Source organism: Paenibacillus anaericanus (assembly GCF_003994475.1).
GTDB classification, from domain to species: Bacteria; Bacillota; Bacilli; order Paenibacillales; family Paenibacillaceae; genus Fontibacillus; species Fontibacillus anaericanus.
On the sequence record NZ_RZNY01000002.1, the window covers coordinates 346,029 to 403,699 of the forward strand.

Consider the following 57,671-nt stretch of genomic DNA (forward strand, 5'->3'; position numbering starts at 1 on the left):
GGCAACCTCAACCCCTTTTTTCTTAATCGTTCGTTTCCATGTACCGATAACCTCACCACCAGCGACAAGGGTCGGTTGGAACACCCCGTTATTGCCTGGGACAATCAAGGGAGCATATTCAGGCGCAAGCACTGCACCGCGGTCTTTATAACCAAGGATATATTCATCAAATCCCGGAAGCAGTTGAACACCTGAATCTTCGGATATTTGAACAGTTGCATCTTGGGACATCCAGTACTGACTTCCATCTATATATTCGGAATGAAGCTTGCGTTTAACTTCCTCATGGCCTATTCTAGCATCTGTAAGCGTTATTCCTGCCCACCAAGCGAAGTCTTGAATGGTTGCAGGTCCATGTGCCGTAAAATACCTCAATGCAAGCTCAGCTATCGATTCTTCTAAAGACAACTCTCGTGTTTTCGGAACCCACTCGTCTAGCAAAACGAAAGTTTGCTGTTTACCATTCTTAGGACCAAAACAAATCAAACCCTCATACGTTAAACTCCATAATATTGCATAGCCACGTTGGTCCGTTGTTGTAATACCATCCTCCTCTAATAATTGCAGCAACTCAGTGCGAGTCACCTGTTGATGTCCTTTCAATGCTCCATATATGATTTCTCTGCATCGCGCAAGAGTTCTATCATCCACTTCCAACTGTACCAACCTTTTCTTCCCCAGCCCCAGAACACGCGAGGCCGAAAGCTGAACCAACCATTTTACATCTGCCGGGGGGACAAAATGAATCGTACCTCGCAGCGCCCAAGTCAGAACAATTTTCCGCTCAGCTATGGCATACTCAATATCCGCTAAAGTAGTAGAAAGTGTACGTAAACCGATCGCCCAGACAGCCTGCATGTAATCCTGCGCTTGCATCGCAACAAGTTCTTTAACTACCTGTTCAGGATTCACGAGCTTCGAACCAATAATACGCTGATTACCTAAGCGACGATTAGCAATAACGTTGTTCATCACAGTTCATCTCCAGTACTATAGGTTGGCTCACTCAGATAACGGTCATCCATGAGCAGCCTCAACTCCTCTTCCATCCACATCTTGCTATGCGAAAGTTTCTTAAGGTCGATAGTTAACATCTGCACCTGTTGTCGCAGCACGCTAGATTCATCTGTTCCATTAAAATAACGGCTCATAAAATGAAGAAACACATCAACTATACGCAGAGTTATAAGCACGGGGATCGCAGCAATTTCTTCCGGTAATAACTGTATCTTTCTACCAAAAGCACTGCAAAATTGCCGTACGGATTCCCTTTCTTCTTCATGCCCGAGGAATCCCGAGATGATAACAGCCGGTTCCATCGCCCTTATATCCCATGTACAAAATTCAAAGTCGAGCAGTGCAGTTACTTTACCAACATCTTTCGAGTCTACCAGTAGGTTTGATTCATTAAGGTCACCATGAACAAGTTGCTTCGGAAGTTTCGCCAGACCTGATAGAGAATTGCAAATGTCCTCGTAAGTCTCTCCTAAAGTATGTAGATTCTGGCGGAGATCAATGAACGCTTCCGGTGGATTTTCGCAAAAGTTTAAGACTACCTCTCGGTCGCAATTTGGATACGACTGCTGCAATTCATAATACGGCCGATAAGCTGGAGTTCCCGCTGGATTGATCTTGGCAAGTGCAGTTGATAATTCCCCTGCAGCTTCACCGAATGAATAGATCATCATGGAACTACTCTCCACCGGAGACTTCCCTTCTATATATTCGAACAGACAAGCATATTTACCACTGCCATCTTCCACCTTTACAATCGTCTCTCCCATAAGTGTTCTAACCAGTGCAGGAACTTTAACGTTCAGCTTTGCCTCTTGTAAAGATTCTAATACCGCATGCTCAAACTCAACTTTATCTCGATCCTGATGGGTATCATAAATACGAAGCACACAGCTTCGGGTTTTATTCTTGATAAAATACGTTGTATTGTTCCATCCACTAGCTCCCTTTTGTATCGTGCCACTCCACATAGGCCAATAACGTTCTATCATGCCTTCAATCATTCCCTCATCCCTTTCAACAACATATTCCATAAAATCAAGCTTTCCATCCATATATATACTTTCTTCTACTATAGCCGCAAGTCTTTTGCATATAAAGCTAAGTTAGAGACAAATTTCACTGCAAATAAGCAACCAGTTGCATAAAATAGGCAATAGGTTGCTTATTGAACAAATAGGAGGAGAATCAACTATGGGAAATGTACAACAACAGCAATATGTATTTGGCAGCATACTGTTACTGGCAAATAAACTTCAAATTACCGGTGATAAATTATTCGATGATTTAACACTGAAACAATGGTTTCTCATGATCATGATTTTTAATATGGAGAATAAGTCCCCCGCCATAAATGAAATTTCCGAGTTTACCGGCACGACGAGGCAAAATGTTAAAAAGATGTTATTACCTCTCGAAAGTAAAGGTTATCTCACCATCCACAAATCAAATTCGGATGCGAGAGCATTAAATGTGCAGTTAACTAAGAAGAGTTTTGATTATTTTAGTCAAAATGAGAAGTACGGAGAAGAACTAACAAAGAAATTATTTAAAGATATAAACAATGACGATTTAACGGCAACAACCCGAGTGCTGGAGAAATTAATGGATAATTGTATTCATATAAAAAAAGGAGAGGAACTATATGAGTAGAATCAAAGCAATAAAATCACTATCTTTGATAATAACCATACTAACTTTGATCGTAAGTTCTATTGGCTTATTCTACACCACTGGAGGACAACCATTCGTCGTGCAGAATATTTATGGAGACTCCGTAACTTTATATGGGGATGGAATTTATGCTTACAATTCCATTCTAAAAGTTGGAACATCAAAAGGGACAGATATCGTCATGATCCTTGTTGCGTTACTCTTTGGTGTAACCACATTTTTATTTAATAAAGGAAGTAGAGTGAAACTAATACATACAGGACTATTAGCAGGTTTATTATATTATTCTACTTGCCTTGCTTTTGGGGTTACATATAATCGGATATTTATTTTATATCTGTTACTTTTTTCAGCAACGTTATTTTTATTTATAATAGAACTTAAGTATATCTTCGCCGAAATCAAACTACCTGAGAAACTAGCTGGGAGATCATTAAAAGGAACTGGAATATTTCTCATCGTTGCCGGATGCTCTGTTCTAGTATGGCTTATGTTCATCATTCCAACGATCATAACAGGAGCACCCATGGAGATTATTGAAATCTATACAACAGAACCAACGTTTGTCATTGATCTGGGCGTTATTCTGCCATCTGCTGTTTACTGCGGAATTCTTCTACTAAATAGAAATAGCTATGGTTACAGATTGGTTCCTGTGATACTGATTCCACTAACAATCGTTGGCCTTTGCGTAATTGGACAAACTATTATGCAGACCCAATTAGGTATTGAATTACCCCTAGGTCAACTTATCGGGTTAGTTGTTTCCTTTGTTATTCTAGGAATTATTTCAGTTGTTTTAAATGTAAAATTTTTAAAACACATAGTTTGATCCCTCCGCTGAATATTATTTAAATTTTCTTTAGTTTGTGATAGTATTCACCTTGTAATATTTTGTTCATACTGCGTTCTTATTTGGATGATACTCTTACGATAACAAGTAATATTAACAATAATCTTAAAGGGGACATGATCATGAAAAAATTATATTATACTTCCTTTTTCTATGTGATTCTTGGTTTATTGGCAGGCGTTGCCTACCGCGAAATTACAAAAATGAATGATTTCACAGGGGACACCGTATTAGTTGCCCTTCACACTCACATTTTGGTGTTAGGATTTATCTTCTTTATCATTACTCTGATCTTGGCCAAGTTATTTAATGTACACGAAGCAAAATCCTTTGGTGCATTTTTCTATGTCTATAACTTTGGTTTGCTGATTACGATCGGGACTATGGCTACTCGAGGCATGCTACAAATTAACGGTGAGGATATTAGCTTCTTGCCACATATCGCTGGATTAGGTCATGCGATTCTAGGTGCAGGAATAATCTGGTTGCTTGTTATCCTCGGTAAACGAATCAAATAAATATAAGTGGGCTTCTGGACATTCATTCCAGGGGCCCTTCTTTATTTTGAGTCACGCTCCTCCAAAACCCTCCATTTGCTATATCCCCTTGAATTAACTAATGTCACTTCTCACTCTATAGAAAGATACATAACCTCGATAAACTTCGTTCGTTTTAATGATAAAAGTCCTATTCATATTTATTATCCAGTTACCGATAGTAAAATGTGATACCCATAGGACCATAAATTGATTAACTAATGATGTGATCTCAAATTATATATGGTTATTCATACAACAAACTATCTACTTTATCAGGGGGAACAATATGCGTTCAGTCAGAAGCAAGCTTATCGGATCATTTTCAATTGTATTAATATTTGTAGTGTTATTAGCCTATATGGGGTTGTCACAAGTGGCGAAGATGAGAGATTTCACGAGTGACGTAACAACTCGTTGGATGTACGGAATTCAAACGATCGACCAAGTGAACTTATCTTTGGAACAATATGAAAGTAGCTATTTAAAACAGTCCCTTACAAAAGACACACAGGAACTGGAGCAGTTGAATACTAGGATTGACTCTCTATTTCTCCAAATTGATGATGGAATCGTGAAATATCAATCTACCACTTTCACAGAAGAAGACAAGAAATTGTATACGGAACTCACCAATGTCTGGGCAACATATAAGGAGCTCATGGACTCCCTATTCTCGGGAAAGAATAGCGCCGAAGAACAAACTAAGATTGCTGAAGAAATCAGTGTAACTTTTGATAAAATGAGAGTAACGATCGATGCTTTAATCCAAATAAATCATAATGGAGCCCAGCAAAGTGAACAGGATAGCCAAGCTTTATTCGTTAGCACGGCATCGATCATTTTTTATATCGGGATTGCCATATTGATTATAATTTTAGTTCTCGCATGGCTGCTTACCCGGAATTTAACCAAACCCTTAATCGCTACAACTGCAACAATGAATCTTATTGCTGCGGGTGATCTGACAGTTAAACCTATGGTCATTAATCGCAAAGATGAGTTTGGCACGATGATGGAAGCCGTCAACCGAACCGTTGCCAATTTGCAGTTATCGGTTAAGCAAATGCAAGACTCATCAAACTCAATAGCCACTGCATCTCTACAAATGTATTACAGTTCGGAGCAGAACTCAGAAGCTGCTCGACTTGTGGCGGAATCTATTCAACAAGTTGCCGTTGGTTCTGAAGAACAAGCTAACGCTGCTTCGGAATGCGGCAAGGTAATTGATGAAATGGCACAGGGTGTCGGACGGATTGCTGAGTCAGCCGTAGAGGTGGCGGAATTGTCTCAATACGCCGCATCCCAAGCGACTATTGGCTCTGAAAGAATCCTCGACGTTTCCGATCGAATGAAGAAGCTGAGTGATTCAGTAGAAATTGCAAGTCAAACCATTCATAAGCTTGAACAACAATCCGAACAAATTAATGTGATGTCATCTTTAATCGGACAAATTTCTGCTCAGACAAATTTACTTGCGCTAAATGCTAATATCGAGGCTGCACGAGCAGGCGAACACGGTCGATGCTTTGCAATTGTTGCTGGAGAAATCCGCAAGCTGGCCACTCAAAGTGATGAAGCATCACATAATATTACTGAATTGATTGAATCCATTAAACAAGATACGCTGATTTCTGTTACTGCGATGAGCCAAAGTCTTGCTGAGGTTCAAGAAGGAGTATTATCTGTTGAGCATGCAGAACAAGCGTTTAAGGAAATCGTATTATCGACTACAGACGTGTCGACGAGAGTCCAAGAGACTGCTGCAGCAACCGAGCAGCTTGCCGCAAGCTCGGAAGAAGTTGCCGCTTCGATTGCCAACATGGGTCATATCGCACAACAGACTGCGGATATGTCACAGCAAGTGGCTGCATCGACGGAAGAGCAACTTGCTTCAAGCGAAGAAATTACGACTTCTTCACAATCAATGTCGGGAATTTCTAAAGAACTAAACAGCTTAGTAAGTCAATTCAAATTGTAATTGAAGCTGTTTGGATTTTCCAAAGGTTAATGATACAATTTTAAAATAAATCAATCTTAAATGATTTATATTTAAACTCGAAGGGATGAAGCAAATGTCTGTTGATGTTTATATTAACTTTAATGGAAACTGTCGTGAAGCAGTGGAGTATTATGCTCAGGTCTTTGAAACCGCTAAACCTCAAATTATGACCTTTGGAGAAACGCCACCTAATCCAGAATATCCCCTTCCAGACGAAGCAAAAGAACTTGTCATGCACACACGACTTAACATCAACGGTAGTAACGTCATGTTCTCTGATGTTTTCCCAGGTATGCCTTTTGTAGAAGGAAATAATATCAGCCTAGCCCTTGTCACCAATAATACGGATGATATTAAATCTTTCTTTAACAAACTGAAAGAAGACGGCAAGGTAGGCATGGAACTTCAAGAAACATTCTGGAGTAAATGCTATGGTAGTCTAAAAGATAAATTCGGAATCGAATGGCAGTTTAGCCATCCAAGTGAATAATCAAAAGAGACCTAGCCGCTGCTAGGTCTCTTTTGTTATTCTTGATATTACTTCATTACTTCATACTATTCCATGTTCACTTCGATCGCTGATACTTCTCCATCACGTACGGCTATTGCATCTACTCCTTGAATAACAGCTCCATCATAATTCACAAACGTGCCATCACGTTTAATCAGTTTCATGCTACTTATAACCGTAGCATTGTCACCAAACGTATCTGCTCGGCGAGCATTGTGATATGTTACTTGCGTGCTTCCTAGGAAGTTAAAGGATACTTTACCCGACTCATCGAATAACCAGCTTGGTAATATTGGTGAAAGTGTAAGTGTTAACTGTCCCTCACGTACCTTAAATACGTTCTTGCCGGCCATCATACTTCTCCACATGCTGAGGAATTCTGCTGTAGATCCACTTAATCTAGCTACGAAACCTCTGCCATGCACCTCGGGATCAGGATTACTTCCCGTTGCAATAAATGAGGAATTCTCTAGGGTACTACGTCCGTATACTGCCGGATCAAGGAAAGGTACAAGTGATGTCTTCAAGTCCTCGAAATACTCCTCATATAAACCTGCCTTCAATAGTCCTAACAAATATTTATAGGACATATGAAGGAAATTCGATTCACGTTCAAGCCAGCCTGGCGTAAAAGCACGCATACGTCCAATTTCATGAGACTCTGAATCTAAACTAACAGATGTCTGATACATCTGGGTCGTTTTATCGTACAGCCCCGATTTCTTAATCCGGTCATAAATATTTTTGGCCTGCTGTGGATCATTCAGTGTCTTCATCCAACGCGTAGGACCTTCCAAGAAATGTGGCAGAGCATAAACCTCAAAGCTCTTCACTTTGGCTCTCTGCAGTCCATTGCTACTCAATTCTGGATTCCCGTTCGCGTCTACCACCCTTTCAAACTCTGTAGCTTCAAAACGGAAGTAGGTTGGAACAATTCCATCACCAAGCTCAACGGCTTTCGAAATACCTTCATCTATTTTAACTGCAAATGCTGAGAAGCCTTCCTCAATCACTTTCAAGGAAACCTCCCGCTCCACTCCCGTAATTCCAAAACGAATGCGTTCCCGATAAGCTTCACGTGCCAAGGCCACCACATCCCAATAAGTGAACGAGTCTGTCTTGCCATCTTGATAGTTCACAACGGCTTGATGAACCGCTTCGAACAAATCTGCAATTTCTTCAGGTAAGCGAATAGATTTCTCGCCGTATTCCTTCATACTTTCCAATAAGAAGGTCACCATTCGTTTCAATTCAACAGTCTCGCTCATCCCGGATCCAATCAACCCAGGAAGTCCATTCATTGCGTCATTCCACCCTGGTTTATTCGCTTCCATTTCGACGCCCATACCATAAGGATCTAGAGTGGAGAATTTATTTAGCGCCAATGAAACCATTTTTACAAAGAGGTTGGTATGATACACTTCCCCTTTGCCGCCTTCGGTTTGTAACCAGTTCGTATCGTTCATTTTACGTCCAAGCCGTTTTAACTTTTCCTCGTCTTCGATCAATGCATCATACTGCCGGACTTGGTTCTGCAATATAACATATTTCTTGGAACGTGGTTGAACGTAAGCAGCACTATCATAAAAAGCATAAGTCTCGTCTGCAAACAACAGCTCTTCCTTCTTGTCTGGGAATATATCAAGGTAGCCATCTACTAAGTCCATGTTGTAAGTCCAGTGATCACTCCAGAAGCCTTCGCCGAAACCAGCTTCAAAATTTTGCTGTGAAAGAGCTAGTACACCACTAAGTAATTGCTCTTCAGTTACATTCAGCTGAACTTCATGATCCGCAAGGAAATTAACAATTTTACCCGGAGTAAATTTACCATTACACACTTTCAGCACTTCTTCGTGCTGATCTGCTACTGCAGTTCTGATCCATTCTTGTAGCTTACCTTCATTCTCAGGTTTAACATTAAAACTACACCCCTGCACGCTAAGTGGATTATATCCGTCGGCCTGCATCAGACTATAGAACATTTTAATATTAAACGTTCCTACCTTAGGGTTAAAGAACACATCATTACGGCGGTTCTGGTTCATATCCCGGAAATTCCCGTTACCTTGAGAGTAGTATTCCGGTGCTATGGAGAAGAAATTGTAATCCCGTTCCAAATCACCATGTTTGCGTGAGTAAAGATGTACAACGAAACCTTCACCTTCATTATCAAAAATAAACGGGTAACCCCCACGGAGGAAATTATCCATATAGGACTGCTTAGCATACGCGTCAAATAATTCAGATGATGTCTGCGTAGCGATATCTGTCGTCAGTTCTTCAACTAAACTCTCTGCCTCTTCTCGCTTGCGAGAAATGTAGTCTGCAGAGCATAGAAGATCTGCTTTGGTATTGATTTTCTCAATATCATTCACATGACCGATGATCGTATTCAAGGATAGGCTTTCCCCTGGAGCAAGACTTTGTGAGGCCCCACTGAAACCACAAGGTACTTTATTGACAGGGTATTGTGGCTGCTCCTTAAGCTCAGCAAGTGAAGTCATCGCAAAATGGTCGGGATACATGAGCGAGGTATTGCCACCGAACACAACTTCAAAATCAACGATCGGTGCAATGCGTTTGCCTTCTCCAGTGAATGATAGATAGAAATGTCCACTCGTCACTGCACTTACTCGTGCCTCATCTGCTGTACTCGAACGGACGTGATAGAACGGAATGTCATTCTCAAGATTGTAGACTTCCATCCAGCTCCGCAACAAATTACCTATCTCTTTAAATCCGCTATTTTCTACACCATAAGGAAGAATTTCCGGCATTCCATCCATTAGTTCCAGTTGAACTGGTTCTTTGCCGATATTCACAATTTCAACCTGGCGGACCAAAGCAGCGTAATCATCATTAGGTAAATTGAAGTAATTGACCACGGTCTTCAATCCATATCCCGTATGAGTTTCTTCGATTGTAAGTCCATTCGGAGAGATCCTCATCACGCGAGAAGCTTCTGCATCAGGACGTGCCGATTGAAATGGTTCGTAGATAGTATCTTTTCCTAGTATTTTGATGAAAGTCCGAAATCCATTGGCTGCTACATTCTTGTACGTAATGCTCGCAGGGGAGAATTCCATGATGGCGGAGTTTTTGTCGCGAATACCAAAGCTACATACCGCTTGGCCCCGATTGACATAGAACGTCCACATTGGAATACCCTTTAATCCCGCCATCCCCGGTAAGAAACTGGAGAACGGTTTGGCTTGATGAAATTGCTCGATAACAAATGAATTATTCTCATAATAATACTTAGTCATGTGTATTCACTCCTATTTTGTAATGATATAAGTAGCAATGGAATGAGGTTGTAACTCTACCTCTAACTTACTTTCTTCTAGGCCTAAAGTGGCTTTTTGAACATCATCCGTTTCATTCATCACTACCACTGCGATGTTGCCATCAGGATTTAAGAACGCAGTACTTTGTAAACTGTTAATCTTAGATGTTTGACCAATACGTACGGCACCTGGTGCGATATACTTACTGAAATGTCCAATGTAATAATAAGAGCTATTATAATGAATCGTATCTGTAACCGTGTCCGCTATAATTGGCGCATCACAATAGTTGCCTACGTGATTAGGTCCACCCATCTCATCAAGTACAATATTCCAATCCAAGTACCCCTCTATCCAGTTGTTCAAATCTCCAATCATGTTTCTGCCATATCTTTCACCTGTAAACCATTCACCAAGCTTAACTCCACCCTCTTGGCATCCTTCAGTAAGTAACAGATGTTTGTCAGGAAACAGTTCATGCACCTTACCAACATTCCCAAAATCCTCGCTCACATACCAATGTATCCCTGTGCCCCAGACATACTTAGCTGCTTCTGGATCTGACAGTACAACTGATGCTCGATCAACAATAATGTCGCGATTATGATCCACGATCAGGATTTTAACTTCCTCATAGCCCTCACTGTGCATGATCGGACCTAAATGATTTTTAATGAAATCACGCTCTTCTTCTGCACTATAAATACAGGAATCCCATGTCTGCACTGCCGCAGGCTCATTTTGCACTGTAACGCCCCAGATTGGAATGCCTTCCTTCCCGTAAGCTTCGATAAATTTGGTGAAATAACGTGCCCAAACATGCGCGTATTCTTCTTTAAGTTGGCCACCGTTATTCATTTCTCCATTCGTTTTCATCCATGCCGGTGGACTCCAAGGAGAAGCAAGCATGGTGAACGATCCACCTTTGACCTTCATCGCATCTTTAATAAGCGGTAACACCCATTGATGATCATGTGATATGTCAAAAGTAGATAGTTCTGTATCGTTATCGGCCACATACGTATAGTTTCCAAGCGCAAAGTCACAGCTATGAATATGTACCCTCCCGATGGAATATCCTAGTCCTTCCGTGGGATCAAAATAGCTGCGAATGACTTTTTCCCGATTCTTCGCACTTACACGAGACAAGGTATAAGCAGCAGATTCCGTGAATGCGCCACCAAAACCAATTACACTCTGATACTTCGTACTGAGATCTAGTTCAACATCCGCCACTTCTCCTGAAGTTCGGCTTAGAACAGGGACACTCCCCTTATCTGTTAAACGTTCACCAGAATCTTTTGCAGTTACGATCATTTGAACTTGCTTCATTAATCGAACAACTCCTTGTCCCATATAGTCCGACACCGGTTTCGAAAATTCCTAAAAAAATATTCCTCGGAATTTTTTCTTCTCTTTTTTTGATTCTTGGAACTAATAATTAATGGTTAACAATACCACACGAATCCCTAACGACTAATCGTACAGGTAACATCATGGATTCAGCCACATCTGAAGGGTTATCTATAGACCGGATCAGAATTTGTGCAGCCTCATTTCCCAAAAGTGCTGTATCTTGTCCAATTGTTGTTAATGCAGGAGTGATATATTGAGATAGATCAATATTATCAAATCCAATGATAGACAAATCCTCGGGAATATGAAGTCCTCGCTCCTTTGCAGCCCTCACTGCACCCAGTGCTAAATGGTCTCCCGCCGCATACACAGCAGTTGGTCGATCCTCTAAATCCAAGAGTTGCATCATTGCCGCGTAGCCGCTTTCAATTGAGAAAAACCCGCCGTTGACTATATACGAATCCTGCTTCTCTAAATTCAGCTTAGAGATCGCGAGTTCATACCCTTGTTCACGCTTGGAGCCAGCAAAGGTATTAGTCCCTCCTGAAATATGGGCAATTTTGCGATGGCCTAGTGAATGTAAATACTCCACGGCCAGATAACTACCTCTTTCGTTGTCAGAATAAACGGTATGTGCTTGTGAGGTTTCATAATCCAGAATGACACATGGAATATCACTGTCCAGAAGCTCTCTGAAATAAGGATCTTCATAATCCGACAGCACGACAACTACACCATCTACACCTCTGATCTTGCAATTCTCCAAGTACCCGCTTTGTTTCCCACCGACATCTTTGGAAATGAACATTAGAGCATATCCTTTGTTCACGACGGCTTGTTTGAAACTCTCGATGACTGCACTAAAAAAGGGATGCTGCATTCCGATACCTGAGGATTCAACAAATAGTACACCAATCGTCCAAGATTTCTTGGTAGTTAATGTACGTGCATGAGCGTTAGGCAAATAACCAAGCTCTTTAGCAGCTTGTAAAATAGCCTGACGAGTCTGCTTTCTCACATCTGTATAATTGTTGAATACTTTAGAAACTGTTGTGGGCGAATAACCTGTTTTCTTTGCAATATCATAAATAGTTGTCAATCGGGAATTCACTCCTGTTGCAAATAAATCGCATGTGATACATTGTTTAATTGCATTTTAATCGTTTATCTAGGGAACGTCAAACATAAAAAAGTGGTTGTTGAAGCTTATTAGTGGAAATCACTATTACTTAAAAGTACAATTAAACCTAATAGATTAAGTAATGAAGGGCGATGTTCCTTGATGATAAATAGTAAAATGAATCCTAAGGTTGATGAATTTTTAAGTAAAGCCAAACAGTGGCAGGCAGAATTCGAGAAATTGAGATTGATTGTTCTTGACTGTAAGCTGACCGAAGAATTGAAATGGGGTGTCCCTTGTTACACATTTCAGAACAATAACATCGTTTTAATACATGGATTTAAAGAATATTGTGCAATACTGTTTATCAAAGGCTCCTTGTTACATGATACCTATCGTATTCTAATCCAACAAACGGAAAAGGTTCAGGCGGGGCGCCAGATTCGGTTCACCAATGTTCAAGATATAGAAGCAATAGAACCCATCTTAAAAGCCTATATTTATGAAGCCATTGAAGTTGAAAAAGCCGGTTTGAAAGTGGATTTTAAAAAGAATGCAGAATTGATAATTCCTGAAGAACTTCAGAATAAATTCGATGAAATCCCTGATTTGAAACCGGCCTTTGAAGCCTTGACGCCTGGACGCCAAAGAGCATACCTTTATTATTTCTCTGAACCCAAACAATCCAAAACCAGAGTGTCAAGGGTTGAAAAATATGTGCAGCAAATCCTAGGTGGAAAGGGCTTAAATGATTAGGCCCAGCCATGTCATGGTTCTGGGCAAAATGCTACCGTTAACTATTTCCGCTTCATGTTCCGAATCATCTTCTTTGTTTCCTGATCCACCCGATATGACTCCGTTATTTTCTGCAAGGCTTTGTTGTAAGTGAAGTCGTCTAGTGCGTTGCTTTTCAAAAAAGTCATGGTTCTCTCGGGCAGCTTCACATAACAGATGGAAACTGCCCAGGCAACCGCCATTTTGACATAATACCCCTCATGATTAATACTATCCAAACACTCTAGAACCCTATCGATGTATTCCTCTGCAATGTAATAATCAAGCAGCATAACCACGCCAAAACGTATTTCGTATTCTTTGCTCGACATGAGATATGGCTGTAAAAACTCCCAAACTCGTGGCATATTCGCCTTTGTGATTTTTAACCCCACACAAAAACTATCACATACCGACCAATTATCAATTTTGGGTACGAAATCCGCGACATAACGTAACGATTCTTCGATATCTGTTCTAACATAACCAATGACTATACCTTGTAACATGACTTCCTCAAAATAATGATCTTCCGCATGTTCAAGATACGTGCGCCAATCTTCTTTTACAATTTGCTTTGCTAGGCTGCGCAGTAACGGTATTCGAACTCCCAATACATTATTAATGTTCGGGATCAGTGCCGCTGAAAATTTCTGATATTCCTCTTCTGCTAATTCCATGATCTGTTCTCTTATTGTTTTTTCCATTGTGTTACTCCTTACTGTTTCTAATAAATTCATCAAACGCCTCTGCCACTTCCCTCTCATGCCCAACCATTAAATGCCCGCCGTCTTCAAAGGAAATAAATGTAGAGTTAGGAAAGCGTGAAAGGGATTTACTTATCTGCTCATAGCTTGCGAGAGCATCATCTTTAGACTGTAAAATTAACGAAGGAACCTTCAGGTCTTCAATTGGATACTGATCAAAATTTCGTGCCATATCGGGATTTGTAATCGAGGCATCCATTACCATCCCATCATGGCGACGACTAACAGGCAGCATACTATAAATCGTATCCTGTTCCATACCCATAAGTGGTTTGAATAACGGTCGTAGTAGCCACATAGGGAAATCATTGCACATGAACGATGGAGGACCTGAATATTCGCTATAGCTCTCGGGTTTTTCCAAGAAAGGTGCAGCAGATGAGTACAATATCAAACCTCTCGTTCTCTCTGGATAATCCAAAGCAAAACGTATTGCAATGGTTCCTCCTGCTGAAGTTCCAAGTATGAATACCTTGTCGATTCCTAACTGGTCCAGTAGCTCTATATAAGCAGAAGCTTGAGCTTTTGGTGAAGGGTCTTGTGGGCTAGCACTATCTAGATAGCCGAACCGTGAAGGAGCAATAATTCGGTACTGATCTACTTTATCTTTTACAGTCTCAAATCCCTGATCATATCCTCCGCTAATTCCATGAGCAACTAAAATGACCTCTTCTCCCGTTCCTTTATCTACATAGGTCATATCACCATAGTTTAACTTAATGGTATGTGCTCCATAGGTTTCAAGCCTTATGTTAGCCTTTTTCACTTCGATGCTGCACTGGATATATTGTATAAGCAGAAATATTGCGATCAATACCAGGGCGATGCCAGCAATACATAATATCATCCGTCTCTTCCCCTTCTTTATTGACGATTTCACAATTTCAGTCCTCCGGATTGACAGCATAATGGCTTGAAAACTCAGCGATGTGTTTTTTTATAAAACCTGAAGCTTCTAAATCATTGTCACTAGTGGAGTCGTATTTACATAGTAGGAGAAAAATTGGTGAGTAGAAATGTAGTGCCATTATATAGGGGTCACCTTTAACAAAAGTACCTGCATCCATAAATTTCTTAAAAATCGCGGATTGAAATTGTAACGCATCATCAATAAATATTTTCTTGAACATATTAGACACTGCGGAATTTCGATACTGTTCTATCGTTAGCATTTTCCTAAACTGTCCAACCACATCATCTCTTAAATAAAATAAAAACAGCTCGCTAGATATTTCCCCTAAAGTTTCTAATGACATCTCCTTATACTCTTGGGCAAGAGTGCTATGCTCAGGGTTTGGAACTGCAAGCTTTTGGTGGATCGCATGAATTCTCTGTGCGGATTTATCAATGATAGTATCAAAAATATCCTGTTTGTTCTTGTAATGCTTATATAAACTACTCTCATGAACACCAACTGCACCGGCAATATCCCGCACCGAAACAGCTTCAAATCCGCTGGTAGAAAATAAACGAAGTGCTTCCACTAATATTTTTTCTTTGGTTGTCATCGTACTCGTACTCTCCTTCATGGATATAAGTAAACGACTGTTTACCTATATTAAAGGTCAACAGTCGTTTACTTGTCAAGATATGTATTTAAATTCATCGTTTATCTGCTCCATTCATTCAAATGAAAGCTCCCACAAATAAATAGATGCCACAGAACCAAACGGCGAATATCGTAGACAATATTGATCAAATTGTTCTTTGCTAAGGGAGTTCAATCCATAAAGTTTCATCATTCCTCGGCGAATGGCAATATCGCCCCAACTTACAATATTAGGGCGCTCCATAGAATTGATGAGCATCATTTCAGCCGTCCATTTCCCTATTCCATTTAGCATCGTAAGCTTCTTAATAACCTCTTGATCTGAGAATTCGTTTAACTCATTCAAGTTAAAGTCACCTTGTGCAATAGTTTGAGCAATCTGATGAATACACACTGCTTTCTTCATTGTCATGCCACATCCCTGAATATCATCGGCGGTCTGCATGGCCAAATTGTGAGCCGATATTTCACCAAAACGCTCCTGCATTCTAGCCCAGATTGTGCGAACGGCTTTCACTGAAATCAGCTGTCCAACAATCGCATATACAAGTGCCGTGAACAAATCGGGAATGATGGCACGCTCAATCTTACCAAGTCGTTTCATAGCAGTTCCAAGTGTTTCATCCACGCTATTTAAATAATCGATCTCTTCTTGCCCATAGTCATAATACTTAGTAATTACTTTACTCACGCAGCTTCCCTCCTTCAGTTCAATTTAATATCGTAATATGAATATACATTACTCAGTCCTGTCTGTAAGGATAATTGAATAAGAGCGCAACATAATGATATAAAAAAAAGCAGCCCAGATACTTAAAATAAAGTCCTAGACTGCCAATTTATTAAACTATGATCTCAAAGGTCGATTGAAATTAGTAAGAGCCCCGTTTACTCCTCCATTTTAAGCACAATAAGAAAGCTTCTTTTCAAAGAGTTACTTCTCCAAAACAAACTATTCACTTACAATAAACTTTTTACCCAAAAACCACATTACGCCACTTACAACTAAGAAATATATAGGCATCGTCACCAATGAACCATTATGAAGAAAGCTCATTCCCCATGTCGTTAAGCTAACTAGCAAGTAATAGCCTAAGCTAAATATCGCACCTGCTGTTCCTATAACATCTTGAAACTTGACAAGGGCAAGACTTAGACAGTTAGGCAAAGCAATACCTGCCCCCATTAACATGACAAACATGCTCATTAAAATACAAACGATAACTATAATATTAGGCAGCATTACTAAAGTACTTGCAAAAGTTAATAGCAAAGCCCCTATAGTCATAACTAGGCAACCGATATGAATAATTTTTTCTGGCACATAAACATTCAATAAACTTTTTGAAATCATTGCGCCAACTATCGAGGCCAAGGCCACAATGATACCTAGAAAACCATATATACCAGGTGATATTTGAAAGTAGTCAATGAATATAAACGGAGCTTCAGCATAGTAGCTGAATAAAACCCCATTTATGCCGCCGATTAGTAAGCCAAATACCAGTACACGTGGTAATAACACCATTCTTTTAATAATAGGTAGAATATTAACCTTTTTTCTTGCAGAAACATCAGTTGTTTCAGGCAGTTTTAAAAAGGCATACATAAACAACAAAACACTCATGACCACAAGCGTAAAGAAAACAGCTCTAAATCCAAGAGCCTGGTCAACCCATCCGCCAATAAGTGGCCCTACTGCGGGCGTAAAAGCAATTACAGCGGATATTTGAGCAAACATAGCATGTCGTTTATTTCCTGAAACACTTTCACGAAGAATCGTTTGTGTAATTATCGATCCTGTTGCTGCTCCAAATGCTTGTATGAAACGGCTGACAAGAAGTATACCAATGGATCCAGAGTAAAAACACATCAAGCTTCCGATACCATATACAATGAGGCCACCTAACATAGCAGGTCTCCGTCCGATAATATCAGAAAGCCATCCCCAACAGAAAACACCTAAAGCAAATCCGATAAAATATATACTTAAGGTAAACTGTACAGAACTGTTTGAGACACCGAGTGCTGCAGAAATATCTGGTAAAGACGGTGTATAGATTGTCTCACTAATTTGTGGAAAAGCCACAAGAACAATCATTAAAAGTAAAGATGGTGCTGCATATTTTTTCATTTTAGTTTCGCCCTCCTACGAGCTTATATCTCAGAACTGGAAGAAGATTATAAGCCTAGCTAGGGAAATGGGGGCATCATTATTGCAAGACGATTATATATCATCATTTTATAAAGTCACCTTTCATTTTTTGGTATAGGAGGGTTTAATTAAAATGACCGCTAATTGTTATTAGCGGTCATTAGGTATTTCAGAACGCGCACTGGATATCTGTTAAAAAATCAAGACAAAATAAGTGTTATTTCAGATAAGATTTGGCTATTCATACAATAACATAATCCCGAGAAACCGGTCAATTCAATTATTTAATGGCAAAAAAAACGGGGCTCTGAGATGATCCTCAAAGCCCCGTTCTTATTTGTATTTTATCTCATTCTTTATTTTTTCACTTCAGTCTTCCCTGTTACAGATCCATTATTTGTAATCTGATGTGAAGCTTTGTATTCTTCACTTGCAAAATAAACATTACCTTCAATCTTTGCGTCATCTACTGTAAAACCATTCGCTTCAACATAGATATCACCAACAAAAGTTCCACCTACAAAACTGGCGTTTTCACTTTTAATTGTTAATTTTGGTGCTGTTAAAGTAAATCTAGCCGTCTTGGTACGATTTTCATCTTGTGTATATAGCGCTATTTTCCGAGCCTTAGCATCTTTATTTGTAAATTCACCTTCTAATACAAGATCTTTATCGATTGTTAGATCGTTAAGTGTAGCTATGATCCACGTTCCTTCTTTGCTAATCGCCTTTAAAAAAGCTGCTTCATCGTTAACTATGGATGCCGTAGTTACGACATCAACTTCTGTGCCTTCGTTGGTCCCTTGATTCGTACCCTCATTCGTTCCTTGATTTGTACCTTGGTTCGTACCTTCATTTGTTGTTTGGTTTTCTGCCGGTTCATTAGTACTGCACCCCGATAACAACACTAAACCCATTGCCAATAGTATTATAAAACCTAAAGACTTTTTCTTCACATCAATTCCTCCTTAGTATGTTCTTGTTGATTCATTTGTTATGATTCTGACCACCATTACACATAGCGATTAAGATCACAGTGGTTTATTACCCCTTTTTAACAAAAATGACAACCTAATATTAGGTTGCCATCTCATCACATATGTTATTCATTACTATTCCAAGTAAATTTCTTCGATTGCGATATCTCTTTCCCTTGATAAATCACGGAAAAAATCGTTCACCTTAACCAATGGTTTGAAGATGTCTGTAGGATGATTAAATACTATGGTGCCCATTTCTCCATTACTGAGCAGTACGTTTTTTCCGATAAAATTGGGTAATAGGTTGTGAATAAGAGCTTGAACTGGCTTCTCATTTAACTTACCAAAACCAAGTCCATATACCTCACGAAGCACTGCAATTAAGCTTTGCTTTGGTCTCCCTATACTTGATGAAGTTAGTTTTACATAAACATTCGCCACAGCAACAATCTGCGAATAAGGATGGATTTCTTTCTTCCCTATCCCTAGTGGATACCCTGTTCTGTCTTCAAGTTCATGATGTTGAAGAGCCACAAGAGCAGTAGTATCATCACCTGCCATGGAACTACGAATAATATCATAGCCATATTGTGTGTGTCTTCTCATCTCTTCTAAATCTTCACCTGTTAATTCATCGGCATGATTTCGGATAGATTGAGAAACTTGGCTTTTCCCGATGTCATGCAAATATCCCGCTTTGCTAATATTGTATATCTCATCTTTGGAATAACCAAGCCAACTTGCTATGTAGTAGGATAATAAACCAACTTGCAAAGAATGATTATATAGGTTGACATCATCACGGCCTAACATCAACAACAGCGAGACGACATCTTTACGGTCATCAATCGTTTCCAAGAAGGGTTTCAACTTATCATCGACCATTGTCTGATTAAACTTACCGGTGGTTAATGCCTCTAAAAAAATGGACTGATACCCCTGTATAGTTAGATCAAAGTTTTCTCTTAAACGTTGACTAAACTCATCACCCTCTGCAGGGAGACGAGATTCAGAATGATCACGAGGTTCGATATCCACATGATGAATACTTTGCCTGATTAATAAAGCAATTTCCTCACTATGTATTATTGTTCCCTTAGGGAGAACATGTAGACCTACTTTATTAAATGCATCTGATTTCAGACGATCACCATTAATAAGGTCCATAGTATCGGTTCTCAAGTTATGGTTCCCTCCTTTTATTATTGTCAGTTATTACATCTATACCTATAATATCGAATCATATTTATAGAATATTAATAGTTCTAAACACCCTATTTGTTCGAATGAATGATCCTATCGGCACTAATCATAACTCTCAAGCATGTCTAATGATCTATACTCCAGAATAATCTTTCGTTATTCCGCTAATCTTATTATTGGAAACCATGTTCAATGGAGAGGAGATATACATCATGTCTTGGTGGAGACAGAAATTGAAGAAATCCCGATCAGATAAAACTAAATTAGCTAAGTCGGAGCAAATACCTTCTTCACATCCCAAACATGTCCCTTCCCTCCCCAAAGATAACAATCTTGAGGACCGCCTTCATTGGTTCGAAGAACAATTCACAAATTGTTCTGATATTATCTATCGTCGATTTAACCTTAAATCAGGACATGCCTGTGCCCTCATCTATTTGGATGGCATGACAGATCAAGTCATGATTTCTGATAGCATTTTGAACACTTTGATTACTCTTGCACCTGAAGAACCAAGTAAATTGTTCCAGTACATTTTTGAAGATCAAGCCGTTAATGTCTCCCAGAGCAAAATGACTATTGACTCCAATCAAGGAGTCTCTGGTGTACTGGATGCAAGTGTATTGCTACTAGTCGACGGGGACCATCGGATGATGTTGTATCCTGCTGCTTCTTTTGACAAAAGATCAATTGAAGAAGCACCCAACGAAACCGCCATTCGCGGACCGAGAGAAGGATTCAATGAAAATCTGAGTGTAAATATTACACTACTTCGGAGAAGATTAAAGAGTCCTAATTTCAAATCAGAAATCTTGAAGTTTGGCCGAGTAACTCAAACAAGTATCGCACTAGTTTATATCCATGAGATATGCAAACCAGAACTAGTGGAAGAGGTTAAGAGACGGTTATCTTATATCGATATCGATGGGGTTTTGACCTCTTCATTTGTGGAAGAAACAATTGAGGAATCTCCATTCTCGCCTTTCCCACAAGTCCAATATACTGAGAGACCTGATGCCGTCATCAGTTCACTGCTTGAGGGACGCATCGGGATCATCGTAGACGGAACGCCTAGTGCGCTCATTGCACCGGTTACTATGGTCATGCTTATGCAAGCATCCGAGGATTACTATCAACGTTTCATTGCTTCTACCTGGATACGCTGGATCCGTTATTTCTTTCTCTTCATTTCCTTGCTATTACCTTCAATCTATATTGCTGTGACAACATTTCATCCCGAAATGATTCCGTCAAAGCTACTAACAACAATCACGGTCTCTCGAGAAATCGTCCCATTTCCAGCTATACTTGAAGCTTTGATCATGGAGATCTCCTTTGAAGCGCTTCGTGAAGCTTCGATCAGGATCCCTAAATCTATCGGACAGGCCGTATCGATTATCGGAGCGCTCATTATTGGAACTGCGGCCGTTCAAGCTGGGATTGTCTCTGCGGCTATGGTTATCATTGTCTCGCTAACGGGTATTGCCTCCTTTATCATCCCTAACTTTGCTCTCGGACTTTCATTCCGATTGCTTCGTTTTCCCATCATGATATGTGCTGCAATTTTTGGTCTTTATGGCATTGCATGCTGTCTCATTATTTTCTATATTCACTTAATTAACTTAAAATCGTTTGGGGTGCCCTATTTATCCCCACTGGTCCCTCTTAACAAGGGAGCGTTATTAGATACCTTGTTTCGCCCTCCTTGGTGGGCTATTCAACACAGACCGCCTTATATCACTAACAATAAACGGAGACAGGGAAATAACTCTCGTGGCTGGGCATCTCAGAATGAGGAGAAGAAATGATTTCCAAATACACCAGGTCCATATCGTGTTGTCTGCTCTTGACTCAACTACTGCTACTCACGGGCTGCTGGTCCTCCATGGAAATCAATGACCGAGCATTTGTGACCATTATGCTGGTCGACACCGTTGAGGATTCACAGGATACACAATTAACGCTCGGCTTCCAACTCCCGAATCAAATGATCCCTGGACAATCAGGGGGAGGTAGTGCATCATCCGGTGACCCCTATACTTATATCACGAAGAATGGGGAAACAATAAGTGATGCTTTTCGAAAAGTCCAAAGTGATTTATCTCGTAAAATTGCGTTTGGTCAAGCACATATTATTGTGATCGGCAAAAAATTTGCTGAGAAAGGAATGGATCCCGTCCTTGAATTTGTCAAAAGACAACCAGCTTTTCACATTAATTCAAACTTATTCGCAACAGAGAGTAAGGTTCTTGAGATTATTAATACACCAGGACTTTTCGAACGATTCGCCTCCACCATACTAACCTCGTATATTGATGAAGAAGTTGCCGTGGATACAACAGTAAGGGATTTCTTAGTTGCACGTTATCGAATGGGAGACGCGCTACTTCCAGAGATCATATTTACTAATGAGCCCGGTCTCATAAATGAAAAGGGAAAAAAGTGGATGGGGACTGGTGGTGCGGTTATTTTCAGAGATGGAGCTATGGTTTCACCCAAAATGAATAATGACGAGATGAGAGCTTCACTTTGGATTCTATCACAGATCAAAACATCGGTCGTGAGTATCGAATCACCCACAGATGGCAAAAAGGTAAGCTTCTACTTAGAAAAGATGAAAACAAAAATAAGACCTAGAATTGAAGCTGATAGTGCAGCCTTCACCATTAGCAGTAAAGCTGAAGCTTATGTTCTCTCCTCCGAATCGAGCATTGATTTAGAGAAGGAAGATTCGATGCTACTACTACAGAAAGAATTAGACGCCAAAATAAAGAAACGAATCGAGAGCGCTATTTCCAAGACAAGACAAGCGAAAGCCGATGTATTTAGGCTAGGTGAAATTTTGGATTGGAGATACCCGGCTATGTGGAAGAAGCTACAACCTCACTGGCGTGAACAGTATGCTGGTGAACTACCCATTAATGTGGTCGTAAAAGTTGAACTTCTAAGAACAGGTGGTGCTTACCACTCTATAAAAGAAAAGAGCAAGTATTAACCCAGGAGGTTGAACCCCATGATTATGATCGGCTTGACCTTTGCTTTGATAATGCTCCTTGAATGGTACATCATGCGTAAACAACGCAAGGAGCCAAGATCCATTCGGATCGTTCTCATCATTTCTTTGTGTTTTCTAATATTGCTAGAGGTACAATATGTCTTTCAATATCGCTACAATATCCCGCTTGCATTAAAGCTTTGTAGCGATTACTTTAGGGGTTGGATTCCTGGGAATTGATTAGAGGAGGGAACTACATGTTAAAAGTACAACATTTCCAAGTTTTTTCGCTCTTCACTTTGTATCTTGTAAGTTCTTTCGTCGCGTTCCTTGTGGGTCTTTTTATAGATCAGGGTCAATTCTCCACTCCTGTTGGGAGTTTGCTTGGAGGAGTTGCCACCTTGCTTCTGATTTATCCTGCATACAAAGTAACCCTAGCTAGACCCCATCAATTTATTGCCCAATATGGACATCAATTAGTAGGCAAGGTTCCACATCTCATATTTATGTACATCATTATTATCGTTGCATTAATTCTAGCTACAAGCAATCTGCGTGAGTTAGCTGACTTCCTAATTCTCGTGTATCTCTCTGGCACACCGGAATGGGTCATTGTTGGTACTTTCGGGCTCTGTATCGTTTACGCGATTCGCTCGGGTATACCTACTATTTTCCGCGCTGCTCAGGGAATTTTTATTATCAGTATAGGTGCGTTTCTGATCTTCCCCGTTTTAGTAAAACGAGAAGTCGAATACAATAGGCTTCCCGCTATGTTCACTCATCTTAATTTACATCAGGTTTTGGCTGGCGCTTTTAATATGACCACCCTTTTCGGAGCATTCTCATTCCTTTTTCTAGTCATTCCATATTTACAATCACCTGAAAAGACGTATCGCACCCTACTAAGTACCACATTAACTTCACTCATCATAATTATGGCTCATCTCATTCCCATATTGCTCATTTTCGGTCCTGATTTGGCGAGCAATCTTACGTATCCCGACTTGGAGTTGATTCGCTCCATGCGTGCCGGATCTTTTATCGAGACGTTGGATCCAGTACTCATGATTCTGTGGTTAATATGTCTCTACGTCAAAATCAGCTTTATTTTATACATAGCAGTGATTTGCTTAACTCATATTACAGGTATGACAGACCCCAGACCGCTATGTCTGCCTAGCACTGCATTTTGCTGTATTTTGTCCATCTATTTCGCTAGGTCGCAGCCCGAACTCAATCAATTCATGATTGGAGGTTTACCTCCACTACTCTTCTCAGTTGAATTTCTCATTCCCACTGTGTATTGGATAAGTCATCTCGTACGCAAAGATCCTTCCTATAGCAAAGGACCACCAAACTAAAACACTTGGTGGCCCCTAAACTATAAAAATAAATTTATGGAGTAGTGCTAGGAATGCTTGTGCTACCACTGGTCAGCGATTCAACGTCGATAAATGGTGTGGCTCCACCCGTTACTGTAGGTAGATGTCCATCCCATTTCTCTACTGCTTTTTCTTGCACTTCAATTTGTTTCAATTGAACTAGTTCAGCCGTAACTTCTTGTTTCTTTAATTTCAAGGATTCCGCTTCGGCTTGGGCTTGAGCAATTTTCTGTTGTGCTTCAATCTCAATCCGTTTCAAATCATTGCTGGCTTTGAGGGCCTGCTGCTGTGCAACCTGCTTCGCTTCAATCGACTGGTTAAACGCTTCAGAGAAGTTGAAATTAACAATGTTCACTTCGCGAACGTTCAGATCATAAACAGCTAAACGCTTGGTTAGTTCTTCATTAATCTCACCGGCTACCTTATCACGTAAGGAGATCAATTCTTCCGCCTGATATCTTGCTGTTACCTCTTTTACAATTTCCTGAATGGCCGGATTAATTACAATGGTGTCGTAAGAACTCCCAATGTTATTCATTAACTTATAAGCCGAATCTTCATTAACCGAGAAATTCACAACAACATGTGTTGATACGGGCTGTAAATCCTTAGATGAAGCTGTCGTATCCGTCTCTGTCTTGGCAACTTGTGTATTCACCTGAATCACAGATTGGATAAATGGAAGTTTCAAATGAATACCAGGTTTTAGAACATTTTCGTTCAATTTACCGAACGTTTTGTACAACCCTACATGCCCATATTGTATTTGGGTGACGCTACTCATCCCCACTATGGCCAGTACAAGAACAACCCCAATACTTGTGGCAATGCGCCCTACATTATTATTTTTCTTCGGATTCTGACTAGTTCCTGTCTCCATTTCATATCCCCCCAGTAAAATTACTGCCCTGTTGTCGTATCGGCATTATGATTTAATACGGAACAATATGGAAAAGGTAACAGAACTCCAGAACACTATTTTTATTTTTTTGATAGCGAGGCGCGATCATTCTTCCAACTTACATCTACAGGTAACTCAAAAAATTCCGATAAGCACTCCTCATTCAATACATCTCGTGTCAATCCACTCATAAATACCTCACCCTGATGAAGAAGTAATGTATGTGTGAATATCGGTAGAATCTCTTCTGTATGATGAGTTACATATAGCATATGCGGCGCATGATTCTGATGGGCTAATTCGTCAATACTATCCAGTAGTTCTTCCTTGGAAATAAAATCAAGGCCGTTTGCTGCTTCATCCAAAATTAGCAGTCTTGGCGAAGACATTAATGCCCGTGCGATCAGCAGTTTCTGCTGCTCTCCCTGAGAACAGGTAACATATGAGCGATCTATCAAATGTCCGCATCGTAACTGCTTCATCAGCATCATGGCACGCTCATAGTCTTCCTCGCTTGGCTTGTCATAGAGACCAATGGACGCATACTTACCGCTTACGACAAGATTTTGCGCTTTGTCTCCCCCGTGTAGTTTCTCTTGAAGAGAGGAGCTAACCCACCCGATTGATTTACGAAGCTCTCTTAGATCGACATCACCAAATCTATGACCCAGAACGTTGATTTCTCCTGTCGTTGGCCAAATATATCCATTAAGCATATTTAGAAGTGTCGTTTTGCCTGATCCGTTTAGTCCGAATAAGGCCCAATGCTGCCCCACCTCAGCACTCCAATTAATGTCACTCAGAACCTTCTTACCATCACGAAGCCAAGTTATATTTTTCATTTCGAATACATGATTCATCCTGCTTGCCCCCCCGAAATTTACTGTTGTATTAAAGGCTACATCTCCTCTTTCCCATTTGTCAATTATCATTGTCGTATCTCTGATAAGTAAGATACAATCGATAGATAGGGAGAGTGATCATACATATGGAAACAACAGTAAATTGGGAAGAAGTTAGACAGTTACAATCCTTATGTGAAAAGCATGACGGGATTACGCTAAAACTGAACTGGGATATCTTAAACATCCGTCCTAAGGGAGACAAGCAAGATCTGACTATCTATCGAGATGGTACTCTTGTAGCCTTTCTGGGAAGATATTCGTTCGGTAGCAAATTAGAAATCTGCGGGATGGTACATCCAGATCACCGTAGACAGGGCATTTTCTCCGATGTCATGCGATCTGCATTGGACGATTGGGCGATCAATAATCATGCAGAGATACTACTTAACGCCCCGAGTAATTCAAATGCAGCCAAAGCATTCTTAAGTACGATATCATGTCAGTTCTCCTGTTCGGAGTACCAAATGAAATATAATCCGACAGGGGATACTCTGCCCCCCCATCTGGCTAAAGTTTATCTTCGTCCATCTGTGGATAGTGACCGGGAATTATTAATACAACTCGATGTCGAGGGGTTTGGAGAAACTCCGGAAGAAGCCGCTACCCAGTATTCCGAAGTGAGTCTACAAGATAACTACTCTCGCTATGACATGATCATCAAGGATGAGAAGCCCGTCGGAAAAATTAGGGTGATCCGAGATAAAGGGGAAAGTTGGATTTACGGCTTTGTTATTTCTAGCGCAGTGAGAGGGCAAGGCATCGGTAGCGATACTTTACGCCAAGTCATTGATCGAGAGCGTAACGAGGGTTATGATGTCTGGTTGGAAGTGGCATTAAGCAATCCCAATGCTCAAAAACTATACGAATCGGCTGGATTTCAGATCCTACAGGTACAAGATTACTATGTATTTACGAAGTAGAACTGAAGTTCAACGTTTTAAACAGTATGATTTACAGTAAATCTTACTGTTTATCATTGCCAATGCAAATGAAGTTGCGTTATACTGGCATGCTGTACGAAAAATAAGGTACAATAACAACCGAATGGTTTGATCTTAAGGGATCGCCCTATTGGAACGGCCCGGCCGTTCTTTATATGGAAGGAAGGTTTAAATTAATGTATGTAGCTAACGATTGGAAAGATTACGAAATCATTGATACTGGAGACGGTGAGAAGCTGGAGCGTTGGAATGATGTGATTCTACGCCGACCTGACCCACAAATTATTTGGCCACATGGAGAAGCGAGCGGACAGTGGAATGATGTTCATGGCCACTATCACCGCAGTTCATCAGGTGGTGGTCAATGGGATATGAAAAAACAAACTCCAGAACGGTGGACGGTATCTTATGACCGCCTGAAGTTTTATATTCGTCCGACCAGCTTTAAACATACCGGTCTGTTCCCTGAACAAGCGGCAAACTGGCGCTGGATGATGGACAAGATTTCCGCTGCTAAGCGTCCGATCTCGGTGCTAAATTTGTTCGCCTACACAGGTGGTGCTACGGTAGCTGCTGCTTCCGCCGGAGCTTCGGTCGTGCATGTCGATGCAGCTAAGGGCATGGTTCAATGGGCTAAGGAAAATGTTGCTCTATCCGGTCTCGAAGACAAACCCGTCCGTTTCATCACAGATGACGTCTTCAAGTTCGTACAACGAGAGCAGCGGCGGGGCAACCGCTATGACGCTATTATTATGGACCCTCCATCTTACGGACGTGGACCGAATGGTGAGATGTGGAAGCTGGAATCGAGTCTTTATCCGTTTGTGGAATCTTGCCTCTCCATCTTATCGGATCAACCACTCTTCTTCCTCATCAACTCCTATACGACCGGTATTTCACCAACCGTATTACAGAACATGCTATCCATGACGGTCAAGAAGAAATATGGCGGACGTATTTCCGCTGGTGAGCTAGGCCTACCTATTACGAAATCAGGTCTTAATCTTCCATGTGGTATTCTTGGCCGCTGGGAGGAATAGACGGTGCAGTCCGACAATTCCTTTACAACGGGTCATCCGCAAATGAAGATTTTGTTTGAGGATAATCATCTACTTGGTATAGAGAAGCCGGTAAATGTCCCTACACAAGAGGACGTAAGTGGGGATCCCGATCTCCTTAATCTGCTGAAGGCAGATATTAAAGAGCGGTATCAGAAACCCGGCAACGTCTATCTTGGCCTGGTACACCGTCTAGATCGACCAGTTGGCGGAGCCATGATATTCGCTAAGACATCCAAGGCAGCTTCGAGGTTGTCGGAAGCAGTACGTAGCCGCAACTTCGATAAGATCTACGTCGCTGTAGTCCGTGGTACACCACCTCAGGCTAAGGGGAGACTCATTCATCATCTATTGAAGGATGAACGTACGAATACGGTATCTGTTGTTCCTAAAGGGACACCTAGTAGCAAAGAGGCAATCCTTGATTATTCAGTACTAGGTGCTTCTAGCTTAGACAATGAACTTACTCTGGTACGAGTTGAACTACTTACGGGGCGTTCTCATCAAATCCGCGTTCAAATGAACGCGATCGGCTGCCCGCTGTATGGAGATCAGAAATACGGAGTAGCTCAGAATAAACCTGGTCAACAAATTGCTCTTTGGTCGCTTTATGTTGGTTTCCCTCATCCGGTAACCACAGAACATGTGAAGCTGATCTCTCTTCCACCTCGTGAGCTTCCTTGGAATCGTTGGGAAGAGGAATTGTATACGAAAGCTTTAACCCAAAGCTAAATAATAAATACTATAAGTATCATGTAAAGTACAAAAAGGACTAGACAAGGGGCTCCCCCTTGCTCAGTCCTTTTTGTTATTTAGCACCCCTAAATCCCATTCCTACCGCACATCTCTTCTCAAAGTTTGATGCACTATCACGCCGAGACATACGACCATAATCGCGCCGTTCTCCCATAACACCTGAGTAAGGGATAGCCCCTTAACCGAATCATCGTACCACAAATATGGAAAAAAGGGGCCTCCAAAAGGAAGGTTGTTCAGATAGCTACTTTCTCCCCAGGCAAAAATCACAAACGTAAAGATGATGGAGGTTACCACGGGCAAAATTATATTTTTGCTTATCATGCTTAGGAGGAAAAATAGTGGAATAAGAGCTACTTGAAAAAGATAAGATAGCGATAAATTGATCATGTTATCAACGATAATATGTCCCGGAATCCACTCCCCTTTTGCAAGCATAATCAACATATGACTAATAAGTGTATCGACTAGATTATATCCAAGTAGAAATAGCGCGATTATGATTAATTTCGATGCAATAATAGTCAATCGATGCACAGGATAGGTAAATAGAACATTAAGTGTATTATCGCCATGTTCCCTAACCCAACTGTAGGAAGAGATAACTGCAATTAACACTAGGCCTGCCATAAGAACAGAGAGCGATTTTTCATTGTCGAGATAATACGCCCAATTCCAATCTTGCGTCACTATAGCCTCGAAATTGTTATCAGACATTTTAATTATAAAAAATAAAACCGGACATAACAACGCGAGACCCACTGTAGCTATAAAAGCTGCAGACTTTCTCAATTTTCTCCACTCGCAATACAACACCTCAATCATTTCTGTACTCCCCCCGTCAGTTTAACAAAATGATCTTCTAATGTTTCGGAGCAAAGCGACATTTCACTTACGATGACGCCGCCATCCAGCAGAGTCTTATTCAACATCCCCGTATCCTCCAACCGCTCATATACGCGGATGCGTCCCTTCTCCCATACCGTATAATCTTTAATATGTAATTGTTGTTCCAAAATCCAAGTTGCTTTTCCATCGTTGTCCACCCGAATCTCGACATACGTTCGATTTCTACGCTGCAGCTCGGCGTAATCAAGCTGTTCAATCATCTTTCCGCCATGAATAATTCCGATTCGATTTACCATTTGTCCAATTTCCCCCAGAATATGACTGGAAATCATGATCGTCATTGACCTTTTATTCCTTAATTCCAGCAGTAACTCGCGTGTCTCTCGTATTCCAATGGGATCTAATCCGTTTACTGGCTCATCCAGAATCAAACAATCAGGTCGATGTAACAGCGTCCTAGCGATTGCCAGTCTTTGTTTCGTACCTAAAGATAACTTCTTAACCTTCTGTTTCCCCATTCCCTCCATACCAACCAGTTTTAAATGTTCCTCGATCACGAACGAATCCGTAACTCCACACATTCGCCTATGAATATCCAAATTGTCCCAAACCGTCAAATTCGGATAGAAACCAGGCGTCTCAATCATTGAACCGATCCGGTTGAAAGACGCTGTTGAAGGATTCTCACCGAACCATTCAACAGTACCTCTAAGCGGCTTAATCAAGCCAAGAAGCATCCGAAATACCGTCGTTTTCCCCGCTCCATTCTGCCCAAGAAAACCGTATATATCTCCTTGTTCTACCTCTAGATTCACATCTTCGACAATCATTTTGTCGCCATACTTCTTAGTTAATCCATTACTTCTAAGTACATATTTCATTTCAAAACCTCCAAATTCTGAAATCAAAAAGGATGATGCTATTATCTTACAGCCTCATCCTTAACTTCTTCATTCAGTTACCTTACATCTATCTTAAATTAATTCTTATGGAATGAACCGTGACTTAGGTAAAGTAAAGAAGAATGATGTCCTCACATGAGGTAGTGATGTTGCCCACAATTCCCCTCCATGTTTCTCTACCAATTTCCTAGCAATAGCTAGTCCTAACCCGCTTCCACCAAATGGACCACTACGAGAGGAGTCAACCGTGTATAAGCGATCAAAAATATGTAGTAAATTTCCCTCCGCTATTCCCGGTCCTTGATCCCACACTTCAATGAGTACCTCATTTTCCTTTTGAGACAGGGATAGTCCAATGACTCCACCCGTTGCACCGTATTTCAAACTATTCGATATTAAATTACCAATAATGCGTTCTACAGAAGTCCTGTCAGCATTTACAAACAGTTCCTCGACCGGAAAACTGGCCACTGGCTCCGTACCTGCGACTACAAATTGAGATGCATAAGAGAGCCATATCTCCTTCACCATAACGGACAAATTGATCTCCGCTCGTCTTAAATCCACTTCGTCGTCATCCAGTTTTGCCAGTTGAAAAAATGATTCCGTAAGTTCATACAACATATTCGCTTTGTTCCATACGATATCCATATATTGTTCACGCTCAACCACACTAATACTGCTGTCCTTACGCAGTACCTCCAAATAACCAAGCACAGAAGTTAGAGGTGTTCGCAGATCATGAGAAATGTTAGTTATTAGTTTCTTTCGCGCACTTTCCGATTTCTGAAAACCAGTCTCTGTCATTTGAAGTTGGTGAATTAATTCGTTTATTTCATTGATTAACTGTCGAAAAGATTCATCGCGTGAGTGCGAGCGGATACGCAGATTGGGGTTACCATCTCTTGCCTGACTTAGTTGCGTAACAACCGTATGTAATCGCCTACGTGTGTGCCATAACATTATCCCAATACTCAGCAGCAAAGTCACTAGAACTGCCATTATGATGCTAATCATAAGTCTCCTAATTTGTAACCGATCCCTCTTACCGTCACGATAATTGTCGGTTGCTCTGGAACGTCTTCAATTTTACTACGCAGCCTACTGATATGAACCATAACCGTATTGTCACCCTCGATAATTTGGTCATTCCATATATTTAGATATAAATTTTCCTTAGTGAATACTTTACGCGGATGACTCAAGAACAGCTCTAACAGTTGATATTCCTTCGCTGTAAGAGAAAGGGCTACCCCCTTCTTGGTCACGAGGCATTGCTCACGATCCAGTATTAAATCACCTATTTGCAAGCAAGATATATTCTCCACATCTTGCGATGGTTTATAGTAGTCATTTCGCCTCAAATGTGCCTTAACCCTAGCTATAAGTTCAAACACACTGAATGGTTTAGTGACATAGTCATCTGCGCCACAACCAAGTCCAATAATCTTATCGGTTTCTTCCCCTTTGGCCGTAAGAATAAGGACTGGTATTTTACTGCGTTCTCTGAGTCGTCTCAACACTTCGAACCCATCTATTATAGGTAACATCAAATCAAGGATTACTAGATCATAGTTACCTTTATCCAAGCATATCATTGCCTGCTGACCGTCAAACGCCCGCTCACTTTCGATGCCTTCCTTGCCCAAATAAATATGTATTAGCTGATTGATTTCAACATCATCTTCTATGATGAGAACTCTTGCCATGCTTGCCCTTCCCTTCAAAAGCGTGCTTATCGATCAATCCTCGAGCTTATGGACAAATCCCATCAAAACTATTTCTCACCCGTAATCTTACCCATCAAAAAAACGAGCAATTGCTGATTATGTGTTGAGATTTTGTCTAATACCCCGTTCAGATGATCCGTACGGATTCCGATTCCACGCTGTACTTCCTCATGACCTTTCGCCGTAATCGACACCCACACAATACGACGATCGGTATCGTCACGATCACGCCGTATCAATTCGCCACGTTCCATCCGATCAAGTAACATGGTTACAGCAGCCGGAGTCGTGGAGAGAAATGGGATCAAATCGGATGGTTTCTGACTACCCAATTGTTCCAGTACCTCAAGTACGGCCAATTGCGAAGTTGTTAACGTTGGAGCCAGATTCACCTCCATATGACTCTGATAATCTTTCATCAAAATATCCAATAATCGGGCAAATTCCACAGTATGCACTACGCTCACCCTCTTTCATCACTAATACTTTATGACATAAACAATTCGCCATCTCAAAGTAAAATTCCTTCTCCGTTCCAAAATAACCCATAAATCGAGTATAGTAATTACTAGATAATTGATCGTGAGAAAGAAACTACGCCATCCTTACTCAGTTAACCTAGTTGGAAATACCACCATTCAAAGGAGCTGATTTCATGAATTTAGTAAGCATTAACGATTTAACTCAACAGCAAATATTACACTTGTTTGATATAACAAACAGATTACAACTGCATAACCAAATTGACCTGAGAAATAGAAATACAGACCTATTAAGCGGCAAAACCTTTATTCTATTTTTTCCTGAGTCAAGTATCCGAACTAGAATAACATTCGAGAAAGGAATTAGAGATTTAGGAGGTGAATGTATCTTATTCCCCTCTGAAAGTCTAGACAAAAGGGAGTCGTTAGAGGATGTAATTCAGTACATTGAAAAACTGGGGAGATGGAGTTATTGTTCGGCATCCTGACACTTCAACTATTCGCGAGATTGCCAAGCATGCCTCGATTCCCATCATAAATGCGATGAGTTCTGATCATCATCCTTGTGAGATTCTGTCAGACCTATATTCTATTTCTCAAATGAAAGAGAACTATAGAGAGCTCAAATATACCTATGTCGGCCCAGCAAGTAACATTTGTAAATCGTGGGCAAGCGTATCCAAAGTGATGGATCTTGATTATCATCATGTATGCGCCAAGGAGCATGAACTGAATGCCGATCTTAGAAATTATAAATTCTATTCAGATCTAGAGTCTACACTGGTGAATAGCGATGTTATTTTGACAGATTCTCTTCCAGCCGAATTACAAACCAAAGAGTACATTGAACAATATCAAATAACTACAAGCAGAATGGAATTAACGAGGTCAGATTCATTATTAAACCCATGCCCACCCTTCTTTAGAAATGAAGAGGTTAGTGAAGAGGTCATATCCTCAGATTATTTTGTAGGCTATGGGTTTAAAAAGAATCTCATATATTTGCAGCAGGCTGTTATTTTATATTGCTGTGGAATAAATATTGAATAATTATTTAACTGTGTACACCCAGTTGAATGGATCTGCGAGTTTGCCGCGCTGAATACCTGTAATTGAGTCATAGAGTCTTTGGGAGAGTTCTCCTGTTACTCCGCCGGAAATCTCTGTATTCTTGTCTCCCCAGCTCAGCGAGCCAATAGGAGAAATAACTGCTGCAGTTCCCGTTCCGAAGGCTTCTTCAAGCAATCCCTGACGGCTGGCCTCAAATAATTCCTCTATGGATATCACACGTTCAACTACCGTATATCCCCACTCCCGGAGTAAAGTGATTACGGAGTCCCTTGTTACGCCTTGCAGAATACTTCCCGTAAGTGCTGGGGTGAGAATCTCACCATTCACCTTAAAGAACACATTCATGCTACCGACTTCTTCAATATATTTATGTTGTTTCCCATCTAGCCATAAGACTTGAGAGAAGCCCTTCGTCTTCGCTATTTCTTGGGCCTTAATACCTGATGCATAATTCCCTGAAGTCTTCGCCTCACCAGTCCCACCACGAACGGCACGCACGTATTGTTCCTCTACATAAATAGAAACCGGATGAATCCCCTCAGGGTAATATGCACCTACCGGAGACAGAATGACCATTAGCATATATTGCTTAGAAGCTCTAACTCCTAGTGCGGCTTCAGTTGCAATAATAAATGGCCGTATATAGAGTGCATTCTCTTCCCCGTCTGGTATCCATTCCTGATCAATTCTAACAAGCTGAGCGATGGCCTCAAGCACAAACTCAGTATCTACTTGTGGGATGCTAATTCTTTCACAGGAGTTATTTAACCGTTTCAAATTCATATCAGGACGGAACATCGCGATCTCTCCAAGAGGTGTCCGGTATGCCTTCATCCCCTCAAATACTTCTTGTCCGTAGTGAAGTACCATAGCCGAAGGGTCCAAAGAGATCGGGCCATAAGGAATGATCCGCGCATCATGCCATCCATCCTCAGAAGAATAATCCATAATAAACATATGATCGGAAAAATATTTACCGAAACCTAACGCATCACTTGCTGGTTTACTTTTCAAACTTTCACTTAGGTTAATATGTAATTCACTCATCATTCATTTCCTCCCACGTTCTGTCACTTTATTAATACTATATACATTCATAATTCATTGTTCAATATAATGATATCAATTATAATGATAGTCACGAACAATGATCGGAGCTGTTATTGAATGGAACATCGTCTTCTAGAATATTTTGTGGCAGTAAGCGAAGAACTGCACTTCACCAAAGCCGCGGACAAATTAAATATCTCACAACCAACGCTTAGTCAGCAGATCCGTTTGCTTGAACAAGAACTAGGTACGCCTTTATTTCATCGTTCAGGTAAAAAGAACTTTCTAACCCAAGCAGGCCAAATCCTGTTGGAGCATACCCAGCGCGTCTTTCATGAGTTAGATCAGGCAAAATTAGAAATTAATGAATTGGCCGGGGTGAAGCGTGGCAAATTGACCATCGGCTGTTCAGGGAATCACCTCTTATTGAATACACTTATTTCTTTTCACCGGCAATTTCCTGGTGTTGAGTTGACGATAACCGAACTAGCTACCGCCGAAACCTGTGAAGGTCTGCTAAACAACAAACTCGATCTAGGTATCGTGTTTCTACCATTGAGACACGAGCAGCTAGTCAGTACCCCGCTTTATGATGAAGAATTGGTACTGGTCGTCTCTTCTTTGCATCCATTCTCAGGCTTACAACAAATCCAGTTGGCGCAGCTTTCTGAGATTCCGCTCATTTTATTTCCACATAAATTTCTGGTGCGTCAAATGCTGGATACAGCTTGTACCGGAATAGGTACCACACTACATCCTATAATGGAGTTATCTACTATGGAGTCCCAATGGCAGATGGCCGCACATCATATTGGTGGCACTGTACTTCCTGCATCGTATGCTGCTACCTTACGAGACACAAGAATTACTATGATCCCGTTAGCCGAGCCAACACCACGACAAAGCGTAGGTTTCGTCCATCGTAAGGATATGTACATCGATTCAGTCATCGGGGCATTTATCGATCATTTAACTCGAAAAGATAATTTCGGATCGGCTTTATCTAGTGGTTAGTTTTTAACATCATGACAGTGATCTAGTACCTTATCTCCTCCCTTTAAGCTCATTTCACGAATATGCTTTGCTTATTTACTTGCAGTTTGGATGACGTCAGATGAATCATTAACTCTTCAATTGCCGATAGGCTTGCTACAATACAAATTATATTGATTAGAACACTAACATCTATGTAGGGAAGCAATAGTGGAAATATGAACAGGCTGAGCCCAGATATTTTATTTCCGTATGTATGAAGAATTGCAAAGGTTTTATATTTCACCAGAACTACAATCATCGAAACTATTCTAGTCATACCAATAGCAATAATCCAAATTATTATAGGGTTTGTAAGATTCACGATTGGATATAGTATAACGAATAACACAATGAGCATGATCAAATCGGCTATGCTGTCTAGCTTTGCGCCAAACAGGCTTGCTACTCCTTTCTTTCTAGCGATATAACCATCCAACATATCACTTATCCCACAAGCAATATAGATCACATAAAAGACTATGCTTAATGGTTGAACCACAAATAAAGCTAGAGAAAACAATATTCTACAAAACGATAGATAATTGGGGATCGACTTCATCTCATCAACTCACCTAATGTAAAATTTGGAAATCTATTCATCTATATAGTATCTTTCAAAAAGAATCTGTCAATAAGTTTGTGTAAACCCGCATGAGCGCTATATAAATGCGGGTTTTTATCGTACTCTGTTGTCGGTGTACCGCGGATGATTGGTTAAAGTTGACAATTTTTTATTTACATGCAATTATATCTAAAAGATATATCTATTAGATCGGAGTGATAAAATGGCAACGAATAAAAACAAAACCCGCTATGTCATACTTGGGCTTTTAAACGAAGAGGATCTATCTGGTTATGAAATAAAACGAATTATAGATCTGCGATTGTCATTCTTTTGGAACGAAAGCTTTGGTCAAATTTACCCTGAACTCAAACGACTTACGTTGGAGGGCCTCATTGTTGCCTCAGATCAGACCAGTAATAGTGGCAAGGAAAGCAAAAAGTACTCCATCACCAATCAAGGACGACAAGAATTACAGGAATGGCTTAAAGTTCCCGTAGAAACAGAGCTGATACGCTATGAAATTTTGCTCAAGCTATATTTTTCAAATGCATCTACATCAAGCAGTATGATCAATCATATTAAAGAGTTTGAAATAAACCATCGTAAACAACGAGAGCTATTTCAAAAGTTTGAAACACAGCTTAAACAAAATATAGATGTACATAGCAATCACAGACAAATTCTCATGGTGTTGGCCTTTGGTCAACAAGTTTGGGATACTTACGCCCAGTGGTGCGAGGAAACCGTACAATCACTGGAATTGATCTCTACAGAACACAGTGAGACAGACCATGGGTAAGAAAATCGATTTTTATTATTTTTCCGGTACGGGCAACACGCAATTTGTTGTTAACCAGGCTGTGAAATCGCTTGAAACGTATGGCATTCAAGTGTCTTTAAAACTTATTGAAAAGGGATATATTTCACTTGAACCAGCGAATGAACTATGTATTGCATTTCCGGCTAACTCTCAATCCGTGTCCCCTTTTATATGGAGATTTTTAAAATCACTGCCTTATAGTAAAGGGACACTTGTACATGTATTAGTTACACTTAATAATTCGGTTCATATTTTATCGCCACTCTACTCTTTACTCACCAAAAAAGGATATATCCCTACCTCTGCATGTGAAATAAGTATGCCAAATAACATGGTTGATTCTGATTTCGATCAAGATAAGGACCTGAAAAAGCTTAAATATGCAAGTGAAAAGGTACATCGTTTTGTCCACAACACAATGGCGGGTAACTTTTCATGGAAATCTGAGTTTAAAGGATCGAAATGTATCTCTTTATTATCCAGAGAAACACGACTTCCTTGGATATCGATGAGGCTTATGCTTAAACTCGAAACCATTCCATCAAATTGTATTGATTGTGGCATGTGTGCGAAACAATGCCCGGTTAAAAATATTCGCAAGGTTAATCAAGTATTTATTCACGGTTCTGATTGCCAGTTTTGCATGAAGTGCGTAGCCAAATGTCCAAAGAAAGCTATACAAGTTAAAGGAAAGAAAAATATCAAATTTCAACAAACACAGAAGGATGCCTATATTTCAACTACGGAATGAGGGAGGCTAGATCAAGATGGGATTACATATAACGGGGTTTTTAGTGGCTCTATTCATTTTACTGCCTAATGTTTTATTGGCATTTCTCCCACCGCAAAATACACCAAATTACTTACATACTTCACCTATTATATTTACGATACTTGAACAAGTTGGTCGTATAGCATGTCTTACTCTTCCCATTGTGTTTGGTAAAAAAATTGCAGAACAAAATATCAATTTCATGACTGTTTTAATGGGTATATGCCTCGTAATTTATTATATATGCTGGATTTACTTTTTTATAAAAGGTAGAGAGTATGATCAATTATTTAAGCCTTTAGGATTCATCCCTATTCCTATGGCTGTATTTCCAGCCTTGTACTTTATTTTTCTTGGAATTTGGCTTCATTCATTTATATTCCTTGTACCAGCATTGCTATTCGCCATAGGACATCTTGTAAGCAGTTGGAATATATACACCCAGTTGAAATAATACAAAAAAGCTTCGGTATTACGGCCTGAGCCGTTACCGAAGCTTTTTATCATTACATAACTAACAATTCAACGATCTCATCATTCTTATCGACAGGTGCAATTGCTTTACCAATGGATTTTCGCTCACTTAGTGGTGCCGATTCAGAACTGAATAGGTGTTTGCCACCATCCTTGGTCACTGCCATGATTGTCAATGGTTCCTTACAATGAAACACATCTATCATGCGGCTACCATTTGGTTTCACACGCTTGCCTTCTTTGAATTCAAAGCTTTGAACCCCTTTACCGCCACGACTTTGCACCGGATAATCCAATAACAAACTTCGTTTGGCATAGCCTAGATCCGAGACGACAAGTAGTTCACCTTCATCCCCTTCGACTAACTGGGCTCCTACTACCTCATCACCATCTTTGAGACTAATTCCCCTTACGCCCGCAGACACACGGCCCATGGAGTTCACTTCTGACTCAGCAAAACGAATGACCATCCCTTGCTGCGAAAGAAGTAAAATATCCTGTGTATTACTGCTTACCGTTACACGTATCACTTCGTCTCCGTCTGCAACTTTACAAGCTGCAATAGCACCAGAGCGCTTCGTCTCGTATTCCCCCAGCTCCGTCCGCTTCACTTGGCCACGTTTGGTAACGAACACAAGGCTCAAATTCGGCTCTTCAAAATTCCGTAGTGGGATGACACTGACAATGCGGTCTTCCTTGGACATCGGTATGACATTCACTATAGCCGTACCATTGTCCTTCCACTTAAATTCCGGAATCTGATGCACAGGAAGAAGGAAATATTGTCCCTTCTGCGTGAAGATCAACACGTTCTGTAACGTATCAACATCCAGCAGATGCTTGATGTAGTCTCCATCTTTCACACCTGAACCTTCACGTTCACCACCAGAGCGTGTGAATGACAACATACTAGTTCGCTTGATGTAACCTTCGTTCGAGAGGGTAACAAGTACATCCTCTTGCGTTACCATAACTTCCAGATTCACCTTCAGCTCTTCCACTTCACCCTGGATAACCGAGCGACGATCAATTCCGTATTTATCTCGAATCTCGAGCAATTCCTTCTTAATGACGGCGACGAGTTTTTTGTCACTGTCAAGAATACCGCGTAGAATGGCAATCTTCTTCTGTAACTCATCTAGATCCTTCTGCAGTGCAGTTATCTCCAGATTAGTAAGACGATATAATTGCAAAGTAAGGATTGAATCCGCCTGCCGTTCCGTAAACCCGAACATCCATTGCAAATTGTTCTGTGCATCCTGTCGATTCTTCGAAGCTTTAATTGCCGCGATTACCTCATCCAGAATATTCAGTGCCTTCACAAGGCCTTCCAGTACATGGGAGCGGTCCTCTGCCTTCTCTAGATCGTATTGTGTGCGGAAGGTTACTACCTCTCGTTGATGGGCGATATAGGCATCCAAGATCGCTTTCAGTCCAAGCTGACGTGGTGCCTTCTTCACAATAGCAACCATATTGGAGTTGTAGGTGACTTGCAAATCCGTCTTCTTGAACAGATACGCGAGAATCCCCTGTGCATCGGCATCCTTCTTGAGTTCTACAACAATGCGCAACCCGTTTCGACCACTCTCGTCACGAACTTCAGCAATCCCATCGACCTTTTTCTCTAGTCGAATGTTCTCCATCGAGTTAACAAGACGAGATTTGACAATCTGGTACGGAATTTCCGTAATAACAATCTGTTGTTTACCCCCACGAAGAGTTTCAATCTCCGTTTTTGAACGAATATAAATACGGCCTTTGCCAGATGCATAGGCATCCTGAATCCCGTCTTCGCCCATAATAATACCACCTGTTGGAAAATCCGGACCTTTGACGAAAGTCCGAATCTCTTCCATACTGATGTCCGGTTTCTCCATCACAGCTATACAAGCATCGATTACCTCACGTAAATTATGAGGCGGAATCTCAGTAGCAAAGCCCGCAGAAATCCCACTTACCCCGTTAACAAGCAGGTTAGGATACCTAGCCGGCAATACGACTGGTTCCATCGTTGTATTATCAAAATTATCTTTGAATGGTACGGTTCGTTTGTCGATATCACGCAACAATTCAAGCGCTATTGGCGAAAGTCTAGCTTCCGTATAACGCATTGCTGCTGCTGGGTCATCATCCTGAGAACCCCAGTTCCCATGACCATCAACAAGAACATGAGCCATCTTCCACGGTTGTGCCATCCGCACCATACCGTCATAAATCGAAGAGTCACCGTGTGGATGATAATTACCCATTACATCCCCGATGGTCTTGGCTGATTTACGATAAGGCTTGTCCGGTGTATTGCCGGAATCGAACATGGCGTATAGAATCCGCCGTTGCACAGGCTTTAAACCATCGCGCACATCGGGAATGGCACGGTCTTGAATAATGTATTTGGAATACCGACCAAATCTATCACCTACGACTTCTTCTAAATAGGCCGGCAAAAAGTTCTCTAACATGCTCAAATCAAGTCACCTTCTATTCCTCATACTCTGTAAAATCTACATTTTCCACAATCCAACGTTTACGTGGATCGACCTTATCACCCATTAGCGTAGATACCCGGCGCTCGGCCTTAGCTGTATCCTCGATCTGCACTTGTAACAACGTCCGTGATTCAGGATTCATCGTTGTTTCCCATAGCTGATCTGGATTCATCTCTCCAAGTCCTTTATACCGCTGTAACTCGAAGTTTTTGCCAAATTCCTTCAAATAATTCTGTAATTGTTCGTCACTCCATGCATAACGAATCGTCTCTAGCTTGCCAGAGCGACGCGTGATCTTGTAAAGTGGCGGTTGAGCGATATATATACGCCCCGCATCGATTAACGGCTTCATATAACGGTAGAAGAAAGTAAGTAGCAATACCTGAATGTGAGCTCCATCTGTATCCGCATCCGTCATAATGATAATCTTAGAATAATTGCAGTCCTCCACGGCAAATTCCGTTCCGATACCTGCACCAATCGCAGCAACAATTGCCCGATACTCATCATTCTTCAGAACATCGGCAAGTTTCGCCTTCTCTGGATTCATCGGCTTACCTTTGAGTGGTAAGATTGCTTGGATCTTTGAATCCCGTCCTTGCTTGGCTGACCCCCCCGCCGAATCTCCTTCCACGATAAACAATTCGGTTCGTGTAAAGTCCTTCGACTGCGCTGGAGTTAGCTTACCTCCAAGATTGGAGCTCTCGCTCCGTTTCTTGCCGGTCCGCATTTCATCACGAGCCTTGCGAGCTGCTTCGCGTGCTTTGGAAGCTTGAACGGATTTCTTGATTAAAGATTGACCCACCTGAGGATTCTCTTCCAGGAACAGTGCCATCTTCTCTGATACGATTGCATCTACCGCACTACGAGCAGAAGAACTGCCGAGTTGGTCCTTAGTCTGGCCTACGAACTCCACCTCAGACATCTTGACGCTGATAACAGCCATCATACCTTCTCGCAAGTCGCTTCCTTCCAGATTCTTATCCTTTTCTTTCAGGATACCATTCTTACGAGCATAATCGTTCATAACCCGAGTATATGCGGTTTTGAAGCCCGTTTCATGTGTACCACCGCCGCGAGTCGGAATGGAGTTTACGAATGATGCCAATGTCTCGGTGTACCCCGCATTATATTGAAGGGCGACCTCCACCTCGATATCGTCCCGTTCGGAGTAGAAATGAATTACATCATGGAGCACATCTTTGCCGTCATTCAGAAACTGAACGAACTGACTGGCTCCACCTTCATAGAAGAACTCGTCGGACCGATCAGAACGATCATCCTTCAAGGTCACCTTCAGACCCGAATTCAGAAATGCAATCTCCTGTAAACGTTCTGCTAGCGTATCATAATTTAGCCCAATTCCATTCGGAAATACACGAATATCCGGTTTGAATGTTACCTTGGTGCCACTCCGGTTCGTATTCCCGATCACTTCCAGACCACCAACTGCTTCTCCAACATGCTCGATGCCTTTTTTGTCTACCCAATATTCAAAACGTTGACGGTGAATTTTACCCTTACGATAAATATCTACCTCAAGCCATTCGGACAACGCATTCGTTACCGAAGCGCCGACGCCATGTAGACCACCTGATTTCTTATAACCGTTACCGCCGAATTTACCACCAGCGTGCAGGATCGTAAATACAACCTGCGGTGTAGGAATACCGGTCTTATGCATCTCAGTTGGAATACCGCGGCCATTGTCAAATACCGTTACCGAACCATCTTTATTCAAAGAAATATCGATTTTGGAGCAGTATTTTGCAAGATGCTCATCAACAGCGTTGTCAACAATTTCCCATACCAGGTGATGAAGTCCCGACGAGCTCGTACTGCCGATGTACATACCTGGACGTTTGCGTACTGCGACAAGCCCTTCGAGCACCTGAATGTCGTCCGCGTCGTATCCCGAAGCAGCGCCACCAGACACGTCCCCGGAAGCCCCGCCTTCGAACAAATCGATTTGTTCGCCCATTCATGCTCCCCCTTTATGCTTCTTTATGTAGCAATTTTTATTTTTTAAATGCAAACAAGTGTTTTGTTACCCTTGTCCATTCTAATTCAAGATATCCTGTTTCGTAAAGACAAGGAATGAAACAAACAATGAACAAACCGCCCAAATAGCCAATATCATTAATGAAAAACCTAGTGTCATCCCTTCAATTGGAGCGGGAGAGCCTGCTAAATAATTAGTTAATCCCAAATTTACCATAAATAAATATTTCGCACTTGTCCAGGCGGAAGCCATATTCGTCAGGATATTTCCTGCAATGAGTGCCGCCATCATGATCACAATACTAGCTGCCGTACTCCTAACGAGTACTGAAACCATGAAAGCAAGCATGGCGACAGTTATACTAACAAACCAAATTAAACCAGCTTGCATTAATAAGTACTCCCATTGAGGAACCGCATGTACTCCTGAAATATCTACTTCTGCACCATTCAGCACAAATCCTGTGAGTACGGGCATATTAAAACCCCCATAGCCGAAGAACAGTCCTGAAATCAAGTAACAAATGACATACGCAGACACAACAATAAGCGAGACAAACATAAGTAAGGTTATTAACTTACTCAGCAGTATTTTCCACCGCCTGATAGGCCTTGTTAGAAGCATCTTCACCGTTCCAGTTGTGCGCTCGGATGAAACGATATCAGAACCAACACCCATGATAAGAAGTGGAATAAACAACGTAGCTGCATTGTTCAAAAATTCGCGTGTAAACGATACGCCACCCGTTTGTTGTGGGTTAATATCATGTTCCAAATAGTATTTCATTTGCTGAATATAAATTTTGCGATATTTCTTCCATTCCTCCGGTACACGATCACTTCCAAGCGAATTCTGATTATCTGTAATCCCCTGTTGAACCTGTCTACGCCAATCATCCCCATATTTCTCCTGACTGTTCATGGAAACCTTAAGCTGTGCATAAGCAAACATAGGCACTAACACGACCAAGACTAATAGAATAACATAGAAGCGTTTCTTCTTGATCATCTTGATCATTTCATTCTTGACCAAGGGTATCATCCTATTCAATTCCTTCACCTTCCGTCATTTCCAAGAACAGTTGTTCCAGAGTAGGATTGATCTTCTGAACAGACTCCACTGAGATGCCTTGCTTGACCAAACGCGACACTTGATTTGCAATTTGATCTGGAGACATGATTGTAACAATAGCATGATCCCCCATGCCCGCAAGGATCGCTACATCGAGAACGTTATCCGGATCTTCAACAAGACGCACTCCATCCGCGATGAGTAAAGCCTCTCCCCCAGCCCTAGGTTCAAGTTGCCATACAACATAATTCGTGCCATCCGCGATTAATTCCTCCACCGTTCCGACTGCCAACACGCGTCCTTGACTAATGATAGCCACCCGGTCACAGAGTAATTGAATCTCACTGAGCAAATGACTAGATACGAATACAGCCATTCCTTCTTCAGCTAGTTTACGAATAAAGACACGTAATTCCTTAATTCCTTTAGGATCGAGTCCATTCGTTGGTTCATCCATAATAAGTAGTTTAGGTCGTCCAAGCAGAGCTTGAGCAATCCCAAGCCGCTGCCGCATCCCGAGTGAATATGTTTTTACTTTATCGTGAATCCGTGCGCCAAGCCTTACAGTGTCAACTACTTCAGCAATGCGTGCTGTGGACACTCCAGGCATCATTCGCGCAAAATGCTCTAGATTCTCCCAGCCTGTCAAATAGGTATATACCTCAGGATTTTCCACAATAGAGCCAACATAAGCCAGAGCTTGTTCTGGTTGTTTTTGAACATCGTATCCACAGATCTGAATTTTCCCCTCTGTTGGCCGGATCAAATCAACTAACATCCTTATTGTCGTTGTTTTGCCTGCACCATTAGGTCCCAAAAAGCCAAATATCTCTCCAGCCTTTACTTCAAAAGTTACATCCTGAACAATCCATTTCTTTCCGATCTTTTTCTTTATATGCTGCACCGACAAAACGGTTTGTTGCTGTTCACCTACAACCCTATTATTTGCCGTCATTGTCCTCACTCCTTATACCCATTCATTCCACTACACTCTTACCTAATCCTTGAACAATACGTTCTGCAATGGATTGATAACCTTCTCCATTTGGGTGAAAATGATCACCCGACAAATAAAGGGGGCCATTATTTGAAAATAAATCGTATGTAGGCACAACTAATGTCCTTTTATATTCACTCATTGTTTGCATAGCCAAGCTATTCCAATGGGTCACAGCCTTATTGCCTATTTCCTTTATACCTTCCAAATCGGCAAAAGGATTATATAGACTTACATATACAAGCTGTGCATCAGGGTTAATATCAACGAGTTTCTTCACGATCTGCTTGAAATTCTCACTTGCTTCCGTCACTGATTTTTCAAGTTCCATCTCGGTTGGAAGCTCTCCACCACTCTGAAATTTCTCAGTTTCTTGAAACAAGTCATTCCCACCGATAGATAGCAGAATAACACCCGACTGCTTCAACACATATTGAACCCCTTTCTCGTCCAATAGTGGTATAAGTTTTGCCGTTGTTAATCCGTTAATACCTAAATTGTTCACTAATTTAGATTGGTCTCCACGTTCCTTCAATATTTGAACCGTTCTTCGCGCATAACCATTTCCTGTATCGTCACCTGTCCCTTTGGCAAGAGAATCGCCAATCGCCGTCACATCCAGAACCGATTCTATCTCAGGTGTCGGCAAAACACTTTCCTGTCGTGTCTGCTCATCGAAAATCGGTGCGCCTAAGGGATTCATTATATCTTTAACCGCATAGAGAAAACCGCATAACAGTAACACTGTTGACACGCCTGAGATCAGGCCAGTCGTTGTCCAAATCCGGGAAGTTGAGTTCATCATGATCCTCCATTCTCATGCTGCTTGTCAAACTTATGTAAATAACATAAAACTTCTTAAATCAATAAGCAAATTTTCCACAAAAAAAGGACTAGCTTTTTCAATCCAGATGCGATATACTATTTTTCGTTGAGAAAAAAACACGGGTTATTAGCTTAGCTGGTAGAGCAGCCGACTCTTAATCGGCAGGTCGTAGGTTCGACCCCTACATAACCCATATAAAGTAAGGAAAGAAGAGGGCTATTAGCCCTCTTCTTTCTTTGTCTATACTTCCACTCCATACCCTCACAAACGAAAAAGTGGCTGGCCCTCTTCTTTTTCAATAGAGGACCAACCACTTCGTTAAATGATAAGTTTGATGTTACTTTCCAATAAACTCCTGTACCCAATATCCATTATAATAGCCTACCCCAATTAAACCGTATTTCGCATTTAGAATGTTCGCCTTATGTCCGGGGCTATTCATCCATTCATTTACGACTTCTTTTGCGGTCTTTTGTCCCATGGCAATATTCTCACCTGCGTACCGATATGAAATGTTAAAAGCATCCATCATATCAAACGGAGAACCGTATTTAGGAGAAGTATGACTGAAATAATTACTATGGTACATTTCAATTGCTTTTTTCTTCGCCATGTTGGATAAATTCGTGTGAACAACCAATGGTTTCAACCCTGCTTTAACTCGCACCTGATTAACCATTTGGACAACTTCTGTAGCATGTTCTTTCTGAATTCGCGCATATACAGTAGCCAATTGCTGCGATTCCTTCGTTGAAGCTGCATAGGCGGTTCCACCACCAACAACCTGAGATACAGGTATTGCTACTAATGAAGTAACCAAAACAGAGAATAGCATACCGGCTGCGATACGTTTCGTGTTGCATTTCTTCATGATGATTCGCCCCCTTAGCTTACCAACCACTATATGGGTTGCTGCTCACATTTTAACATAATGTGTACAATTATGCATACGAAATTATTGGTAAAAATACGTAACGGATCCTATCTTATTTAAAGTTAGCTGCATTTTCCTTCGTTACTTTTTGATAAGGAATCCAAATGTATTGCTGATCAGAAATCTCAAATCCTACCGTGTCTTTATTAATTTCTGCACCTTTAGCAAGTAAGGATGCTAATTTAACAGCCGCTATCCCCTGGTTCTCAGCGTGATTGAGAACGGTCCCAAGCATTGTACCTTGCTCTAACGCTTTGAGAGCTGGTGCTGTAGCGTCTACACCAACAACGGGCATATATTTGTCCCCTGAGAAATACCCCGCGTCCTCTAGAGCTTCAATAGCACCCAATGCCATGTCATCATTATTAGCAAATACAGCTTCGATCTTGTCACCTTTAGCTGCTAGGAAGGATGCCATCTTTTCTTTCGCCTTATCTCGCTCCCACATTGCCGTATCTTCTTGTACTTTCTCAACTCTGATTCCAGCATCTTCAACGGCTTGAATCGAATACCGCGTCCGCAGCTCTGCATCCTGATGCCCTGGTTCGCCTTTCAACATCGCGTATTGCAAAACTCCATCACCATTCTTATCAGCCTCCGGATGCGTTTTCCAATATTGCGCTATAATCTCCCCCGAGAACGTTCCGGACTGTTCTGCTTTCGCACCAACATAATAAACTTTATCCCATTTTTTCATATCTTCAGCATGTGGTTCACGGTTCAAAAATACAACGGGTGTGCCACTTGCTTTTGCTTTATCAATAATGACACCTGCTGCTGTACGGTCAACTGGATTAATAATTAGAGCGCCTACTTTTTTGGAAATGAACACATCAATTTGATCATTCTGCTTGGGTTGTGAATTTTCACTATCAACAATATCCAATTTAGCAATCCCCTCGGAGTTTTTCTCGAACGACTTACGAACTCCCTTCATAAACGTATCGCCAAACTTATAGATCGCAACACCAACTTTAGGAGTCGATCCCCCATCTCTACCACTTACACTATTTCCATCACTGGAGCATCCTACTATCATAGTAGCTAGTAGCGCTATAGTCATACCTACGGTAGTTATCTTCTTCAATCCACATGACCTCCTAACAGCTATAATTATTTATGTCAGGTTCTAGTATATGCTCATTATAGTTCAAACATAGTAGATACGCATTATTCTTAAAAAAGTAGCAATCCACGCAAAAATGGACCACACAAGGAGTTTATCCTTGCCTGGTCCACCTAACTTTTCTTACTATTGAATCGATTCAGCGATCCGAATTAATTCAGTACGGTCAAGTCCAGATTTCTTACCAAATAACGAATAAAGTACACCATCTTTTTCCCAATCAATACTTTTTCCGTTCACTAACACAGCATCTAGATCATTAAGTTTGATCGCTTCAACCGATCCATCAGTTGATCGTATATAAGCCGTCTCTTCATCAGCAAAACGATTTTGCATCGAGAAAGATTTTCCCGTTTCCTCATTCGTGTAGAATAAATCAATATACTTAGAGTCACTTACAGATCCATCGTCATCTTTGTAAAACTCTGCTCTATCAAATGAAAACCCCTCTGGTACATAAGTAGGCAAAATAACATTAAAACGGGTATAGTCGTTTAATTGATTAGGATCGTTAACTACAAGAATTTCTGGTTTATCTTCTTTGTCTAGTTTCTCCTGCTGTGCTTTAGTAATGACTTCGCCATTGGCAAAACCGACAACTTCTTCACCATTTGCATTATAGATGGTTTCAGGGTTCTCATTATCCATTTCTAATATAGGATTTCCGTTACGATCGAATACTTTACCTTCCAGTTCGCTTGGAATAGAAATGGGCCCTGTTGGATACTCATATTGTTCCACGGTAATATGACCTAGCGATATCGTTTGAACGATTTTATCCAATACCTCTTGAGCAAATGCCGGCTTCATAATCCCAATACTCATTATACTAACTACAGCCAGCGTTGCCGCAGCAATTATAGGTCGCTTCATTTTGCTAGATTTTCTCATCCGCTCATCTCCTCGATTAGCTTTATTAGTCATCATCACCCGATCTAACACATCGGCTTTGTTGCTGCTCTTACTGAAGTCACGGTCAGCTAAATTCTTGCCGATTTCAAACAGCTCATTATATTCTTCACAATCTGCGTTTCCAGGTAGTTTACGCTTATTTAAATAAGCATCTATCTCAGCAGAAAATTGTTGTTCAACACTTTTTCTACTCATTTCGAATCCACCACACTTTCGTTTTCGATCTGAACTTTTAATTTTTTCATCGTGCGATAAAGAATTACCCCGACGTTGCTTTCAGACAAATCTACTAATTCAGAAATCTGAATATTGGATAAATTGGCTCCAAATTTAAGTGCCACCATATTTCGCTCTCTCGCATTTAAAGTATTTAGAGCCATTTGAAGCTTATCGTTAGATTCACCTAATATAAACAAACTCTCCGGGTCCTTCTTACTTGACACTAGTTCCTTGATCACATCAATCGAGAAAATATTTCGTCTCTTCTGAGCTCTAAAATAATCGTTGACCACATTTCGGGCGATCGTAAACATCCAAACTTCTAGCGGCGATTTTTTAGGAGAATATGAATCTATTTTCGTCATCGCCTTAACAAATACTTGGCTTGTCAGATCTTCTGTCGTATAACGACAACTCACCCGATAACTTATATAGTTATAGATCCTCTTATAATAGGTCTCAAAAATTACAGCGAACTCCAAACTCTCAGATTGATATTCACTGACTGAAACTTCTTCTTTCACAGGGAAAAGCAGAACGCGTTCCTGCATCGGATTAACTTCTCCTTCCTTGCTGTTATTACTTAGCTAAGTAATTTCATATGTAAATACGACCTTTTCACGATTTCATTACACTATCTTCACAAAAAAAAGACCTGCAGTCAGAAGACCACAGGAAAATCATAACAAATCAAGCTGAAATTATCTTCACAATACTTAATCTTCACTCCATTTATTACCGTTCATTACTTCCAACCATATACCGCTCATTCGCAAATCCCTTAGTCTCGGAAATGATGTATAAAGGTCGATCTTTCGATTCATCATAGACACGACCAATGTACTCACCCATCACTCCAAGTATCATTAGAATAATACCATTGAATAATAGATTGGCCGCAAGTATAGAGGACCAACCTGTGACTGTAGTATTCGTAAATAACTTCTGGTATAACACGATAATTAAGTACACAAAACTAGCTACAGAAAGTGCCATACCAATATAACTAGCCAACTTTAATGGTTTATAGGAGAACGAAGTAATCCCATCTAGCGCGAAACGCACCATTTTCTTAAATGGATATTTTGTTTCTCCTGCGAAGCGCTCTTCACGCACATACTCAACACTCTTCTGGCGAAATCCAGCCCAGCTGACCAGACCACGTACAAAGCGGTTTTTCTCCTTCAATCCCTTGAGCACATCACAAACCTTACGATCAATCAGCCGAAAATCCCCAGTATCTACAGGAATATCAACACTGGTCATACTTCTCAACAATCTGTAGAAGAACTTCGCACTGGCTTTTTTAAAGATAGTCTCACCTTTGCGCACCAACCGTTTACCATATACCACATCATATCCTTGCTTCCATTCCCAGATCATCTCTAAAATGACTTCAGGTGGGTCCTGTAAATCTGCATCGATGACAATGATGGCTTGCCCTTGGGCATAATCCATACCAGCACTTATTGCGATTTGATGACCGAAATTTCTTGAGAAATTTACTAATCTAAGATGCTCATCTTTGCTGCATAAATCTCCCACAATTTCGACGGTTCGATCTCTACTGCCATCATTAACAAATACAAGCTCATAAGATTCACGGGTCTGCTGCATGACAGTAGTCAAGCGCTTATACGTTTCATTAATCACTTCTTCTTCATTAAACAACGGAACGACAACCGAATATTTAATCGTCATTGTGTACCTCCATACTCATAATCTATTAATCTTTTTCTGTATAAAGAAACTTACACAAGCATATAAAAGTTCTATACGTCGTACTCTAGTTGTTTTTTTGCCTCCACAATAAAATCGAGCGGTGTAGGTATAGACTCAGGATCATACTCTACAGCACCAATCTTAAGATTAAGTTCAACCTTATACTTATCTCCATATTCTCCGTTATTCAAATTTATGATATTCTGCGTCAATCTGTCGATAACCACATTTGCACCTTCACGATCTGTGAAGAGTATTAATCCCCATGTCGGGTTATCTTTATCGAAAATATATAACGAATCATTCGTACGAATACTTGTTTGACTTATTGTTGAAATATCATACATCGCTGATGTCATTTCTTCTTCACTGGTCATTCGTCTTATTTCGTCCCAGTATCGCACACTAATGATGAGTAGTGTTACTGGTATTTTAAACCGGGTAGAAAGAGCCATGAACACCGTAGCATCCTTTTGAAAGGATAAGTTATTTTTTAAATTTGTATTTACGTCCATCGTAGCTAATGAGGCGTTTTCTCTTTGTAATTGTTCTTTCTCTTCCTGCAGTTGCTTATTGGCCCGGGTAAGCGCCCACGTTACACCGGTAAGTAAAGGAGTGATAATCAACCAAAAATAACTCTGGCCTCCTAGAACTACTCCTTCAACGATACTTTGATATAGGGTAAAGGTCCCGCAACCGAATATAAACACAAAATTCAGGATTAGACCAACCGTCAGGTTAGAAAAATAAGTGATGACTGAGATTAAGAAGGCTACATTCAGGAAGATGAAGTTTTGAATATACAGTTCGGGATCAACCGCGGTGAACACAACACATACAAAGCAGATTATTAACAACAAGAGGAAGGCAACGTCTGATATGACACTGCTTTGATATCGCTTCATCATCTTTCATCACCCCCGTTTCTTTCTATATTTACGAATCATTAGTACCATCGAAACTAGAACCAACACCAGAATCAGTAGGGCGACTACCATAAAACTTAGTACATCACCTCGTTCAATTACTTTATCCAACATTGTGGTCTCTTCTGGATTAGCTTGCTTCTTAAAGCGATACGCCTGTATGGTACCGTCCTTGTCTACTGTCGCACCGTCTCCATAGATTTTCCACATGCCCTCATGGCTTCCAACCAACTGAGATGCTAAATAATAGTACTCGGAACTGACACCTGTGATAGCCAATAATGCATGTCCTGCCTCAAAAGGGGATTGCATTAACTGCAGTGTCCCTATGCGTTTGCCGTAGTCGGAATCTATACTCATTTTTTCATTAGATTGAAAGCCGGCACCATCTGTAGCATATTGAAAATAGAAGCTGTTATTATAGTCTCTAATTAGCGTATTGTCCTTATAAGTACCAATCGCAACAATATTACGATCTTTCAAAACACTTGCAACCGCCTTATCCTCGTAAAAGCGAGCTTCCCCTTCATTTCCCTCCATATATTGACCCAACAGGTTAAACAAATTGGAAATACTCTGATACGTATATTGATCACGCTCTGTTGGCAAAACAACGGCAACCCGATTCAAATTACCATCACGGATAAAAGGATACGGATAGTTATTAAATAATAAATCTGTCTTTTCTGTTGTGTTCAGCTTTAATAGCGTGTCTTTGGTAATAAATGCCCAAGGCATTTGGTCGTCAATTCGGTAGCAGTTACCGTTCTTCAGCTCCAAATCAAAAGCGACCTTCACACTGAAATTACCTGAAATATTTAAATTCTGTGGGATAGATAAGGTTAAGTTGTCTCCATCCGCTAACTCTGTAGTAAGCTTCTTACTCCCGATTGGCGTATCATTAATAAGTACGGTTATCATTGATCGTTCAAAATCAAGATTTTGAGCATATCGAAAATCAACACTAATTTTGCTAGCCTCAGCAATACTCCGGTTTGCAGGTAATGACACAAAATAAGACTTTTCTTGATGTCTCCAGCCTGTGAGTTTATCACCATTGTCGGTCAATACCACATTTCTATTCACTTCTACAGTAGGTGTGGCTACATTGGTATCCTTATCTATTACTTTCACATTATTGTTTAATTGCCCCAATAAGGCTTGATTAGCTACCAATCGACCAGCCTTAACTAATAAATCAGCGTCTTGTGATGTAATGACCAATGTTGGCTGCTTATCCGTGCTCACCAATTGAATTAATGCCGTTTGACTTAAGTCTTGGCCGTCCAACAAATTCTTAACATCATTCGGCAAATGATCATATAAAGCGATAAGCACGATAGCCTTTTTACCTGTTAAAAGATATGAACCATACGGGAGCAAAGGAATCGCCTTATTCTCCAAACTGTTCGATTTAGCAAATCCCGCTATTGCGTAGGCTGCTGCTTCCAGCTCAGCGGCATCGCTCTGCTCGGGCACAACAACCGCATTTTGGTTAGCATTAGCGATATCTAGTCCCGTAAAATACTGATTGAAGTTATGAATGCCTCTGATCGCCTCGTTTGTATGCTGTACAGCAACATTTGAGGTACTAAAGATCTGCAGCCAATTATCTTGCCAATCTTCCCGCGAACAGATTTCATCATTTGTGTTCGTTGTTTGAATGGATCCTTCTATGGAAAGTTCATTCGCACCCTTCACGATCAGTTCGGTAGGTATGGTGACGGATAAATGCTGCTTTTGATCCTCGTTGATTATAGGTCTGAATGAATGTAGATAAGTTCCGTTTATCTTCAATGTCACACTTGACTGATCATTTAGCGTTAAAGGAGATGCTTTATAATCCAAGTTGAATTTTACGTCATTCACTTTCCAGTAGTCTGGAACTTGAAAATACAGCTGTTTAGATGTCATCGCCCCTGATAAGGATAAGTTCGTACTCGTTAGGGACATCTCATAGGTTTGTGCATCAGATGCCTCTGCTCCCGCCACCGTTACCTGGCTAAGCTGCACGAATATCAAGGATAGGCAGGTTATGCATATTACAATTAATCGTCTGATCACAAGTTTCGTCCCCCTTTTAATAGCGTTCGGTTTTATACCATTTAACTTCTCGTTTAAATATTAAATCCTTGAGGTATGTATACAGCCCATACGCTACGACAACAATCCACATTTGACAGTAAGAAATATACATAAGCATGATAATCCAAAGGTTAGAGAGTTTCATTTCGCCTTTTTCCGTCATGACGGTAATAAAGGTTCCTACAATAAACATAATAATGGCAAGCATCCATAGAAATGAGCTAAAGCTAGCCAGCGTCGTATGAACAAAACCTAGAGCATGTAGAATAAGCAGCAGATCTGACATTAACAACGAGATAAGCAACAGAAAATAAATAGATAGAAAATAGATGATGTCAAACAGAATGTTCCTTGCTGAACGATCAAATAGTAATTTGAAGTTCTTTACAATAACGTAGATATTCCCTTTCGCCCATCGTGTTCTTTGTTTGAACCAGACTTTTACGGTTTGAGGTTCTTGTTCCCAAGTGACGGATTTGGGTTGAAACTTAATACGATAACCCATCATATAGATACGAAAGCTGATCTCTGTATCCTCCGCAATCGCATGTATATCCCACCCGCCAATCCGCTCCAAGATATGACGACGAATAATAAAATTGGTACCAGGAATAGTACATAGCTTGAACAATTTCCACCGACCTGCTTGCGCCATCCACTGAAATGATAAAGTTTCAATATTTATAAATCGCGTTAACAAGCTGGCATCACGATTACGAGTTCGGAACTTACCAATGACAGAACCTAACGTTTGATCCTTGACGATTTCGGCCACCAGGAATCTTAACGCATTTTTCTCCGGTGTGTTATCCGCATCATAAATCGCGATCAATTCGCCTTTACTCTGCGCAAATCCGATATTTAGTGCATTGGATTTACCTTTTCCTCCCGTAACTGAATCCGTGTTAATAATGATTAAATTACGATTTGGATTTTTCATCTGTAAATGGCTAAGCAGCACACTGCTATTATCCGAAGAGTTGTCATTGATCACAATAATCTCATAACGATCATGGGGATAATCCAATGCTAACAACGCCTCAACCGTCCGAGTAATGACTATCCCTTCGTTATGAGCAGGCACCATAATAGAAACAAATGGTGCTTCTCCTTCTAATTCCGGTATAGGATCTCTCTCGTTCTGAATGTAGTATAAGTAACCGGCAATGATGAGTACCACATTAACAAGCAACAGAGACCAGATACAGATTACCGAGATAAGCATGAGAATATCTGCAATTGTCATTGTTATCTCCTTCGATTTAAATATTTTCGTTTATATAGTCGATAACCGATGATGAACATTATTCCAAAAGCAAAAAGTGTCAATAAGATTAACACGATAAAAATCTTATTCTGTATGCTAAACAATGTCTCAAAGCTCTTCTCGGGTTCTGGCTTATAGGAATATTCCGGACTTACAGTCCTATATGCATTGTTCAAATCAACGCTGTGACCATTAATCTCGAACATCCCATTATGTGTAGAAATGGTATTAGCTTGTGTCTGCACGTTATGAGGCACCGATTTATAATCATCAAACGTGATCCAGCTATCGATATACGCCTGGACATTTTGATCCAGCTCAGCCTCGGTTTCAAAGAAGTTGTAGACCAAAGCTGTACTCATCGGAAAACGTTCAATGACCTTACCGGTGTGCTCAAACTGCTCGAGAAAATCCAATTGTATCGTATAAACAGAAGACGAGAACGACTTGGACGAATCTGATTGGGATCTATGACGTATATTTTCATTGGGGAATAGAACAGCTGAGTCGAAGCTCCCCATACCATACTCAGAATATTGCTGATCATAGGTCCAATACATTTCTGCCCCTAATCCTAAAGGAGCAATCTCGTAATCAGCCAGAACATCCACAAATAATTCCATCTGAGCCTTAAGTTCCGGTCCAATTTCCTGAATTGTCGACGAGACTACGGGGGTGTTAACCAGGATACTTCCGTTATGGGATTGAACATACTTTAGTGTTTCCAAATAGCGCTGCATTGCAGGATAGTCCGTGTTGTGAAATACAGGCCTAACGCTAACAATAAATGGAATACCTGCACTATAGAGCTTATCTGCCATTTTCTCCAATAACGGTAAGTCAGAAAAAGGATAAACTTCTTTGAACAATAGATAGGTTTTCCCTTGCTCAGTAACCCTCAGCCAATCTTTTAACACATAGGCCAGGGCTATTTCACTCAAGTTCCCCTTTTCATAGTAAGGTACATATGCCAAACCATCATGCCTCACCGCATAGGGTGTATCCATATCGTTATTCTCAGATGAAATGCTACCATATTGGATACTCCCCATAGCTTGTACAATATAAGGCATGTGGCTCACATGAATTGTTGGTTCAGAAAATTGTCCAATCGATAGTTTAACGAATTGTTCATTTGCATTCTGAATTGTCAGGTTAAGCTCCGTTTGAATCTTACTAGGTAGTTGCACTCCAATATGTAAATAATCACCCTCATAGGATGCAAAATCTTGAATATAGTCTGTATTACTTATTGTGAGTTCATTCGCATTTCGAACCGCTATAACGCTCGTATACTTCGCTAAGGTTCCCTTTTTGTAGTTATCCATGGTTGTCTCAGTAACCTTTACCCCAAAAGATGCAAGCAATCTTTGCAGTGCCTCGATATTTCCTTCTCTTGATGTTCCTTTTGCCAAGCTGTCATAGATAATCAAGACATGTGCAGGTTCTGGTTTTGATGCATGAACGAATGATAGAGGAATCCCCAGAATGACAACGAGAGTCACGATGAGCGTCCTTATCATTATTTTGACGTGCATATTCATACCCCCTTACCAGCCTCAAAAGATACTATAAAGTGCACAATTTTAATCTTGATCCATGCGCAACAAACGATGACGGATGATATCAGCTATCAACAAAAAGGTGACAAGATCAAAGGTGACTGTAAAAAGAAAAACGTGCTTAGCCATATCAGCGTCCCCTGCCCCAATAATCGATACTAATATGCCAGATAAGCCAAACAAAATGAACGTTATAATGAGCGGAAACCGAGCGGCTTTCCTCATATTCCTGGACTTAATCGCTGAGATAAACGAAGGTGAATATAAGCCGATGACTAAAACCATCCAAACAACGATAAAACCAAACGTTCTTGGCGTAAGAGCCTTTTTCATTAGGCTGTACCCCGAAAAAAACGTTGTTTGCGCTCCCGGGGGCTTTCCAACCGATTTCTCGTAATTACCCATAGCTGGAGGACGAATAACAAATGCGCTTTTTGCCCCCAAATCGAGTAATCTGCCAGCTTGAGCTGGATGCGTGATGTAATATTTCAAAATAGACCCGAACCCATAATGACTGTAAAAGCTCTTCTCTAATATTTCAGAGTCAACGTCCACTGTCGTATTCATTGCATAATAAATACTTTTATCCAAGATGGCATATTGCTTGTCTATACCAAAGGACTCTAATGTCTCTTCTGGATTGGGCGATTCCATGAGGATCCCACGTGTCATGGCATGATATTTGTTAATATTCACAAACTCTTTCGGAATGAATAAGTAAGTACTAACCCCTGCAAGAAGTAAAATCAGAAGTGAGGAAGTCATCAATATCCGAAATGTCCTTCCCTTACGAATAAAAATGAGCATGATCCCTGTAAAGGCAATAATGACACCCACTGGAGCATTTTGCTGTTTACTTGTCGTTAGTAAGAGTCCACTGAGGGTGAACAAGGCCAGCATTACGTAATCGTTGTACCGATTTCGATAGAGTAATAAACCTGATGCAAACATAAACAACAGCATGATGAACACGATGCTTTCCCCAAAGAAAGAATTGAAATAAGTCGTATACCCTGTGTCACCAAACATAAAAATAGCCAAGAGCGCAATAGGATAACCATATTTAG

The 57,671-nt window shown here is 40.7% G+C and carries 55 protein-coding genes and 1 tRNA gene (2 of these 56 cut by a window edge); 20 read left to right on the top strand and 36 right to left on the bottom strand.

Going from position 1 to position 57,671, the window contains the following annotated elements:
- Both EJP82_RS03830 and EJP82_RS03835 read right to left on the bottom strand, forming a co-directional pair.
- On the bottom strand, window positions 1–972 hold the 5' portion of the coding sequence (locus tag EJP82_RS03830; RefSeq protein WP_246053971.1) for a winged helix DNA-binding domain-containing protein. Its footprint begins 123 nt before the window's first position; the window shows 972 of its 1,095 coding nt (coding positions 1–972); its start codon is at window positions 970–972; its stop codon lies beyond the left edge, outside the window.
- Window positions 972–2,069 carry a phosphotransferase gene (locus EJP82_RS03835; protein WP_246053972.1) on the bottom strand — a complete coding sequence of 366 codons (1,098 nt, stop codon included), beginning with the start codon at window positions 2,067–2,069 and terminating at the stop codon, window positions 972–974. The genes EJP82_RS03830 and EJP82_RS03835 overlap by 1 nt, the downstream gene beginning before the upstream one ends.
- Window positions 2,070–2,208: 139 nt before the next feature.
- On the opposite strand from EJP82_RS03835, the gene EJP82_RS03840 reads away from it, so the two are divergent.
- The 5 genes from EJP82_RS03840 (at window position 2,209) to EJP82_RS03860 (ending at window position 6,569) form a co-directional block, all read left to right on the top strand.
- Window positions 2,209–2,667, top strand: coding sequence for a MarR family winged helix-turn-helix transcriptional regulator (locus EJP82_RS03840; protein WP_127190692.1), 459 nt, complete (start codon window positions 2,209–2,211; stop codon window positions 2,665–2,667).
- Window positions 2,660–3,520, top strand: a complete 861-nt coding sequence (locus tag EJP82_RS03845; protein ID WP_127190693.1) for a hypothetical protein — start codon at window positions 2,660–2,662, stop codon at window positions 3,518–3,520. The genes EJP82_RS03840 and EJP82_RS03845 overlap by 8 nt, the downstream gene beginning before the upstream one ends.
- Before the next feature lie 143 nt (window positions 3,521–3,663).
- Complete coding sequence (locus EJP82_RS03850; protein ID WP_127190694.1) at window positions 3,664–4,059, top strand: DUF2871 domain-containing protein; 396 nt, start codon at window positions 3,664–3,666, stop codon at window positions 4,057–4,059.
- Window positions 4,060–4,366: 307 nt separating this feature from the next.
- Entirely contained in the window at window positions 4,367–6,058 is a 1,692-nt protein-coding gene (locus tag EJP82_RS03855) for a methyl-accepting chemotaxis protein (RefSeq protein ID WP_127190695.1), read from the top strand.
- Between the two features lie 94 nt (window positions 6,059–6,152).
- Complete coding sequence (locus EJP82_RS03860; RefSeq protein WP_127190696.1) at window positions 6,153–6,569, top strand: VOC family protein; 417 nt, start codon at window positions 6,153–6,155, stop codon at window positions 6,567–6,569.
- Between the two features lie 65 nt (window positions 6,570–6,634).
- Here EJP82_RS03860 and EJP82_RS03865 read toward each other — a convergent pair whose 3' ends face one another.
- From EJP82_RS03865 to EJP82_RS03875, 3 genes are all read right to left on the bottom strand, one after another.
- Complete coding sequence (locus tag EJP82_RS03865) at window positions 6,635–9,856, bottom strand: cellobiose phosphorylase (RefSeq protein ID WP_127190697.1); 3,222 nt, start codon at window positions 9,854–9,856, stop codon at window positions 6,635–6,637.
- A gap of 12 nt (window positions 9,857–9,868) precedes the next feature.
- Window positions 9,869–11,209: a glycoside hydrolase family 30 protein gene (locus tag EJP82_RS03870; RefSeq protein WP_127190698.1), complete on the bottom strand. Its 1,341-nt coding sequence runs from the start codon at window positions 11,207–11,209 to the stop codon at window positions 9,869–9,871.
- Between the two features lie 109 nt (window positions 11,210–11,318).
- The gene (locus tag EJP82_RS03875) at window positions 11,319–12,332 is read right to left on the bottom strand and encodes a LacI family DNA-binding transcriptional regulator (RefSeq protein ID WP_127190699.1); all 1,014 of its coding nucleotides are present in this window, start codon (window positions 12,330–12,332) and stop codon (window positions 11,319–11,321) included.
- Window positions 12,333–12,515: 183 nt separating this feature from the next.
- On the opposite strand from EJP82_RS03875, the gene EJP82_RS03880 reads away from it, so the two are divergent.
- On the top strand, window positions 12,516–13,109 hold the full coding sequence (locus EJP82_RS03880; RefSeq protein WP_127190700.1) for a YdeI/OmpD-associated family protein: 594 nt from the start codon (window positions 12,516–12,518) through the stop codon (window positions 13,107–13,109).
- Between the two features lie 41 nt (window positions 13,110–13,150).
- On the opposite strand, the gene EJP82_RS03885 is transcribed toward EJP82_RS03880, so the two are convergent.
- The 7 genes from EJP82_RS03885 to EJP82_RS03915 form a co-directional block, all read right to left on the bottom strand.
- Window positions 13,151–13,834 (bottom strand): DNA alkylation repair protein, encoded by a 684-nt coding sequence (locus EJP82_RS03885; protein WP_127190701.1) that lies wholly within the window; start codon window positions 13,832–13,834, stop codon window positions 13,151–13,153.
- A gap of 4 nt (window positions 13,835–13,838) precedes the next feature.
- Window positions 13,839–14,774 (bottom strand): alpha/beta fold hydrolase, encoded by a 936-nt coding sequence (locus EJP82_RS03890; protein WP_170220121.1) that lies wholly within the window; start codon window positions 14,772–14,774, stop codon window positions 13,839–13,841.
- 4 nt (window positions 14,775–14,778) lie between these two features.
- A complete protein-coding gene (locus EJP82_RS03895; protein ID WP_170220122.1) occupies window positions 14,779–15,402 on the bottom strand; it encodes a TetR/AcrR family transcriptional regulator in 624 nt (207 codons plus the stop codon).
- A gap of 114 nt (window positions 15,403–15,516) precedes the next feature.
- A complete protein-coding gene (locus EJP82_RS03900) occupies window positions 15,517–16,134 on the bottom strand; it encodes a DNA-3-methyladenine glycosylase family protein (RefSeq protein WP_127190704.1) in 618 nt (205 codons plus the stop codon).
- Window positions 16,135–16,395: 261 nt separating this feature from the next.
- Entirely contained in the window at window positions 16,396–17,577 is a 1,182-nt protein-coding gene (locus EJP82_RS03905) for a multidrug effflux MFS transporter (RefSeq protein ID WP_127190705.1), read from the bottom strand.
- 377 nt (window positions 17,578–17,954) lie between these two features.
- The gene (locus EJP82_RS03910) at window positions 17,955–18,554 is read right to left on the bottom strand and encodes a hypothetical protein (protein ID WP_246053973.1); all 600 of its coding nucleotides are present in this window, start codon (window positions 18,552–18,554) and stop codon (window positions 17,955–17,957) included.
- 156 nt (window positions 18,555–18,710) lie between these two features.
- Window positions 18,711–19,760, bottom strand: coding sequence for an HD-GYP domain-containing protein (locus EJP82_RS03915; RefSeq protein WP_211350035.1), 1,050 nt, complete (start codon window positions 19,758–19,760; stop codon window positions 18,711–18,713).
- A 233-nt stretch (window positions 19,761–19,993) separates the two neighbouring features.
- On the opposite strand from EJP82_RS03915, the gene EJP82_RS03920 reads away from it, so the two are divergent.
- Genes EJP82_RS03920 through EJP82_RS03935 form a run of 4 tightly spaced genes read left to right on the top strand, consistent with a single transcriptional unit; the run spans window position 19,994 to window position 24,137 of the window.
- Window positions 19,994–21,589, top strand: coding sequence for a spore germination protein (locus EJP82_RS03920; RefSeq protein ID WP_127190706.1), 1,596 nt, complete (start codon window positions 19,994–19,996; stop codon window positions 21,587–21,589).
- Window positions 21,586–22,776 (top strand): Ger(x)C family spore germination protein, encoded by a 1,191-nt coding sequence (locus EJP82_RS03925; protein WP_127190707.1) that lies wholly within the window; start codon window positions 21,586–21,588, stop codon window positions 22,774–22,776. Before EJP82_RS03920 ends, EJP82_RS03925 begins: the two co-directional genes overlap by 4 nt.
- 18 nt (window positions 22,777–22,794) lie before the next feature.
- Window positions 22,795–23,016 (top strand): hypothetical protein, encoded by a 222-nt coding sequence (locus EJP82_RS03930; protein ID WP_127190708.1) that lies wholly within the window; start codon window positions 22,795–22,797, stop codon window positions 23,014–23,016.
- A gap of 17 nt (window positions 23,017–23,033) precedes the next feature.
- Entirely contained in the window at window positions 23,034–24,137 is a 1,104-nt protein-coding gene (locus tag EJP82_RS03935) for a GerAB/ArcD/ProY family transporter (protein WP_127190709.1), read from the top strand.
- 34 nt (window positions 24,138–24,171) lie between these two features.
- Here the strand turns inward: EJP82_RS03935 and EJP82_RS03940 are convergent, their stop codons facing one another.
- Together EJP82_RS03940 and EJP82_RS03945 are read right to left on the bottom strand one after the other, a co-directional pair.
- Window positions 24,172–25,038, bottom strand: a complete 867-nt coding sequence (locus EJP82_RS03940) for a prohibitin family protein (RefSeq protein ID WP_127190710.1) — start codon at window positions 25,036–25,038, stop codon at window positions 24,172–24,174.
- Between the two features lie 101 nt (window positions 25,039–25,139).
- Window positions 25,140–25,919, bottom strand: a complete 780-nt coding sequence (locus EJP82_RS03945; RefSeq protein WP_127190711.1) for an ABC transporter ATP-binding protein — start codon at window positions 25,917–25,919, stop codon at window positions 25,140–25,142.
- A gap of 128 nt (window positions 25,920–26,047) precedes the next feature.
- On the opposite strand from EJP82_RS03945, the gene EJP82_RS03950 reads away from it, so the two are divergent.
- The 3 genes from EJP82_RS03950 to EJP82_RS03960 all read left to right on the top strand — a co-directional run bounded on the left by EJP82_RS03950 (window position 26,048) and on the right by EJP82_RS03960 (window position 28,695).
- Window positions 26,048–26,884 carry a GNAT family N-acetyltransferase gene (locus EJP82_RS03950; RefSeq protein WP_127190712.1) on the top strand — a complete coding sequence of 279 codons (837 nt, stop codon included), beginning with the start codon at window positions 26,048–26,050 and terminating at the stop codon, window positions 26,882–26,884.
- A 197-nt stretch (window positions 26,885–27,081) separates the two neighbouring features.
- On the top strand, window positions 27,082–27,945 hold the full coding sequence (locus EJP82_RS03955) for a class I SAM-dependent methyltransferase (protein ID WP_127190713.1): 864 nt from the start codon (window positions 27,082–27,084) through the stop codon (window positions 27,943–27,945).
- Window positions 27,946–27,987: 42 nt separating this feature from the next.
- Window positions 27,988–28,695, top strand: a complete 708-nt coding sequence (locus tag EJP82_RS03960) for an RluA family pseudouridine synthase (RefSeq protein WP_127190785.1) — start codon at window positions 27,988–27,990, stop codon at window positions 28,693–28,695.
- A 102-nt stretch (window positions 28,696–28,797) separates the two neighbouring features.
- Here the strand turns inward: EJP82_RS03960 and EJP82_RS03965 are convergent, their stop codons facing one another.
- The 5 genes from EJP82_RS03965 to EJP82_RS03985 all read right to left on the bottom strand — a co-directional run bounded on the left by EJP82_RS03965 (window position 28,798) and on the right by EJP82_RS03985 (window position 32,658).
- Window positions 28,798–29,544: an ABC transporter permease gene (locus EJP82_RS03965; protein ID WP_127190714.1), complete on the bottom strand. Its 747-nt coding sequence runs from the start codon at window positions 29,542–29,544 to the stop codon at window positions 28,798–28,800.
- On the bottom strand, window positions 29,541–30,449 hold the full coding sequence (locus tag EJP82_RS03970; RefSeq protein WP_127190715.1) for an ABC transporter ATP-binding protein: 909 nt from the start codon (window positions 30,447–30,449) through the stop codon (window positions 29,541–29,543). Before EJP82_RS03970 ends, EJP82_RS03965 begins: the two co-directional genes overlap by 4 nt.
- Before the next feature lie 105 nt (window positions 30,450–30,554).
- Window positions 30,555–31,487, bottom strand: coding sequence for a sensor histidine kinase (locus EJP82_RS03975; protein WP_127190716.1), 933 nt, complete (start codon window positions 31,485–31,487; stop codon window positions 30,555–30,557).
- A complete protein-coding gene (locus EJP82_RS03980) occupies window positions 31,484–32,179 on the bottom strand; it encodes a response regulator transcription factor (protein ID WP_127190717.1) in 696 nt (231 codons plus the stop codon). Before EJP82_RS03980 ends, EJP82_RS03975 begins: the two co-directional genes overlap by 4 nt.
- A gap of 68 nt (window positions 32,180–32,247) precedes the next feature.
- Window positions 32,248–32,658, bottom strand: a complete 411-nt coding sequence (locus EJP82_RS03985) for a MarR family winged helix-turn-helix transcriptional regulator (protein ID WP_127190718.1) — start codon at window positions 32,656–32,658, stop codon at window positions 32,248–32,250.
- Window positions 32,659–32,855: 197 nt separating this feature from the next.
- Between EJP82_RS03985 and EJP82_RS28780 the strand changes: the two genes are divergently transcribed.
- Window positions 32,856–33,170, top strand: coding sequence for a hypothetical protein (locus EJP82_RS28780; RefSeq protein WP_425464316.1), 315 nt, complete (start codon window positions 32,856–32,858; stop codon window positions 33,168–33,170).
- Window positions 33,130–33,732: a hypothetical protein gene (locus EJP82_RS28295; protein ID WP_281278182.1), complete on the top strand. Its 603-nt coding sequence runs from the start codon at window positions 33,130–33,132 to the stop codon at window positions 33,730–33,732. The genes EJP82_RS28780 and EJP82_RS28295 overlap by 41 nt, the downstream gene beginning before the upstream one ends.
- Here EJP82_RS28295 and EJP82_RS03995 read toward each other — a convergent pair whose 3' ends face one another.
- Entirely contained in the window at window positions 33,733–34,803 is a 1,071-nt protein-coding gene (locus tag EJP82_RS03995) for a branched-chain amino acid aminotransferase (protein ID WP_127190719.1), read from the bottom strand.
- Between the two features lie 117 nt (window positions 34,804–34,920).
- Here EJP82_RS03995 and EJP82_RS04000 point away from each other — a divergent pair, with 117 nt between their 5' ends.
- Window positions 34,921–35,817, top strand: coding sequence for a LysR family transcriptional regulator (locus EJP82_RS04000; RefSeq protein WP_127190720.1), 897 nt, complete (start codon window positions 34,921–34,923; stop codon window positions 35,815–35,817).
- A 49-nt stretch (window positions 35,818–35,866) separates the two neighbouring features.
- On the opposite strand, the gene EJP82_RS04005 is transcribed toward EJP82_RS04000, so the two are convergent.
- Entirely contained in the window at window positions 35,867–36,397 is a 531-nt protein-coding gene (locus EJP82_RS04005) for a CDP-alcohol phosphatidyltransferase family protein (protein ID WP_127190721.1), read from the bottom strand.
- A 226-nt stretch (window positions 36,398–36,623) separates the two neighbouring features.
- On the opposite strand from EJP82_RS04005, the gene EJP82_RS04010 reads away from it, so the two are divergent.
- Genes EJP82_RS04010 through EJP82_RS04020 form a run of 3 tightly spaced genes read left to right on the top strand, consistent with a single transcriptional unit; the run spans window position 36,624 to window position 38,449 of the window.
- Window positions 36,624–37,202, top strand: coding sequence for a PadR family transcriptional regulator (locus EJP82_RS04010; protein ID WP_127190722.1), 579 nt, complete (start codon window positions 36,624–36,626; stop codon window positions 37,200–37,202).
- Window positions 37,195–37,974: an EFR1 family ferrodoxin gene (locus tag EJP82_RS04015; protein ID WP_127190723.1), complete on the top strand. Its 780-nt coding sequence runs from the start codon at window positions 37,195–37,197 to the stop codon at window positions 37,972–37,974. The genes EJP82_RS04010 and EJP82_RS04015 overlap by 8 nt, the downstream gene beginning before the upstream one ends.
- A 16-nt stretch (window positions 37,975–37,990) precedes the next feature.
- Window positions 37,991–38,449, top strand: coding sequence for a hypothetical protein (locus tag EJP82_RS04020; RefSeq protein ID WP_127190724.1), 459 nt, complete (start codon window positions 37,991–37,993; stop codon window positions 38,447–38,449).
- 52 nt (window positions 38,450–38,501) lie between these two features.
- On the opposite strand, the gene gyrA is transcribed toward EJP82_RS04020, so the two are convergent.
- The 5 genes from gyrA to EJP82_RS04045 form a co-directional block, all read right to left on the bottom strand.
- The gene (gene gyrA / locus EJP82_RS04025) at window positions 38,502–40,934 is read right to left on the bottom strand and encodes a DNA gyrase subunit A (RefSeq protein WP_127190725.1); all 2,433 of its coding nucleotides are present in this window, start codon (window positions 40,932–40,934) and stop codon (window positions 38,502–38,504) included.
- A 13-nt stretch (window positions 40,935–40,947) separates the two neighbouring features.
- Complete coding sequence (parE, locus tag EJP82_RS04030) at window positions 40,948–42,936, bottom strand: DNA topoisomerase IV subunit B (protein WP_127190726.1); 1,989 nt, start codon at window positions 42,934–42,936, stop codon at window positions 40,948–40,950.
- An 81-nt stretch (window positions 42,937–43,017) separates the two neighbouring features.
- A complete protein-coding gene (locus EJP82_RS04035; RefSeq protein ID WP_127190727.1) occupies window positions 43,018–44,007 on the bottom strand; it encodes an ABC transporter permease in 990 nt (329 codons plus the stop codon).
- Entirely contained in the window at window positions 44,000–44,983 is a 984-nt protein-coding gene (locus tag EJP82_RS04040) for an ABC transporter ATP-binding protein (RefSeq protein WP_127190728.1), read from the bottom strand. The genes EJP82_RS04035 and EJP82_RS04040 overlap by 8 nt, the downstream gene beginning before the upstream one ends.
- Before the next feature lie 22 nt (window positions 44,984–45,005).
- On the bottom strand, window positions 45,006–45,830 hold the full coding sequence (locus EJP82_RS04045; protein WP_246053974.1) for a GDSL-type esterase/lipase family protein: 825 nt from the start codon (window positions 45,828–45,830) through the stop codon (window positions 45,006–45,008).
- Window positions 45,831–45,971: 141 nt separating this feature from the next.
- Between EJP82_RS04045 and EJP82_RS04050 the strand changes: the two genes are divergently transcribed.
- A tRNA-Lys gene (locus EJP82_RS04050) sits at window positions 45,972–46,044 on the top strand.
- Window positions 46,045–46,188: 144 nt separating this feature from the next.
- Here EJP82_RS04050 and EJP82_RS04055 read toward each other — a convergent pair.
- The 10 genes from EJP82_RS04055 to wsfD all read right to left on the bottom strand — a co-directional run.
- Window positions 46,189–46,722 carry a CAP domain-containing protein gene (locus EJP82_RS04055; RefSeq protein WP_127190729.1) on the bottom strand — a complete coding sequence of 178 codons (534 nt, stop codon included), beginning with the start codon at window positions 46,720–46,722 and terminating at the stop codon, window positions 46,189–46,191.
- A gap of 115 nt (window positions 46,723–46,837) precedes the next feature.
- Window positions 46,838–47,824 (bottom strand): galactose ABC transporter substrate-binding protein, encoded by a 987-nt coding sequence (locus EJP82_RS04060; RefSeq protein WP_246053982.1) that lies wholly within the window; start codon window positions 47,822–47,824, stop codon window positions 46,838–46,840.
- A 213-nt stretch (window positions 47,825–48,037) separates the two neighbouring features.
- Window positions 48,038–49,018: a DUF4367 domain-containing protein gene (locus EJP82_RS04065; RefSeq protein WP_127190730.1), complete on the bottom strand. Its 981-nt coding sequence runs from the start codon at window positions 49,016–49,018 to the stop codon at window positions 48,038–48,040.
- On the bottom strand, window positions 49,015–49,593 hold the full coding sequence (locus tag EJP82_RS04070; RefSeq protein WP_127190731.1) for a sigma-70 family RNA polymerase sigma factor: 579 nt from the start codon (window positions 49,591–49,593) through the stop codon (window positions 49,015–49,017). The genes EJP82_RS04065 and EJP82_RS04070 overlap by 4 nt, the downstream gene beginning before the upstream one ends.
- 184 nt (window positions 49,594–49,777) lie before the next feature.
- The gene (locus EJP82_RS04075; RefSeq protein WP_127190732.1) at window positions 49,778–50,743 is read right to left on the bottom strand and encodes a glycosyltransferase family 2 protein; all 966 of its coding nucleotides are present in this window, start codon (window positions 50,741–50,743) and stop codon (window positions 49,778–49,780) included.
- 71 nt (window positions 50,744–50,814) lie between these two features.
- Window positions 50,815–51,672, bottom strand: coding sequence for a GGDEF domain-containing protein (locus EJP82_RS04080; protein WP_246053975.1), 858 nt, complete (start codon window positions 51,670–51,672; stop codon window positions 50,815–50,817).
- Window positions 51,673–51,678: 6 nt separating this feature from the next.
- Window positions 51,679–53,754, bottom strand: a complete 2,076-nt coding sequence (locus EJP82_RS04085) for a cellulose biosynthesis cyclic di-GMP-binding regulatory protein BcsB (protein WP_127190733.1) — start codon at window positions 53,752–53,754, stop codon at window positions 51,679–51,681.
- Window positions 53,755–53,770: 16 nt separating this feature from the next.
- Entirely contained in the window at window positions 53,771–55,021 is a 1,251-nt protein-coding gene (locus EJP82_RS04090; protein WP_127190734.1) for a glycosyltransferase family 2 protein, read from the bottom strand.
- A gap of 2 nt (window positions 55,022–55,023) precedes the next feature.
- Entirely contained in the window at window positions 55,024–56,580 is a 1,557-nt protein-coding gene (locus EJP82_RS04095) for a DUF2334 domain-containing protein (protein WP_170220123.1), read from the bottom strand.
- A gap of 48 nt (window positions 56,581–56,628) precedes the next feature.
- Window positions 56,629–57,671 carry the 3' portion of a glycan biosynthesis hexose transferase WsfD gene (wsfD, locus tag EJP82_RS04100; protein ID WP_211350036.1) on the bottom strand. It continues 442 nt past the right edge of the window, so only the last 1,043 of its 1,485 coding nucleotides appear in the window; its start codon lies off the right edge, out of view; the stop codon is at window positions 56,629–56,631.

Excerpts from the sequence above, each read along its gene's own strand:
- EJP82_RS03940 (WP_127190710.1), bottom strand. The coding sequence starts at position 25,038 with ATGGAGACAGGAACTAGTCAGAATCCGAAGAAAAATAATAATGTAGGG.
- EJP82_RS03895 (WP_170220122.1), bottom strand. The coding sequence starts at position 15,402 with ATGACAACCAAAGAAAAAATATTAGTGGAAGCACTTCGTTTATTTTCT.
- EJP82_RS03840 (WP_127190692.1), top strand. The coding sequence starts at position 2,209 with ATGGGAAATGTACAACAACAGCAATATGTATTTGGCAGCATACTGTTA.
- parE (WP_127190726.1), bottom strand. The coding sequence starts at position 42,936 with ATGGGCGAACAAATCGATTTGTTCGAAGGCGGGGCTTCCGGGGACGTG.
- EJP82_RS04020 (WP_127190724.1), top strand. The coding sequence starts at position 37,991 with ATGGGATTACATATAACGGGGTTTTTAGTGGCTCTATTCATTTTACTG.
- EJP82_RS28780 (WP_425464316.1), top strand. The coding sequence starts at position 32,856 with ATGAATTTAGTAAGCATTAACGATTTAACTCAACAGCAAATATTACAC.
- EJP82_RS03995 (WP_127190719.1), bottom strand. The coding sequence starts at position 34,803 with ATGATGAGTGAATTACATATTAACCTAAGTGAAAGTTTGAAAAGTAAA.
- EJP82_RS04055 (WP_127190729.1), bottom strand. The coding sequence starts at position 46,722 with ATGAAGAAATGCAACACGAAACGTATCGCAGCCGGTATGCTATTCTCT.
- EJP82_RS04010 (WP_127190722.1), top strand. The coding sequence starts at position 36,624 with ATGGCAACGAATAAAAACAAAACCCGCTATGTCATACTTGGGCTTTTA.
- EJP82_RS04065 (WP_127190730.1), bottom strand. The coding sequence starts at position 49,018 with ATGAGTAGAAAAAGTGTTGAACAACAATTTTCTGCTGAGATAGATGCT.
- EJP82_RS03885 (WP_127190701.1), bottom strand. The coding sequence starts at position 13,834 with ATGGAAAAAACAATAAGAGAACAGATCATGGAATTAGCAGAAGAGGAA.
- EJP82_RS03975 (WP_127190716.1), bottom strand. The coding sequence starts at position 31,487 with ATGATTAGCATCATAATGGCAGTTCTAGTGACTTTGCTGCTGAGTATT.
- EJP82_RS03835 (WP_246053972.1), bottom strand. The coding sequence starts at position 2,069 with ATGGATGGAAAGCTTGATTTTATGGAATATGTTGTTGAAAGGGATGAG.
- EJP82_RS04000 (WP_127190720.1), top strand. The coding sequence starts at position 34,921 with ATGGAACATCGTCTTCTAGAATATTTTGTGGCAGTAAGCGAAGAACTG.
- EJP82_RS03845 (WP_127190693.1), top strand. The coding sequence starts at position 2,660 with ATGAGTAGAATCAAAGCAATAAAATCACTATCTTTGATAATAACCATA.
- EJP82_RS04095 (WP_170220123.1), bottom strand. The coding sequence starts at position 56,580 with ATGCACGTCAAAATAATGATAAGGACGCTCATCGTGACTCTCGTTGTC.
- EJP82_RS03855 (WP_127190695.1), top strand. The coding sequence starts at position 4,367 with ATGCGTTCAGTCAGAAGCAAGCTTATCGGATCATTTTCAATTGTATTA.
- EJP82_RS04080 (WP_246053975.1), bottom strand. The coding sequence starts at position 51,672 with ATGATGAAGCGATATCAAAGCAGTGTCATATCAGACGTTGCCTTCCTC.
- EJP82_RS04005 (WP_127190721.1), bottom strand. The coding sequence starts at position 36,397 with ATGAAGTCGATCCCCAATTATCTATCGTTTTGTAGAATATTGTTTTCT.
- EJP82_RS04090 (WP_127190734.1), bottom strand. The coding sequence starts at position 55,021 with ATGACAATTGCAGATATTCTCATGCTTATCTCGGTAATCTGTATCTGG.
- EJP82_RS03945 (WP_127190711.1), bottom strand. The coding sequence starts at position 25,919 with ATGAATCATGTATTCGAAATGAAAAATATAACTTGGCTTCGTGATGGT.
- EJP82_RS04045 (WP_246053974.1), bottom strand. The coding sequence starts at position 45,830 with ATGATGAACTCAACTTCCCGGATTTGGACAACGACTGGCCTGATCTCA.
- EJP82_RS03930 (WP_127190708.1), top strand. The coding sequence starts at position 22,795 with ATGATTATGATCGGCTTGACCTTTGCTTTGATAATGCTCCTTGAATGG.
- EJP82_RS03860 (WP_127190696.1), top strand. The coding sequence starts at position 6,153 with ATGTCTGTTGATGTTTATATTAACTTTAATGGAAACTGTCGTGAAGCA.
- EJP82_RS03870 (WP_127190698.1), bottom strand. The coding sequence starts at position 11,209 with ATGAAGCAAGTTCAAATGATCGTAACTGCAAAAGATTCTGGTGAACGT.
- EJP82_RS03920 (WP_127190706.1), top strand. The coding sequence starts at position 19,994 with ATGTCTTGGTGGAGACAGAAATTGAAGAAATCCCGATCAGATAAAACT.
- EJP82_RS03925 (WP_127190707.1), top strand. The coding sequence starts at position 21,586 with ATGATTTCCAAATACACCAGGTCCATATCGTGTTGTCTGCTCTTGACT.
- EJP82_RS03935 (WP_127190709.1), top strand. The coding sequence starts at position 23,034 with ATGTTAAAAGTACAACATTTCCAAGTTTTTTCGCTCTTCACTTTGTAT.
- EJP82_RS03865 (WP_127190697.1), bottom strand. The coding sequence starts at position 9,856 with ATGACTAAGTATTATTATGAGAATAATTCATTTGTTATCGAGCAATTT.
- EJP82_RS03960 (WP_127190785.1), top strand. The coding sequence starts at position 27,988 with ATGAAGATTTTGTTTGAGGATAATCATCTACTTGGTATAGAGAAGCCG.
- EJP82_RS03950 (WP_127190712.1), top strand. The coding sequence starts at position 26,048 with ATGGAAACAACAGTAAATTGGGAAGAAGTTAGACAGTTACAATCCTTA.
- EJP82_RS03980 (WP_127190717.1), bottom strand. The coding sequence starts at position 32,179 with ATGGCAAGAGTTCTCATCATAGAAGATGATGTTGAAATCAATCAGCTA.
- EJP82_RS03970 (WP_127190715.1), bottom strand. The coding sequence starts at position 30,449 with ATGAAATATGTACTTAGAAGTAATGGATTAACTAAGAAGTATGGCGAC.
- EJP82_RS04060 (WP_246053982.1), bottom strand. The coding sequence starts at position 47,824 with ATGATAGTAGGATGCTCCAGTGATGGAAATAGTGTAAGTGGTAGAGAT.
- EJP82_RS03965 (WP_127190714.1), bottom strand. The coding sequence starts at position 29,544 with ATGATTGAGGTGTTGTATTGCGAGTGGAGAAAATTGAGAAAGTCTGCA.
- EJP82_RS04040 (WP_127190728.1), bottom strand. The coding sequence starts at position 44,983 with ATGACGGCAAATAATAGGGTTGTAGGTGAACAGCAACAAACCGTTTTG.
- EJP82_RS03850 (WP_127190694.1), top strand. The coding sequence starts at position 3,664 with ATGAAAAAATTATATTATACTTCCTTTTTCTATGTGATTCTTGGTTTA.
- EJP82_RS03905 (WP_127190705.1), bottom strand. The coding sequence starts at position 17,577 with ATGAAAAAATATGCAGCACCATCTTTACTTTTAATGATTGTTCTTGTG.
- EJP82_RS04070 (WP_127190731.1), bottom strand. The coding sequence starts at position 49,593 with ATGCAGGAACGCGTTCTGCTTTTCCCTGTGAAAGAAGAAGTTTCAGTC.
- EJP82_RS04015 (WP_127190723.1), top strand. The coding sequence starts at position 37,195 with ATGGGTAAGAAAATCGATTTTTATTATTTTTCCGGTACGGGCAACACG.
- EJP82_RS04075 (WP_127190732.1), bottom strand. The coding sequence starts at position 50,743 with ATGACGATTAAATATTCGGTTGTCGTTCCGTTGTTTAATGAAGAAGAA.
- EJP82_RS03955 (WP_127190713.1), top strand. The coding sequence starts at position 27,082 with ATGTATGTAGCTAACGATTGGAAAGATTACGAAATCATTGATACTGGA.
- EJP82_RS03880 (WP_127190700.1), top strand. The coding sequence starts at position 12,516 with ATGATAAATAGTAAAATGAATCCTAAGGTTGATGAATTTTTAAGTAAA.